Raw genomic sequence first — 41,584 nt, forward strand, 5'->3', positions numbered from 1 at the left:
CGAAGGCTGCAGATCGGCGAACAGTTCCTGCAATGCGCCGATCGCCTGCTGGCGGGCGGTCAGCACCTTGATGTCTCGGGTCGGCATGTGCAGCCAGCGTTTCAGCATGCGGCTGCCCATCGGCGTGACTGTGCGATCGAGGATCGCCGCCAGCGTGTTGTCGCTGCCGCCGGACAGGCTCTGCGTCAGCTCCAGGTTGCGGCGGGTCGCGGCGTCCATGATGATGCCGTCCTGCTGGCGCTCCATAGTGATGCCGCGAATATGCGGCAGCGAAGTACGCTGGGTATCTTTGACGTATTGCAGCAGGCAGCCGGCGGCGCGCAGCGCCTGATGTGACTGCTCGACGCCGAAACCGGTCAAGTCGCGGGTGCCGAACTGCAGGTTGAGCTGCTGGCGTGCGGTCTCCAGTTCGAATTCCCACAGCGGGCGGCGGCGCAGGCCGTGGCGTTGTTCGATCAGCGCCATGTGTTCGAAGGTTTCCGGGTAGAGCAGCTCGGCTGGATTGGTGCGCTGCAGCTCGGCAGCCATGGTTTCCAAATCCTGCGGCTCGGCGACGCGGAAGCGGCCGGAGCTGACGTCCAGCGTGGCATAACCGAAGCCACGCGCATCCTGCCAGATCGCCGCCAGCAGGTTGTCCTGGCGTTCTTGCAGCAGCGCTTCGTCGGTGATGGTACCGGGGGTGACGATACGCACCACTTTGCGCTCGACCGGCCCTTTGCTGGTGGCCGGATCGCCGATCTGTTCGCAGATGGCGACGGACTCGCCGAGCTGCACCAGCTTGGCCAGGTAGTTCTCCACCGCGTGGTGCGGCACGCCGGCCATCGGGATCGGTTCACCCGCCGAAGCGCCGCGTTTGGTCAGCGAGATATCCAGCAGTTGGGAAGCGCGCTTGGCGTCATCGTAAAACAGCTCGTAGAAGTCGCCCATGCGGTAGAACAGCAGGATTTCAGGATGCTGGGCCTTGAGGCGCAGGTACTGCTGCATCATCGGCGTGTGCGAATCGAGTTTATCGGTGCTATTCATGCGATTATTTTTCCAATCCATTGAATGTAAAGGGAACTGTGATTTTCATTGTCGTCATTCGCTATCACATTGTTTCAGCAGACGCCGCCCCTTTTAGCGCTTGCCGGGCGGCGCAAATCAAATCATCAAAACGCCAAACGGCGCGCTCAAACCCGAGGTTTGCACAGACGCTTATACTAGCCTAGCGGGCAATCGGCTGTCACAGGTAAAAATGGGAAGCGCTGCGCAAGGCCGGTTTGTAACGCAGCGAGATTGTTGTTCGCCTGCGGGCAACAACGCAAGTGTTGCCGCACGGAGTGGTGGTGAGGCTATGGCTCGGGAGTGAGAGGCAAGGGAATGAAGTCCTGTACATTCCTTGATATAATGTCTTCAACAAATTTGCGAACAGAGGTTGTCATGAGTAACAGCAAAAAAGTGCAGGTGGGTTATGCCAAGCCGTCCCGTACGGACATTGCGCGTTCCGTGGCGACATCAACGGCGGTTGAAACAGGTCAACCCTCAGCCAGAGTTGAAGCTTCTTTAGAAGAAGCGCGTAAAAAATTTGCTCATTTGCGCCTTGCCTAATATATTCTTAGTGCTTGACTGACCCAGTGTTTCATTGGTTCGTAGTTCATGTTCATACCTGAGTGAATCGCTGAGATATACTGGGCTCTGTTTTGCTCCCAGCTTTGATAATCCAACGGTTTATGCCCGCCCTGAACCGCCATCACATCGGCCAACAGCCGTGACAAACGGCCATTCCCTTCTCTGAAAGGGTGTATGAGTATCAGTTCAACATGGATTATCGCAATCGCTTCTATCAGCTGTTCTTCGCTCATGGCTGAGCAAGGTGTGTAACGGGCCAGGTATTCCACCTCGAAATCGTCCAGTAGTTTGGGCAATCGCGTCGAAGGGGCAAACATAAAGCCCCCTTTGCTGATATTGACAGTTCTTGCTTGACCAGCCCATGCATAGATATTGCCTAACCAGCGGCGATGCCAGCCCTTGATCATCTCGACGGTGATTTTCCCTAATGGAAAATGCTGTTCGAAAATGGAATGGTAGAGCTGTTCCAGCAATACCAATTCGGCATCGTCGAGTTCATTGCTATCGGCAATACCCAGCTTGTTGGCTAGAACTTGCTCGCCGGATTCTTTCTCATATTGGCCTTCGCTGCTGGAAACATGGTATCGGCTCATGCTTACGCTCGATAAATGAGGCGGGAGATAAGGCAAGTATAATCAGCGATACGCGGCGGAACAATTTAATTAAAATCAGGTTATTAAGTTAGGATTAATCATAAGTCTGATTAATGGCATCGAAGTAAATAGTTTCAATTTATTGGATGTTAACGATACAACGCAAGTCGCCGCCCGCAGTGGGGGGGCGACTTTATTGCGCGGCGGTGAGAGGCAGGGGCAGTTGATAGAGGCGGAAACTGTCGGGCACTTCGGTTTCATGGCCGGGCAGCAGACGGTGGCGGATGCGCGACTCGCTGACGAAGGCGCAGCCTTGTGGGGTGATAGTCAGGTTAACCGGCGACTCCATGCCTTCGCGCAAGACCTCAAGTTGGTGCATCCCTGCCGCCTTGGGTGACGGGATCCGCAGGATCCGCCCTTGGCCGCTCTGGATCCCGTTTTCCAGCACGATCAGCGCGCCGTCCGGCGCTAATCCCATCCCGTCCGGGTTTTCAATCAGGCGCGGCAGCTGCATTTCCGTCAGCTGCGGCTGCGGATCGTTATAGCTGAGGGTATAAAGCTTACCGGTGCCGAAATTGGCGACAGCCATCAGCCGATCGTCGAGCAGCACGATCCCGGCGGCGCCCAGCCCGCTGGGGGCCGCCAATCGCGCATCCTGAAACAGCGTACTGAATGCCGCTTCGCCAGGCCGCAGGCGCAGGATGCCGCCGCCGCGGGTTTCTGTCACGTACACCGTGCCGTCTGCGCCGAGCACGATATCGTTGCCCATTTCCCCCGTCGGCAGTGCCAGGCTGCGGTTGAGCGTGCCATCCGCGACGTTCAGCGCATAGATGCGGTTGGCGCGCGTTTTGCCGCCGGAAAGGAAGTCCGGCGAATTGCCCCACAGCAACCCGCGCCGTTCGTCCAGCCGCAGCGCGTTTGAGGCGAACACCGTGTCAGCGCCAGGGAAAAAGGTTTCCCACGCTTTACCCGGCCGCTTGCGCAGCACGTTGCCGCTGGTGATCAGGCCGACATACAACGTGCCGTCCGCCGCGCGGGCGATGCCGTTGGGATAAAGCGCGCCGGGCGGCAGCGTCATGCTGCTTTCGGCGCAGTGGGTATTGGCGGCGGCCTGCGCCGGAGTGGTCAGGGGGAGTGCGGCGGCGAGGGTGAACAACGCTGCTCGCGCGGTAAGCGCATATGACATGTCTTCTCTCCTGGAATGACGGAAAAGGGGCTACCAGCGATCGGGACGGGCAGCGTGCGCCATCGGCGCCTCCAGCGCGGCCACGTCTTGCGGCGATAAGCTGAGATTGAGCGCCGCCAGCGCATCCTGCAGATGGTGCGGCTTGGACATGCCCACCAGCGGCGACGCCACGCCGGGTTTGGCCAGCAGCCAGGCCAGCGCGATCTGCGCCGGTGGAACGCCGCGCGCGGCCGCCACCTCCGCGACCGCCGCGACGGTGCGTTCCACTTCGTTTCTGCCGCCGTACCAACGGGGCGCCTGTTCGTCGGTGGCGGCGCGCAGCGTGCCGGCGTTGCCGGAGCCGGCCAGCACGCCGCGGGCCAGCGGCGACCAGGGCGTCAGGCTGAGCCCCTCCTCCAGACACAGCGGGATCAGCTCCTCTTCATCTTCACGCGTCACCAGGTTGTATTGGCTCTGCAGCGAAATAAACGGCGCCAGGCGGTGCTGACGTTGAAAGGCCAGCATTTTCATCAGGCGCCAGGCGTGCAGCGAGGAGGCGCCGAGATAGCGGATCTTGCCCGCCCGCACCAGGCCATCGAGGGTATCGGTGGTTTCTTCGATCGGCGTTTCGGTGTCGAAGCGGTGCAGTACAAACAGATCGAGGTAATCCGTCCCCAACCGCTGCAAAGAGGCGTCGACGCTGTGCAGCAGGTGCTTGCGCGACAGCCCTCGGCTGTTCGGCTGCGCGTCCATCGGAAAGTAGGCCTTGGTGGCGATCACCACGTCTTCGCGGCGGGAGAACGCCTTCAGGGCGCGGCCGAGAATGCGCTCGCTTTCTCCGCCGGAGTAAATGTTGGCGGTATCGAAAAAATTGATGCCCGCTTCCAGCGTTTCGCGGATAAAGGGGCGCGCTTCATCTTCCTTCAGCACCCAGGGGCGCCAGGCCGGATCGCCATAGGTCATGCAGCCCAGGCAGAGACGAGACACTTTCAGGCCGCTGTCGCCAAGCCGAACGTAGTTCATGGCATCGTCTCCTCAGCGCATGCCGGCGATGGTGTAACCGCCGTCCACCAACAGGCTTTGGCCGGTGATGAAGCGGGCCTCGTCCGTCGCCAACCACAGCGCCACATCGCCGATGTCTTCTGATTCGCCCAAGCGGCCGGCGGGCGTATGGGCGATAAAGGGCGCGAACGCCGCGCTGTCGGCCACGCTGCCGCGCGCCATCGGCGTGTCGATGATGCCGGGGTTGATGTTGTTGACGCGGATGCCCTGGCCGCTGTATTCGAGCGCCACCGCGCGGATCATCGCATCGAGCGCGCTTTTGCTGGCGGAGTAGCTGGATGAGCCGGCCAGCGCGCCGTGGGTCAGCCAGGAGGAGGTGTTGATGATCACGCCGCCTGAATGCTGTGCCAGGAAGGTTTCAATCTCGTATTTCATCGCCAGCCAGACGCCTCTGAGGTTAATGGCGATCACGCGGTCAAAATCCTCGCTGCTCTGTTCGGTGATGGGGGCGAAGTTGCCGATGATGCCGGCGTTGTTGAAAGCGACGTCGAGCCGGCCGTAGTGGGCGGTCACTGCGGCGAGCAGCCTACGGATATCGTCTTCCAGGGAGACGTCGGCCACGATGGGCAGGGCGTCACCGCCGGCCAGCGCGATATCGCGCGCCGTGGCTTCGATCTCCGCCGCGCGCCGGCCGACCAGTGCGACTTTGGCGCCCTCGCGGGCATAGGCCAGCGCCGCAGCGCGGCCGATACCGGTACCGCCGCCGCTCACCAGTACGACTTTGTCTGCCAGACGGCGCGGCGTTTCATGGGTTGGAGCTGTAGCATTAATCATCGCATCGATACCTGGTAATGGGTTCGATCGCAATGCTATGTTGTTAGATGACGGATAACTATCCGCTAAAAATTCATCTCACTATTAGATAATTTATATCAATAGCATGAAGAAACCCGAACTGTCCGGCCTGGCGGCCTTCGTGGCTATCGCCAGTGAACGCAGCTTCCGCCGTGCCGCCGCCCGATTGGGCGTGACGCCGCCGACGCTGACCCACACCCTGCGCGAACTTGAAGCGCAGGTGGGCATTCGCCTGCTGAACCGCACCACCCGCAACGTCTCGCCGACGGAGGCCGGAGAGCATCTGCTGGCGCAGCTGGTGCCGGCTTTTACCCACATCGACGCCGCGCTGGAGAGCCTGAATGCGTTTCGCGAAGGACCACGCGGCCTGGTGCGCATCAACGCGCCGCGTTCGGCGATCGATCTCGCCATCGTGCCGCATCTGGGACGGCTGGCCAGCGAATACCCCGGCATTACGCTGGAAGTGGTGGCGGACGAGGGGTTCGCCAACATCGTCGAGCAAGGCTTTGACGCCGGCATCCGGCTCGGCGAGGATCTGCACAACGATATGCGCGCGGTGCGCCTGACGCCGGATCTGCGTTTTGCCATCGTCGCCACGCCGGACTATTTTCAGCGGCACGGCGAGCCGACGCATCCGCGGGATTTACTGCAGCACCGTTGCATCGGTTGGCGCAAAGCCTCTTCAGGCGAGCGCTACAAATGGGCTTTTCAGCAGGGGGAGCAGCGATTTTCTGTGGCGGTTAACAGCCCGTTGATACTCGATGACGGCAGGATGATGGTGCAGGCGGCGCTGGCGAACGTCGGCATCGCTTTTGCCATCGAGCAGGAGGTGGAAGAATACCTGGCGAGCGGGCGGCTGCGGCGGGTGCTGGCCGACTGGTGCGCGCCGTTTCCCGGTTTTTACCTCTATTACCCCAACCGCAGGAACCATTCCGTGGCGCTGGCCACGGTGATCGAGTTGCTGCGTCTGCCCATGTAATCCTCTTCGCCTGCTGCCGTCGCGTTCGGATGGCAGCAGCCGAATCAAGCTTGAACTATTTTTACTCCCTCGCCGTTTGTTCAGGCGCAAATAACCTCTTAAATTCTCAGCGAGTTCATAACTTGCTGTTTATAATTGTCATTTGATTATTTATTAAGAATATTCTTAGTTTTTAGCGGTTATTTGAGAGCCCGGTCACACTATTTTTTTGTGCAAAATGTGAAGAGGGTCAATCCATCAGGTCAATGAGAGACGGTTCTGTCTCCTCTTGGCTTACCGATCCGTTTTTCATGCTCCGTATACTGTCTGTAACCAGGGCAACGTGACGGAAATTTTCATAAGGAATGTGCGTGAAGCAATCGTGATTGCATCTGGCATACAAATAACACCGGGTTTTTTTGATTATCTGAGGTGCTTGGTATGGAAAAGAAAAAAATCTATCTGTTTTGTTCTGCCGGTATGTCCACTTCCCTGTTGGTATCAAAAATGAAGGCGCAGGCCGAAAAATATGAAGTGCCGGTGATCATCGCCGCCTATCCGGAAGCGCTGGCCGCGGAGAAAGGCGTTGAAGCGGATCTGATCCTGCTGGGGCCGCAGATCGCCTACACCCTGCCGGAAGTGCAGAAACAGCTGCCCAATAAACCTGTTGAAGTCATCGATCCGCTGTTGTACGGCAAGGTCGATGGGCTGGGCGTACTGAAGGCCGCGGTGGCCGCCATCAAGAAAGCCAATCAATAACAGGAGGCCGCCGTGAATACCCTCATTGCCTCGCTCGAGAAGGTTATCCTGCCTTTCGCCGTAAAAATCGGTAAGCAGCCCCATGTCAACGCCATCAAGAACGGCTTTATCCGCCTGATGCCGCTGACCTTGACCGGGGCGATGTTCGTGTTGATCAACAACGTGTTCCTGAGCTTCGGCGAGGGATCGTTTTTCTATTCGTTGGGTGTAAGGTTGGACGCCTCCACCATCGAGACGCTGAATAGCCTGAAGAGCATTGGTGGCAGCGTTTATAACGGTACGCTAGGGATCATGTCCCTGATGACGCCGTTCTTTATCAGCATGGCGTTGGCCGAAGAGCGCAAGGTCGATCCACTGGCCTCGGCGCTGCTGGCGGTGGCGGCCTTCATGACCGTCACGCCGTTCAACGTCGGCGAGGCCTATGCGGTGGGCGCCAATTGGCTGGGCGGCGCCAACATCATTTCCGGTATGGTGATCGGGCTGGCGGTGGCTGAGATGTTTGCTTTCATCGTACGGCGCAACTGGGTGATCAGCTTGCCGGACAGCGTGCCGGCTTCGGTGTCGCGCTCTTTCTCGGCGCTGATCCCCGGTTTCATCATCCTCTCCATCATGGGGCTGGTGGCGTTCGCGCTGGCGCACTGGGGCACCAACTTCCACCAGATCATCATGGACGGCATTTCGGCGCCGCTGGCCAAGATGGGCAGCGTGGTGGGCTGGGTTTACGTGCTGTTCTCCTCGCTGCTGTGGTTCTTCGGGGTGCACGGCTCCATGGCGCTGGCGGCGCTGGACAGCGGCATCATGACGCCGTTCGCGCTGGAAAACGTGGAGCTGTACAACAAATACGGTTCGGTCGAAGCGGCGGTGGCCGCCGGCAAAGAGTTCCATATGTGGGCGAAACCGTTCGTCGACTCCTACATCTACCTTGGCGGCACCGGCTCGACGCTGGGTCTGATTATCGCCATCTTCATCGCCTCGCGCCGCGAAGATTACCGCCAGGTCGCCAAGCTGGCGACGCCGTCCGGCATCTTCCAGATCAACGAACCGATTCTGTTCGGCCTGCCGGTGATCATGAACCCGGTGATGTTCATTCCGTTCATCCTGGTGCAGCCGGTACTGACCATTATCACCTCGCTGGCTTATTACCCCGGGCTGATCCCGCCGATCACCAACATTGCGCCCTGGACCATGCCGGTCGGCCTGGGGGCATTCTTCAACACCAACGGCAGCATCATGGCCATGTTGCTGAGCCTGTTCAACCTGGCGGTCGCCACCGTGATTTATCTGCCGTTCGTGGCGATCTCCAACAAGGCGCAGAGCCAGATCGACGCGGCGACGGAAAGCGAAGAAGACATCGCCAAGGCGCTGAAATTCTAACTGTGGAACGGGGCGGCGCGGCCGCCCCGCGAGGGACACGAGTATGGAATATCAATTTGCCGACGGGTTCTGGTGGGGCAGCGCCACCTCCGCGCCGCAGTCTGAAGGTGCGGCAGCGCGGGACGGCAAGAGCCGCAATATCTTCGATTATTGGTACGAGATTGCGCCCGAGCGCTTTCACGATCGGGTGGGGCCGGCCGAGGCCTCGACCTTTTACGACCATTTCCGTACCGATATCGGGCTGCTCAAAACGCTGGGCCACAATACCTTCAGAACCTCGATTTCGTGGTCGCGGCTGATCCCGGACGGCGACGGCGAGGTGAACCCGCAGGCGGTGGCCTTCTATAACGCGATGATCGACGAGCTGCTGGCGCAGGGCATCACCCCGTTTATCAATCTCTATCACTTCGATATGCCGCTGTGCATGCAGCAGCGCGGCGGCTGGGAAAACCGGGCAGTGGTCGAAGCCTATGCGCGTTATGCCGACATCTGCTTCGGTCTGTTTGGCGATCGGATCACCCACTGGTTCACCTTCAACGAGCCGATCGTGCCGGTGGAGGCCGGTTACCTGAATGACCTGCATTACCCTTGCGTGGTGGATTTCAAACGGGCGATCACCGTGGCGTATCACAGCGTACTGGCGCACGCCATGGCGGTGCAGCGTTTCAGAGCGCGCGGGCTGCCGGGGAGCATCGGCATTATTCTGAATCTGAGCCCGACCTATCCGCGCTCCGACGCGCCGGAGGATCGGCAGGCCGCACACGACGCCGATCTGCTGCTCAACCGCAGTTTCCTCGATCCGGTCGCCAAAGGGCGTTATCCGGCGGCGTTGCTGCACTTGCTGGAGCGCCATGGGCTGATGCCCTACTGCGAGCCGCAGGATGCGCCGCTGATCGAAGGCGGCGTGGTGGATATCCTCGGCGTCAATTACTACCAGCCGCGCAGGGTACAGGCGAAAGCGGGGCGTCGTGCCGAGGGGCCGATCGCATCGCCGGAGGATTTGTTCAGTTACTATGCAATGCCGGGCCGCAAAATCAATCCGCACCGCGGCTGGGAGATCTACGAGAAGGGGCTGTACGACATCCTGATGGATCTGAAAGAGAACTACGGCAATCTGCCTTGTTATATTTCCGAAAACGGCATGGGCGTCGAGGGCGAAGAGGCGTTTATCGGCGCCGATGGGCGGGTGGAGGACGATTACCGCATCGACTTTATTCGCGAGCATCTGAAGTGGCTGCACCGCGCGCTGGCGGAAGGCTCGCAGTGCAAGGGCTATCATCTGTGGACCTTTATCGACTGCTGGTCCTGGCTGAATGCCTACAAGAATCGTTATGGGCTGGTGCGGCTGGTTCGGGCGGATCAGCGCCGCACCATCAAAAAAAGCGGCTACTGGTTTGCCGAGGCGGCCAGACGCAACGGGTTTGACTAACGGGAGGCCGGCGCCGTGTCCGATAACCGAATTTCGCTGAGTGCCAACGACGTGAAGCTGATTCGCGAGCAGGATTTCTTTAACTGCAAAGACTTTCACCTGTTCATCTACAACAAGGTGGAAAGCGCCACCGGGCTGCATCAGCACGATTATTACGAGTTCACCATCGTGCTGAGCGGCAAATGTTATCAGGAGATCAACGGCAAGCGGGTGCTGCTGGAACGCGGGGATTTCGTCTTTATCCCTATCGGCTCCTACCACCAGAGCTTTTACGAGTTCGGCGCGACGAAAATCTTCAACGTGGCGGTCAGCAAAGCGTTCTTTGAAGAGCACTATTTGCAGCAGCTGCCGCGTTGCTTTGTCGCCTCGCAGGCCTACAGCCTGAGAAGCGAGTTCTTGGCCTACATCGAGTCGGTGGTGAGTTCGCCACAGTTTCGCGAGGATGACTTCGCCGAATTTCTCGAAACGCTGACCTTCTATGTGATCAGCCGTATTCGTCACTATAAAGAAGACAATGACGGCGGCGATGATATCCCGCAGTGGCTGAAGAACACCCTCGCCGGCATGCATGACAAGGCGATGTTCGGCGAAAGGGCGTTGGCGAACATGGTGGCGCTGTCGGGGAAAACCCAGGAATATCTGACCCGGGCGATGCGGCGCTACTACCAGAAGACGCCGATGCAGGTGATCAACGAGATCCGCATCAACTTCGCCAAGACGCAGCTGGAGGTCACCAACTATTCAGTTTCCGATATCGCCTTTGATTCTGGCTATGGCGACGTCAGTCTGTTCATTAAAAACTTCAAGCGGCTCACCGACGTGACCCCAGGCAACTACCGAAAAAAGTGTTACGGCCCTCTTTAGGGCCGCTCCCGATCAGTATTAACGCCGATATGCCGATGAGCTTTAGGCCGCCGGCCGGTTAATCATTCGATTTTTACCTTCGAGAAGGGGAATGCCGCGCCGGTCGGTCGGCCTTTCCTTGCCGAAAATTCATCCTGCGGGAGCCATTATGGAAAAACTACTGATCGTGAATGCCGACGACTTCGGCCTGAGCAAAGGACAGAACTACGGCGTCGTCGAGGCGTATCAGCATGGCGTCGTTTCCTCCACCACGGCGATGGTGAACGGCGGCGGCGCGGAGCATGCTGCAGCGCTCAGCCGGCAATATCCCGGATTGCCGATCGGGCTGCATTTCGTTTTGACCCATGGCAGGCCGCTGGGCGCCATGCCTTCGCTGGTCAATGAGCATGGCGAGCTGGGCAAATGGCTGTGGCACCGCGCCGAGGCCGGCGAGCTGCAGCTGGACGAGATTCAGGAGGAGCTGCAGCGCCAGTTCACGCGGTTTGTGACGCTGTTCGGCAGGGCGCCAACGCACATCGACAGCCACCACCATGTGCATATGCAGCCGCAGATTTACCCGCTGGTGGAGGCGTTTGCGCAGGCACAGGGTCTGCCGCTGCGCCTCGATCGCGAAGAGGCGAAACGGCGCGGTATTGCGTTGCAGACGCCCTACAGCACCGACGCGTTTGACGCGGGATTCTACGGTGAAACGATTTCCGAAGCCTTGTTCCTGCAGAGGTTGGCGCGCGCCGACGCGCAGGGCGCCGAGTCATTGGAAATGATGTGCCACCCGGCGTTCCTCGATGCGACGATCCTGCAGAGCAAATACTGCCACCCGCGGCTCGTCGAGCTGGATGTGTTGACCGCGCCGACGCTGAAAGCGGCGATCGCCGAACGCGGTTTTATGCTGGGCTCCTTCCAGGATCTGTAGCACCACCGTTTACAGCATGGCGTGCGCCTTTTTCAGGCCGGTGTCCTCGTGCGGATCGGCTCCCTGAGGCAAGGGTTCCTCCTCTTGTTCTTCGGGCTGTGGCTCCTCGACATCGGGCGCCGCTTCCGGCGGCGGCATGGTGTCGTGAATGATCTGCTCATCGAAGGTCGGATTGAGCGCCGGCGACAGCGGTGAACTGGCGAGGCTGTCTGGCAGCGCAATGTGCGGCACCGGCGCGTCCTGTGCCAGCTGCGGTTCCTCCGCTTTCGCCGTACGGCCGAGGGCCGCCAGCAGTACGCCGCACAGAGCGAAGAAGGCGTACAGGATGTTGCCGCCAAGCGGCTCGATCAGTGCGCCGACCGCCAACGGCCCGATGCTGGCGCCGACGCCGAACGCCATCAGCAGACAGGCGGCCAGCGAGACGCGGCGCTCCGGCTCGATCAGATCGTTGGCCAATGCCACCACCAGCGGATAGAGCGTAAACTGCAGCATGCTGACGACGAACCCCACCGCCAGCAGCAGCGGGAAATCGATGTGCGGCAGCAGCGCCAGCGGCAGCGCCGCCACGATCAACAAAATGGCGTTGAAGCGCATCAGCAACGGGCGGTTATAGCGATCCGACAGCCAACTGAGCGGGAACTGCGCCACCAACCCGGCGAAGATGGCCAGCGCCATGAACAGGCCGGTTTGCTGAGTGGTTAAGGATTGCAGGCTGGCGTAGACCGGCGCCAGGCCGTAAAACGAGCCCACCACCATGCCGATCACCAACGTGGTGGCCAGCACCTTGGGAATGGCGCCGACAAAGTAACGCAGCTCCATCGGGGCCGGCGACATGTGGCGCGCATTGGTGCGGGTGGTGAGAGCGATCGGCACCAGACAGAGCGCGAAACACAGTGCGATCACCAGCAGCGTGGTGATGCCCAGATTGCTTTGCAGCATCAGCACGATCTGGCCCAGCGACATGCCGAGATAGGTCGCCGCCATATAGAAGCCGAACACCATGCCGCGCTGGTTGGATTCCGCCTGGTCGTTCAGCCAGCTTTCCAGCACCATATACTGGCACATCATGCACAGCCCGATCACCAGACGCAGCGCGACCCAGGCGGGAATGAACTCCGTCAGGCCGTGCCCCAGCACCGCGGCGGTGATGATGCCGGCGCAGGCCACGTAGGCGCGGATATGCCCGACGCGGGCGATGAGAAAGTGGCCGACCTTGCCGCCGATCACCAACCCGATGTAGTTGGCGGCGATGATAGCGCCGATCAACGCGCTGCTGACGTGGATGGAGGTCAGCCGCAGCGAGACGTAGGTGGTGAGCAGGCCCGAGCCCAACAGCAGCAGCAGGGTGGTGGTGTACAACGGCAAAAATACGCCCAACGTTTTTTTCACGCTATCATCCTAATCTCTTCTGGTGCGCCCTGAGGCCGCCGCCGCAGCGTGCCGCCTCCGTGATGTTCCTTGTGCTGGTGCGCCGCCGCTCGATGGGGCGCTTCTTTTGATACTAGCAGCTTGGCTGGGCGCTTAAAACCGCACCTCCTGCGAGGCGCTGCGCATTTCTGCGCGCCAGCCGCTGCAGCGCCTTGATAAATGCTACTATCGGGCGCATATACCTGAATTCGCGAGGGAGGGATTATGAGTGAAAACCAACTGCGTCAGCTCAGCGTGCTGGCAGGGGAGAAACTGAAGGCTCAGGGCCTCTGGATCACCTGTGCGGAATCCTGCACCGGGGGGGGGATCGCCAAGGCCATTACCGATATCGCCGGCAGCTCCGCCTATTTCGATCGCGGTTTCGTCACCTACAGCAATGCGGCAAAGCATGACCTGCTGGGGGTGAGCGAAGCGACGTTGGCGGCGCACGGCGCGGTCAGCGAAGAGGTGGTGCGCGAGATGGCGATAGGGGCGCTGCGGGCGGCGCAGGCCGATCTGGCGCTGTCGGTGAGCGGCATCGCCGGCCCGGACGGCGGCAGCGCGGAAAAGCCGGTCGGCACCGTGTGGTTCGGTTTCGCCGGCAGCGATGGCCGGGGGCTGTCGCGCAAGATGCAATTCGAGGGCGACCGCGATGCGGTGCGGCTGCAGGCGACGATTTTCGCGCTGCAAACCGCCATCGACGAATTTTTGTAAATTAGGCTTGATACTGTATGACCATACAGTATAATTAGTGACATTTCCTGCACAACATACATTCAGTGGCAGTGTGGGGTAACACCGGCATTGCGAAACGAAGGAGCAAAAATGGCTATTGATGAGAACAAGCAAAAGGCGTTAGCTGCGGCACTGGGCCAGATTGAGAAACAGTTCGGCAAAGGCTCCATCATGCGCCTGGGTGAAGACCGCTCCATGGACGTGGAAACGATCTCCACCGGCTCACTGTCACTCGATATCGCTCTGGGCGCCGGCGGCCTGCCGATGGGCCGCATCGTCGAAATCTACGGCCCGGAATCGTCCGGTAAAACTACCCTGACGCTGCAGGTGATCGCCGCTGCGCAGCGCGAAGGCAAAACCTGTGCGTTCATCGATGCTGAGCATGCGCTGGATCCTATCTATGCGAAAAAGCTGGGCGTTGATATCGACAACCTGCTGTGCTCCCAGCCGGACACCGGCGAGCAGGCGCTGGAAATCTGTGATGCGCTGACCCGCTCCGGCGCGGTTGACGTCATCATCGTCGATTCCGTGGCGGCGTTGACGCCGAAGGCGGAAATCGAAGGTGAAATCGGCGATTCGCACATGGGTCTGGCGGCGCGCATGATGAGCCAGGCGATGCGTAAGCTGGCCGGCAACCTGAAAAACGCCAATACCCTGCTGATCTTCATCAACCAGATCCGTATGAAGATCGGTGTGATGTTCGGCAACCCGGAAACCACCACCGGTGGTAACGCCCTGAAGTTCTACGCTTCGGTACGCCTGGATATCCGTCGTATCGGCGCCATCAAAGAGGGCGACGAAGTGGTGGGCAGCGAAACCCGCGTGAAAGTGGTGAAGAACAAAATCGCTGCGCCGTTCAAACAGGCTGAATTCCAAATCATGTACGGCGAAGGCATCAACAGCCGTGGTGAGCTGGTCGATCTGGGCGTGAAGCACAAGATGATCGAAAAAGCCGGCGCCTGGTACAGCTATAACGGCGAGAAGATCGGTCAGGGCAAGGCGAACGCCTGTAACTTCCTGAAAGAAAACCCGGCTATCGCCGCCGAGCTGGATAAGAAACTGCGCGACCTGCTGCTGCACAGCGGCGGTGAGTTGGTGGCTGCCTCCGGTGACGACTTCGAAGATGACGAAGCGGAAACCAGCGAGCAGTTTTAATCGCTGAAGATGTGCGCCGCCGTTTATGTGGCGCACATCCCCTGAATTCAGGCTCAAATGATGAATGACTTGCTAAGCCGCGCCATGCGCCTGCTGTCGCAACGCGATCATAGTGAAGCTGAACTGCGCCGCAAACTTGCGGCGCAGCCGTTTGTGGCGAAAGCCCGTTTTGGCGGCAAGGGACCACATGCACCGGCATCACCGCCGGTGGCTGAAGAGCCGGTGGATCCCGCGCTGATCGAGCAGGTCATCGGCTACTGTTACCAGCACAACTGGCTGGACGATACGCGTTTCGCCCACAGTTACATCGGCAGCCGCAGCCGCAAAGGTTACGGCGCGCAGCGCATCCGCAGCGAACTGATGCAAAAGGGCGTCGACAAAGCGCTGGTACAGGACGCGCTGGCGGAATGCGATATCGACTGGTGCGAACAGGCAAAACAGGTGGCGCAGCGAAAATTTGGCGATGCGTTGCCAACCGACTGGAAAGAGAAAGCCAAAGTGCAGCGTTATCTGCTCTATCGCGGCTTTTTCCAGGAAGAAATTCAGTCAATTTACCGTGATTTTGCGCAATGAGCGCACACGGGGTTTTACTTCCCTCTGAAGAAAATTTATCTTATCCCCACTTTTTGTTCGTGAGCTGGTTGTCATCGTCGGGATGACGCGCCACCGGCTCACGTGTCGTTATTCTAGCCTTTCCAGGAAAATTATGAGCAAGAGCACCGCTGAGATCCGTCAAGCGTTTCTCGATTTCTTTCATAGTAAGGGTCATCAGGTTGTAGCAAGCAGCTCCCTGGTGCCTAACAATGATCCGACATTGCTGTTTACCAATGCCGGCATGAACCAATTTAAGGATGTTTTCCTGGGGCTCGACAAACGCGCCTATTCCCGCGCCACCACCTCGCAGCGCTGCGTGCGCGCAGGCGGCAAGCATAACGACCTGGAAAACGTCGGGTATACCGCTCGTCACCACACCTTCTTTGAAATGCTGGGCAACTTCAGCTTCGGCGATTACTTCAAGCACGACGCGATCAGCTACGCGTGGGAACTGCTGACCGGTGAAAACTGGTTCAACCTGCCGAAAGAGCGACTGTGGGTCACCGTGTATGAAACCGATGACGAAGCATTCGACATCTGGCAGAAGCAAATCGGCGTACCGGCCGAGCGCATTATCCGCATCGGCGACAACAAGGGCGCGCCTTTCGCTTCTGATAACTTCTGGCAGATGGGCGATACCGGCCCATGCGGCCCGTGCACCGAGATTTTCTACGATCACGGCGATCACATTTGGGGTGGTCCTCCGGGCAGCCCGGAAGAAGACGGCGATCGCTACATCGAGATCTGGAACATCGTTTTCATGCAGTTCAACCGTCAGTCCGACGGCACCATGTTGCCGCTGCCGAAACCTTCGGTGGATACCGGTATGGGCCTGGAACGCATCGCGGCGGTGTTGCAGCATGTGAACTCCAACTATGAGATCGACCTGTTCCGCACCCTGATTGCCGCCGTGGCGAAAGTGACCGGTGCGACCGATCTGGACAATAAATCTCTGCGCGTTATCGCCGACCACATCCGTTCCTGCGCCTTCCTGGTGTCTGACGGCGTGATCCCGTCTAACGAAAACCGCGGCTACGTGCTGCGTCGCATCATTCGTCGTGCGATCCGCCATGGCAACATGCTGGGCGCGAAAGACACCTTCTTCTACAAGCTGGTGGCGCCGCTGATCGAAGTGATGGGCCCGGCGGCCGATGAACTGAAACGCCAGCAGTCGCTGGTGGAGCAGGTGCTGAAAACCGAAGAAGAGCAGTTTGCCCGTACGCTGGAGCGTGGTCTGGCGCTGCTGGACGAAGAGCTGGCCAAGCTGCAGGGCGATACCCTGGACGGCGAAACCGCTTTCCGTCTGTACGATACCTACGGCTTCCCGGTGGACCTGACCGCTGACGTCTGCCGCGAGCGCGGTCTGAAAGTCGACGAAGCGGGCTTTGAAGAGGCGATGGAAGCACAGCGCCGCCGCGCGCGCGAATCCAGCGGTTTCGGCGCCGACTACAACAGCCTGATCCGTGTGGACGGCAGCAGCCAGTTCAGCGGCTACGATCACGACGAGCAGCAGGCGATGGTCATTGCGCTGTTCCGCGACGGCCAGCCGGTCGATCAGATCAACGCTGGCGAAGAGGCGGTGGTGGTGCTGGACGAGACGCCGTTCTACGGTGAATCCGGCGGCCAGGTCGGCGATAAAGGCGTGCTGAAAACCGCAGGCGCCGAGTTTGTGGTCAACGACACCCAGAAATACGGTCAGGCTATCGGCCATCAAGGCAAGCTGGCGCAAGGTTCGCTGAAGCTGAACGATCGCGTGGACGCGCAGATCGACACTGAGCGCCGCAACAGCATCCGCCTGAACCACTCCGCGACCCACCTGCTACACGCTGCGCTGCGCCAAACGTTGGGCGAGCACGTTGCGCAGAAAGGCTCTCTGGTTAACGACAAATACCTGCGCTTCGACTTCTCGCATTTCGAAGCGATGAAGCCGGAACAAATTCGCGCGGTGGAAGATCTGGTTAACCAGCAGGTGCGTCGTAACCTGCCGGTGCAGACCGAGCTGATGGCGTTGGAAGATGCCAAAGAGAAGGGTGCGATGGCGCTGTTCGGTGAGAAGTACGACGACAACGTTCGCGTGCTGACCATGGGCGACTTCTCCACCGAGCTGTGCGGCGGCACCCACGCCAGCCGCACCGGCGATATCGGCCTGTTCCGCATTCTGAGCGAGTCGGGCACCGCGGCGGGCATTCGCCGTATTGAAGCGGTAACTGGTGCTGGCGCTATAGCTACGCTGCATCAGCAAAGCGATTTGTTGCAAGACGTTGCGCAGTTGGTGAAGGGCGATAGCAACAACCTGACCGATAAAGTGCGCTCGGTGCTCGATCGCACCCGCGTGCTGGAAAAAGAACTGCAGCAACTGAAAGATCAGCAGGCGGCGCAGGAAAGCGCGTCGCTGTCCAGTCAGGCGAAAGTGGTTAACGGCGTGAAGCTGTTGGTCAGCCAGTTGGACAATGTCGAAGCCAAAATGCTGCGCACTATGGTGGATGACCTGAAAAATCAATTGGGTTCGGCCATTATCGTGTTGGCGACGACGGCTGATGACAAAGTCAGCCTGGTCGCGGGCGTGACCAAGGATCTGACTGACCGCGTGAAAGCCGGCGAGTTGATCGGCAACGTGGCGCAGCAGGTCGGCGGCAAGGGCGGTGGTCGCCCTGATATGGCGATGGCGGGGGGGACGGATATCAACGCCCTGCCAGCGGCGTTAAACAGCGTAGAAGCCTGGGTGGCCTCGAAGCTGTGAACATAAATAAATAGCACGCACAAACGCCATAATACTTTGTTGATTATGGCGTTTTCATACTGTGCTAACACAATTTAGTTACAATTGCGGGAACAAAGTTTTTCAGGTCGGCTAAACTTACCATTATCTGAGGTGGGACCAAGTCTGCTTACACTTATTGTGGATTGCGCGGCTTACGTTTTCACCACATATGATGGATAATGACGGGGAAACTGAGAGACCCGACTCTTTTAATCTTTCAAGGAGCAAAGAATGTTAATTCTGACTCGTCGAGTTGGTGAAACCCTCATGATTGGCGATGAGGTTACGGTCACTGTGCTAGGGGTAAAAGGCAACCAGGTGCGTATTGGTGTGAATGCCCCCAAAGAGGTTTCGGTTCACCGTGAAGAAATCTATCAGCGCATTCAGGCAGAGAAGTCTCAGCAGACGACTTACTGATTCCGAAGCAGCGTCTCGTTGCCAGACGAGACGCTACTGCATCGTTTTACCCACTTCTTTCGTTCCCCCCTCTCTTTTTCGTGATTATTTTCCCGGTGAGTTTCCTGCTTTGTTGCCACAGACGCTGCGGTTGCCTGTTGATAAAACGCCCTTTTTGCCGTGAAATCGCCCATGTTGGGTGTGAATTGTGCAAACGCGCATGAGTTGGGAAAAATTGTTTGACTTAAAAGTCGGAGAAAGTAATATGTGCGCCACGCAGTGCCGATGAGCTTCTCCAAAGCAAGTTAGGCACAATTCGAAAGAAGCGTATGGTGAGGTGGCCGAGAGGCTGAAGGCGCTCCCCTGCTAAGGGAGTATGCGGTCAAAAGCTGCATCCGGGGTTCGAATCCCCGCCTCACCGCCATTTGCATCCATAGCTCAGCTGGATAGAGTACTCGGCTACGAACCGAGCGGTCGGAGGTTCGAATCCTCCTGGATGCACCATATTTTGCAGTATGGTGGGGTAGTAACAACGTACCATACGGTATCAAAAAAGAATTCCTGTGCATCCATAGCTCAGCTGGATAGAGTACTCGGCTACGAACCGAGCGGTCGGAGGTTCGAATCCTCCTGGATGCACCATTCTTTCTGTCGTGTTTCGTTAGCGAAGCAGGCAAGCAGTAAAAAATAGACATGCATCCATAGCTCAGCTGGATAGAGTACTCGGCTACGAACCGAGCGGTCGGAGGTTCGAATCCTCCTGGATGCACCATCTAAGAGAAACCCGCCTCGGCGGGTTTTTCGCTTTTCAGCCTTTATCTATCTCCCCCCCTTTCCCCTTTGTGCACGATTAGGCACAGCACATTCCGCTATGACGCAGTCAGCGACAACCCATCGGCTTTACGCTAAAGTAGTTTTCTTTCCTCAACGATCATGGAGTAACGATGTACGACCGCTATCAGGGTCTTATTTTCGACATGGACGGCACGATTCTGGACACCGAGCCAACGCACCGTAAAGCGTGGCATGAAGTGCTGTCCCGTTATGGCATGACGTTTGATGAAACGGCCATGGTGGCGCTGAGCGGTTCGCCGACCTGGCGCATCGCTCAGGCGATTATCGCCAGCCATCAGGCCGACCTCGATCCCCATCACCTGGCGGCGGAGAAAACCCGCGCGGTGGAAGCGATGCTGCTGGATAGCGTGCGTCCATTGCCGTTGATCGAGGTGGTGAAGTCCTATCACGGCCGCCGTCCGATGGCGGTCGGTACCGGCAGCGAGCACCGCATGGCTGAAATGCTGCTGCGTCATCTCGGCCTGTTCGACTGCTTCGACGCGATCGTCGGCGCGGACGACGTACAGCGCCATAAACCGGAGCCGGATACCTTCTTACGCTGTGCTGAACTGATCGGCGTGCCGCCGGAAAAATGCGTGGTGTTTGAAGATGCCGAATTTGGCATTCAGGCGGCGAAAAGTGCCGGTATGGCTGTGGTAGACGTCCGCACGCTGTGAGTAGTACGCTAGCCGTAATATCGTTATTTGGCAGTAGCTTCCTCAGTGCGACGCTGCTGCCGGGAAATTCAGAAATCGTTCTGGTCGCCTTGCTGACCCAGAGTCGCGTCTCGCCGGAATTGCTGGTATTGGCCGCGACCTTGGGCAACACGCTGGGCGGCTTGACCAATGTCATTATCGGGCGCCTGTTACCGGCGTTGAAACCACAGCGGGGGCTGGCAACGGCGCTCGGGTGGCTGCAACGCTTCGGCCCGGCTGCGCTGTTGCTCAGCTGGGTGCCGGTGGTGGGCGATTTGTTGTGCGTGTTGGCAGGTTGGCTGCGCATGCCCTGGGGCTCTGTCGCGCTGTTTCTGTGTATCGGAAAGGCGCTGCGTTACATCGTTTTGGCTATGATAACGGTACAGGGCATTGCCTGGTGGCAGTAACCAAGTGAATATAACTCAATATTCTCTCGGGTGCGGATTCAGTATGCTTACGAGTTATTGTTTTTAGAAGCGGGAGGTCAATTTGATCCCGGACGTATCACAGGCGCTTTCTTGGTTGGAAGCCCATCCTCAGGCATTAAAAGGCATTCGTCGCGGCATCGAGCGTGAAACGCTGCGAGTCACGCCGACCGGCACCTTGGCGACCACCGGGCATCCGGAAAAGCTGGGGGCGGCATTGACGCACCACTGGATCACCACGGACTTCGCCGAGGCGCTGTTAGAGTTTATTACGCCGGTTGATGACAATATCGATCACCTGCTGACGTTCCTGCGCGATATTCATCGCTACGTGGCGCGCAACATTGGCGATGAGCGCATGTGGCCGCTCAGCATGCCGTGTTTTATCGAAGCCGAGCAGGACATCGAGCTGGCGCAGTTCGGTTCGTCGAACATCGGCCGCATGAAGACGCTGTACCGTGAAGGGCTGAAGAATCGCTATGGCGCGCTGATGCAGACTATTTCCGGTGTGCACTACAACTTCTCGCTGCCGCTGGAATTTTGGCAGGCCTGGGCCGGCGTGCAGGACGCAGAAAGCGGTAAAGAGCAAATCTCGGCGGGGTATTTCCGCCTGATCCGCAACTATTATCGTTTCGGCTGGGTGATCCCATATCTGTTTGGCGCATCGCCGGCCATTTGTTCTTCGTTCCTCAAAGGGCGCGAGACCACTCTGCCGTTCGAGCGCACCGAGCAGGGGATGTGCTACCTGCCGTACGCCACCTCGCTGCGTCTGAGCGACCTGGGCTACACCAATAAGTCGCAGAGCAATTTGGGCATCACCTTCAACGATCTGCACAGCTATGTGGCCGGTCTGAAACGGGCGATTGCTACGCCTTCCGAAGAGTTCGCCAAGCTGGGCGTGAAAGAGGGCGATCGCTACCTGCAGCTGAACAGCAACGTGCTGCAAATCGAGAACGAGCTGTATGCGCCGATCCGGCCGAAGCGCGTGACCCAAAGCGGCGAGACACCGTCAGACGCGTTGCTGCGCGGCGGTATCGAATACATCGAAGTGCGTTCGCTGGATATCAACCCGTTCTCGCCGATCGGCGTGGATGCGGTGCAGGCGCGTTTCCTGGATCTGTTCCTGGTGTGGTGCGCGCTGGCCGATGCGCCGGAGATGAGCAGCGATGAACTGCTGTGCACGCGCAAGAACTGGAACCGGGTGATCCTCGAAGGGCGCAAGCCGGGCCAGACCATCGGCATCGGCTGTGGTGCCAGCCATGAGCCGCTGGAAAAAGTGGGTAAGGCGCTGTTCGCCGATCTGCGTCGGGTGGCGGAAGTGTTGGACGGCGAAGCCGGCAACCGTCAATACCAGCAGGTGTGCGATGAGCTGGTCGCCGCGTTCGACGATCCTGAGCTGACCTTCTCCGCGCGCATTCTGAAGGCGATGAAGGCGGAAGGCACTGGGCGCGTCGGTCTGCAGCTGGCGGAGCAGTATCGCCAGACGTTGCTGGAAGAACCGTTGGAAATCCTGAATGAGGCCGAGCTGGATAAAGAGCGGGAAGCCTCGTGGCAGCGCCAACGCGACATAGAAGCCAATGATACGCTAAGCTTTGAAGCGTTCCTGAAGCAAAACGGCGGAAGCTGAAAAAGAAAAAGGCCACATCAATGTGGCCAAATATGCATCTCTGATGACAGGGATGATGATAACAAATGCGCGTCTTTCACATACTCAGACTCGCAGGGTTGGAAAAGGTTTCCCGGTTAGGAAAAAAAGTTTCGAAATAAATGCTCTTTTACGAGGAGGTAGCGAAATGCCATTGCTGGATAGCTTTACCGTCGATCATACCCGTATGGCAGCCCCGGCTGTCCGCGTTGCGAAAACCATGAAAACGCCTCATGGCGATACCATCACGGTATTTGATCTGCGCTTTTGCCGCCCGAACCTGGAAGTGATGCCCGAACGCGGCATTCACACGCTGGAACACCTGTTCGCCGGCTTTATGCGCGACCACCTGAACGGCCAGGGCGTGGAGATTATCGACATCTCCCCAATGGGCTGCCGCACCGGTTTCTACATGAGCCTGATCGGCGTGCCGGAAGAGCAGCGCGTTGCCGATGCCTGGAAAGCGGCGATGGCCGACGTGCTGAAAGTGACCGACCAGCGCAAGATCCCTGAGCTGAACGAGTACCAGTGTGGTACCTACCACATGCACTCGCTGGAAGAAGCGCAGGAAATCGCCAAGCACATTCTGGATAACGGCGTGGTGGTGAACCACAACGACGAGCTGGCGCTGCCGAAAGAGAAGCTGCAGGAGCTGCATATCTGACCGTACGTTTCCCGCAGAAACAAAAAAGACGCGATTTCGCGTCTTTTTTACGTTCTGGCCGGCGGTCAGTGATGGCCGACGCTGGACTGCAGCGAGGTGATCGGCGTGACTCGCACCTGTTTGATCATGTTGCCCTGTACGTCGAGAATGTCGATATCGTAATGGCCGATACGCACCCGGGTGCCGATTTCGGGGATCTCTTCCAGTTCTTCCAGCAGCATACCGTTGACGGTACGGGCTTCATTGGCCGGCAAGGTCCAGTTGAAGGCTTTGTTCAGCTCCCGTACGTTGGCGGTGCCGTCGATCAAGACCGAACCGTCGCTCTGCGGCGTGACTTCTTCCGCCAGCGTCGGTGACATCGAGGTGGTGAAGTCGCCGACGATCTCCTCGAGGATGTCTTCCACCGTAACCAGGCCCTGAATGTCGCCGTACTCGTCGACCACGATGCCGACCTTCTCTTTATTGCGCTGGAATTTCACCAACTGAACGTTGAGCGGCGTGCCTTCCGGTACGAAGTAGATCTCATCGGCGGCGCGCAGCAGGTTCTCTTTGTTGAACTCTTTTTTCTCGGTCATCAGGCGGTAGGCTTCGCGCACGCGCAGCATGCCGATCGCATCGTCCAACGAGCTGCGATACAGCACGATGCGGCCGTGCGGCGAGTGGGTCAGCTGGCGCATGATCGACTTCCAGTCGTCGTTGACGTCGATGCCGACGATCTCGGTGCGCGGCACCATGATGTCGTTGACCGTCACCTTTTCCAGATCCAGCACCGAGATCAGCATGTCCTGATTGCGGCGTGAGATCTGCGACTGGGATTCGCGCACGATGGTACGCAGCTCATCCTTGCTGACGGCGTCGCTGATGCGCACGTTGGTGCGAATGCCGAACAGGCGCAAGGTCAGGCTGGTGATGCCGTTGAGCAGCCAGACCAGCGGGAACATCACCTTTTGCAACGGGGCCAGCAGGACGCTGCTGGGGAAGGCAATACGTTCCGGATAGAGGGCGGCGAAGGTCTTCGGCAGCACTTCGGCGAACAGCAGCACGGCGAAGGTCAGTATGCCGGTCGCGATCGCCACGCCGAGATCGCCATACAGCCGCATGCCGACGATGGTCGCCAGCGCCGAGGCGAGGATGTTGACCAGGTTGTTGCCGATCAGCACCAGGCCGATCAGCCGATCCGGTTTTTGCAGCAGCTTCTCCACCCGACGCGCCGAGCGGTTGCCCTGTTTGGACAGATGACGCAGGCGATAACGGTTGAGCGTCATCATGCCGGTTTCGGAGGCGGAGAAGTAAGCGGAGACCACGATCATGATCACCAGGATAATGATGAGGGTCCCCGTCGACACATGCTCCAATGCAGTATTCCTTATAGAGAGGGAGAATTGAGCCAGGCTGGCCTAGCGCACCATCACCTGCTGAATCAGACGGCTGCCGAAATAGGCGAGCGTCAGCAGGAAGGCGCCGGCGAAGCTGAACCAGACGACGCGGCGGCCGCGCCAGCCTTCATGGTAATGGCCCCACAACAGCACGATATACACGAACCAGGCCATGATCGACAGCACGGCTTTATGCACGTTCTCTTTGCTGAACAGGTTATCCATGTACAGCAGGCCGGTGCACAGGGTGAGCGTCAGCAGCACCACGCCGATCTGGGTGATATGGAACATCTTGCGCTCGATGCTCATCAGCGGCGGCATGTCGGCGCTGAAGGTCAGCTTCTTGTTTTTCAACAGGTAGTCGAGCCAGGCGAGCTGTAAGGCGTAGAGCGCGGCGATGATCAGGGTGGCGTAAGAGAATAGCGCCAGGCCGATATGCACCATCAATTCCGGGCTGGCCTCCAGGTGAGTGATGAACTCGCCGGGCATGAAGCTGGCGAAGGCCAGATTGATCATCGCGAAGCTGTAGACGATCGGCAGCAGGAACCAGCCGCGATCGCGTGAAGCGACGAAGGTCATCACCGAGCAGATGATCAGGCTGACGATAGAACCAATGTTCAGCAGGCTGAGATTCTGCCCGGCGCTGACGTCAAAGATGCGCTGCTGCAGCGCGATGGCGTGGCAAATCAGCGCCACCACCGCCGAGACGAGGGCCAGTCGACGGTATGCGCTGTTCTTCCGCAACAAGCTGGGAATGATCAGTCCAAGGCTGAGCAGGTAGGCCATCAAAGCCACAATGGAGAAAACTGGCATAGCGTTTAATTTTGCTTCGGCGTGGTTAATAGGAGTGTCAGTATAACGTTGCGCGCGTTTCACTCCAACCTATCTCCAACGCTGAGGCAGAGATCCTGCGCGCTTCGTGTTATCATCGGCGCAATTGTGTCGCCGGAGCGGCCTGTCATTACACGTTGAGCATGAGACGATGTTTGAAAATTTAACCGATCGATTGTCGCGCACGTTGCGCAATATCAGCGGCCGCGGGCGGCTGACCGAAGAGAATATCAAGGAAACCCTGCGTGAAGTGCGTATGGCATTGCTGGAAGCGGACGTTGCGCTGCCGGTGGTGCGCGACTTCATCAACCGCGTCAAAGAGAGCGCGGTTGGTCATGAAGTCAACAAGAGCCTGACGCCGGGGCAGGAGTTCGTCAAGATCGTCAAGGGTGAGCTGATCGCCGCGATGGGCGAAGTCAACACCGAGCTGAATCTGGCGGCCCAGCCGCCGGCGGTGGTGCTGATGGCGGGCCTGCAGGGCGCCGGTAAAACCACCAGCGTCGGTAAGCTCGGCAAGTTCCTGAAAGAAAAACAGAAGAAGAAAGTGTTGGTGGTTTCCGCGGACGTTTATCGCCCAGCGGCGATCAAACAGCTGGAAACGCTGGCGGAAGGTGTCGGCATCGATTTCTTCCCGTCTGACGTTAAAGAAAAACCGATCGACATCGTCAATCGCGCGCTGCAACAGGCCAAGCTGAAATTCTACGACGTACTGATCGTCGATACCGCCGGCCGTCTGCACGTTGACGAAGCGATGATGGACGAGATCAAACAGGTGCATGCGGCGATCAAGCCGGTGGAAACCCTGTTCGTGGTTGACGCCATGACCGGCCAGGACGCCGCCAATACCGCCAAGGCGTTTAACGAAGCGCTGCCGCTGACCGGCGTGGTGCTGACCAAGGTCGACGGCGACGCGCGCGGCGGTGCCGCATTGTCCATCCGCCATATCACCGGCAAGCCGATCAAATTCCTCGGCGTGGGCGAGAAGACCGAAGCGCTGGAGCCGTTCTACCCGGATCGCGTGGCATCACGCATCCTGGGCATGGGCGACGTGCTGTCACTGATCGAAGATATCGAAAGCAAGGTCGACCGCGAGCAGGCGGAGAAACTGGCCAACAAGCTGAAGAAGGGCGACGGTTTCGATCTGACCGACTTCCTGGAGCAGCTCAAGCAGATGCGCAACATGGGCGGTATGGCCAACATGTTGAGCAAGCTGCCGGGCGCGGGCCAGCTGCCGGACAACGTCAAATCGCAGATGGACGACAAAGTGCTGGTGCGCATGGAGGCGATCATCAACTCGATGACGCTGAAAGAGCGCGCCAAACCTGAAATCATCAAGGGCTCGCGCAAGCGCCGCATCGCGATGGGGGCCGGCATGCAGGTGCAGGACGTCAACCGCTTGCTGAAGCAGTTCGACGAAATGCAGCGTATGATGAAGAAGATGAAGAAAGGCGGTATGGCGAAGATGATGCGCGGCATGAAAGGTATGATGCCGCCGGGCTTCCCAGGCCGCTAATGGGCCTCCGCACGCTGAGTGCGGGCGCTTTCAGCATTCGCCGTTCGCGGTGAAAACCGCCCGAAATTTGACAGGCTGCAAAAGTTGTCCCCTGCGATCGACGCTTTAGATTGCTTTTTGCGCCAAAATGAGTAAAATTTTCGGGCTTTTTATATTGCAACCGGGCCCCGTCCCTCAATGGGGCCCGGCTGTTTTATTAACTAAAGAGGATGTTATGGTAACAATTCGTTTGGCACGTGGCGGCGCTAAAAAGCGTCCGTTCTATCAAGTAGTAGTGACCGACAGCCGCAACGCTCGTGATGGTCGTTTCATCGAGCGCGTTGGCTTCTTCAACCCGATCGCTTCCGGTCAGGCTGAAGCACTGCGTCTGGACCTGGACCGCATCGAGCACTGGGTTGGTCTGGGTGCAACCGTTTCTGATCGCGTTCACGCGCTGATCAAAGACGCTAAGAAAGCAGCTTAATCTGTCGCGGTGGTGGCAATGAGCAAGCAACTCAAACCGGTAGCGCCTAAGCAGCCGATTGTACTCGGTAAAATGGGGTCCGCTTACGGCATTCGTGGTTGGCTCAGAGTGTTTTCATCCACCGAGAACGCCGAAAGCATTTTTGACTATCAGCCGTGGTTTATCCAGCAGGCGGGTCAGTGGCAGCATATCGAGTTGGAAGACTGGAAGCGCCACAGTCAGGATCTGATCATCAAGGTCAAAGGCATTGACGATCGGGACGCGGCGAATCTGCTGACTAATCGCGAGATTATGGTGGATTCTGAGCAACTTCCTCCGCTGGAGGGTGACGATTACTACTGGAAAGACCTGATGGGCTGCCAGGTAGTCACCACCGCCGGCTACGAGCTGGGTAAAGTCATCGATATGATGGAAACCGGCTCGAACGATGTGATGGTTGTGAAAGCGAACCTGAAAGATGCGTTCGGCATGAAGGAGCGGTTGATTCCGTTTCTTCATGGGCAGGTTATCAAGAAAGTCGATCTCACTGCCCGCGTGATTGAGGCAGATTGGGATCCTGGTTTTTGACCCCCGGATCAAACGGTCGAAGCAAGTGGAATAACGGTAAGGGGATTGGCTTGTGTTCATCGGTATTGTAAGCCTGTTTCCTGAGATGTTCCGCGCTATCACCGATTACGGGGTGACTGGCCGGGCAGTAAAAAATGGCCTGCTGAGCGTGCAGTGTTGGAGTCCTCGCGACTTCACCTACGACCGGCATCGTACCGTGGACGATCGCCCTTACGGCGGCGGCCCGGGAATGCTGATGATGGTGCAACCTTTACGGGAAGCCATTCATGCGGCTAAAGCAGCGGCAGGCGAGGGAGCAAAGGTGATTTATCTGTCACCTCAGGGGCGCAAGCTGGATCAAACCGGCGTGTGCGAACTGGCGGCCAATCAGAAGATGATTCTGGTATGCGGCCGTTACGAAGGGATAGACGAGCGCGTAATCCAAGCCGAAATTGACGAAGAATGGTCAATCGGCGATTACGTTCTCAGCGGCGGGGAACTGCCGGCAATGACCCTGATTGATTCAGTCGCCCGTTTCATACCGGGTGTGCTGGGCCATCAGGCCTCAGCGGAGGAAGACTCCTTCGCCGACGGATTGCTGGACTGCCCGCACTATACCCGCCCAGAGGTGTTGGAAGGGATGGAGGTACCGCCAGTTCTGCTGTCGGGTAACCATGCCGAGATACGTCGCTGGCGCTTAAAGCAGTCGCTGGGCCGAACCTGGCTTAGAAGACCTGAACTTCTAGAAAGCCTAGCTCTGACTGACGAGCAAGCGGTGTTGCTGGCTGAGTTCCAACGGGAACATCAGGCCAGGCAACAGGACTATGAAGGAAACGTCTGACAACAGACGGGACCGATATATCAGTTTACCTAGGGTAAGAGACATATTATGAGCAACATTATTAAGCAACTTGAACAAGAGCAGATGAAACAAGACGTACCTGCATTCCGTCCGGGTGATTCCGTGGAAGTGAAGGTATGGGTCGTTGAAGGTAGCAAAAAACGTCTGCAGGCATTCGAGGGCGTGGTTATCGCTATCCGTAACCGCGGTCTGCACTCTGCATTCACTGTTCGTAAGATTTCCAACGGCGAAGGTGTTGAGCGCGTATTCCAGACTCACTCCCCAGTAATCGACAGCATTGCTGTGAAACGTCGTGGTGCCGTTCGTAAAGCTAAACTGTACTACCTGCGTGAGCGTACTGGTAAGGCTGCTCGTATCAAAGAGCGTCTGAACCGCGTTGGCTAACGCTGCATCCAAAAGTTAATAGTTATCAGGGGTTGGCATTATGCCAACCCCTTTTTTTATCTTAAATCTCGACTGGTTACATTTGCGAGATTTCGTCTGCGCGCCGCCAACATAATAAAGCCTGCATAAGCAGGCTTTTTGCATTATAGCGCCGCGGCGCTTTGTTTATGCTGACTCTCCGGCGGGTGAGGCTGCGCCGGGATAATGTCATCGCCAGGTTTGACGATCACCCGCGCGACGGACTCGTGCGTGGCGAACGTGCAGCTGCAATTGATGTTGCGGCATTGATGGTAACGCTCTTTGGTCGACTCGCTCAGATAGCGGCTGGAGCGAGTGTGGGCCACGTGACCGCATAGTGGACAGTGCATCATAAGAACCCCCTTGAACAAATTAAGTGAAATTGTTGTGGCATCACCCTTTGGCGAGCGAACTCGTCATGATGAGGCAATCCCCTGCAAGCACAGTGCGCGTTCCATGGCGCGTCGCTGTTCCAGCCCCTTATTTTTCTTTCCGTTTACGTAAATCCAGCGTGGTAACTGATCGCAGGCCTGCCGCCACTGGCGCTGTTGCAGCAGCGCGACCAGCGTAGAGTGGCAGGCTGCGCCGACGCCCACATTGAAGGCGAAGGCGATTACTGCGTCATAGGTTTGTTGCGAGAGCGTATGCGGCAGGCAAGCGGCCATGCCGCGTTCGGTGCGGCGAACATCGTCTACCAAATCCACCGCGGCTTTGCGTTCATCTATCATCTTGTCTGGGATGACGCCGGCAGTGTGTCCAATGCCCTGTGTCCACACCCCGGCGCTACACTGGTAAGGCGACAGGCGGCAGCCTTCGAGATCGGCGATCAGCCTGAGGCCGGCTTCTGAGGTTTGCAGCTCGCCAAATGACGGCAATAGCACGGCGATGGCCAAAACGGTGGCGACGCTGCAGCGCTTAACGATTGCATTCATCGTAAATTTTCCTCCGTGATGCCGCATTGCGTTCAATAGCCTTCAAGATCTGCAGGCTTTTACGTCGGTAGTACCAGTTCACCAGAAACGTGCCGATGCCTACCGCCGCACCGACTAGAAAGGCAATGTCCTGCGGTGACAGCTTGCCGAGCCAGGCGAGAAACAACGCCATGGCGTAGGTGATGAATGAGGTGATTTTCTCCATAGCTTATGCTCGCTTTGTTTACAGTCTCTCGGGAGCTGTGGCGGCTATCGATGCGTTTCTGGCCACTCTCTATCGAAATCCATCATGCCCCGAGGCTGTATAATAATTACTGTATATGCATACAGTATTAAGCTATTTGCTAAAGTCGTCAATGGGTGGGGTGAATATTTTTAGCAGATTGTGCAAAAGAGGGCGGCAGGCATAAAAAAAGCCCATCAATGATGGGCTTTGAGAAATATTGGGGGGAAATTACAGGCCGTAGACCAGCGTGACCGAGGTCGTCGTGTCGGTGTTCTTCGGCGCCGAGGCCGGCGGTTTGCTGTTGTAGGTCACGGTGTAAGCCACGCGCAGCGAGAAGCGATCGTTGATCGCCACGTTCAACGCGCTTTCCGAGTTCAGCGTGGTTTCTTCGTTCGCCAGTGCGGAAACGCCCTGAATGAACTTGGTGTTGTCGGTCAGCTGATAGGAATAGTTGGCCGCGCCATAGGCCAACCCTTTGGTCGAGCGGCCGCCGCCATGGTATTCGTCATGGCGCACGCCGGGACCGAATTCCACCCGCAGATCGCTAAGCGGCCCGTTGAGGAGTTGACGGCCGTAGCCGCCGGTCAGCGTGGAGCGTGAGTCGTAACCGTTGAAACGGTCGCTCAGCCAGCCGGCCTGGCCGAACAGGTAGTTGCGATCGGTCAGGTTATAGCGCGTACGGCCACCGGCCTGGTATTTTTCGGACGAGCGCACGTTGGAGGAGGTGGTGTTGTTAGCCGCCCCCCACAGGCTGTACGCCGCATCGCTGTTGAACCAGGTCATGTTGGTGTTGGCAAGCAGGGTGGAGCTCTGCGAGTTGCCTGACTGGGCGTTGTAGCCCGCCTGCACGTTGCCTTCGAATGGTTTCTTGGCGGTGGCCGGATCGTCCATCGCGGTGAAAAGCGTATTGTCGGCAAAGGCTGAAACACTGGTGAAAGTCGTTAAGCAGCAAATATACAGCGGAAAAGCGCGACGAGCGCGAGAAGAGAGCATCTTGGATCCAGTTGTTAAGGGTGGTTATTGTTGATGACGGTCACATTATATCGGTTCATTTCAGCGACAAAAATAGCCGCTATTAGCTTAAGTTTTTAATTTTTATTCCTCATTTATTCGCTTTTCTTCTACTGAAATTCATCGCTTTCGGCGGCATTTCGTGCTGAGTCTGACGGTATCCGCGCCTGCCCGTTCGTTGGCGCCGAGACGGGCGGCGTATCTTGCCTGTAAAACAAGTTGTACATATATGTTTACGGTGTGGGGCTTTCGCCGGGAAGGCGAACAGGTGCGTTTTGAGGCGCTCGTGAATTTATTATTTAATTGAATTTGTTTGTTTTTATTGTATTTTCTTGATGTGTTTATGCATGTTCTCTCATAAGAGAAATTATGGTAATTTTTTATTTACGGAAATTGGATTGAAAACTTTACATATCGTGATAGGGTAGAGCCCTGAAACGCTCAATGTTCCATTTCAACGCATAACGCCAAACGACAGGAATAGCATCATGCAAAAAGACGCGCTCAATAACGTACACATCAGTGCAGAACAGGTTCTCATCACGCCGGAGGAGCTGAAGAACCAGTTCCCGCTCAGCGCCGACGACGAAAATGAAATCGCCACCGCGCGTAACACCATCGCCAACATTTTGCAGGGGCGCGATCATCGCCTGTTGGTCGTGTGTGGGCCTTGTTCGATCCACGATCCGGATGCGGCACTGGACTACGCCCGTCGTTTGAAAACCCTGGCGGCTGACTTGAGCGATCAGCTGTATATCGTTATGCGCGTTTATTTTGAAAAACCCAGAACCACTGTCGGCTGGAAAGGTTTGATCAACGATCCGTACATGGACGGTTCGTTTGACGTTGAAGCAGGCTTGCATATCGCGCGTCGCCTGTTGCTGGATCTGGTGGGCATGGGCTTGCCGTTGGCTACCGAAGCGTTGGATCCGAACAGCCCGCAGTACCTGGGGGATTTGTTCAGCTGGTCGGCGATCGGTGCGCGTACCACCGAATCGCAGACCCACCGTGAAATGGCTTCTGGCCTGTCGATGCCGGTCGGGTTCAAAAACGGCACCGACGGCAGCCTGGGCACCGCCATCAACGCCATGCGCGCCGCTGCCATGCCGCATCGCTTCGTCGGCATCAACCAGGCGGGCCAGGTTTGCCTGCTGCAGACTCAGGGCAATCCGGACGGGCACGTGATCCTGCGCGGCGGTAAAACCCCGAACTACAGCGCCGAGCACGTTGCGGCCTGTGAAAAACAGATGCTCGAGGCGGGACTCCATCCGTCCTTGATGATAGATTGCAGCCATGGCAACTCGAATAAAGACTATCGCCGTCAGCCGGCGGTGGCCGAGTCCGTGGTGGAGCAGATTAAAGCGGGTAACCGCTCGATTACCGGCATTATGCTGGAGAGCCATCTGCATGAGGGCAATCAGTCTTCCGAACAGCCGCGTGCTGACATGCGTTACGGCGTATCCGTCACCGACGCCTGCATCGACTGGGAGAGGACGGAAACGCTGCTGCGCCACATGCATCAGGAACTCGGCGCTGCGCTGAAGGCACGCACGGGAGAAAAGTAAGTTATGGTGGCAGAACTGACCGCGCTGCGCGATCAAATCGACGAGGTGGACAAAGCGTTGCTGGATCTGCTGGCGAAACGCCTGCATCTGGTAGCGGAAGTGGGGGAGGTGAAAAGCCGCCACGGTTTACCGGTTTATGTGCCGGAGCGCGAGGCGGCGATGCTGGCCTCGCGCCGCCAGGAGGCGGAAAACCTCGGCGTGCCGCCGGATTTGATCGAGGACGTCTTGCGCCGTGTGATGCGCGAATCGTACGTCAGCGAGAACGATAAAGGTTTTAAAACTCTGTGCCCGCAGCTGCGGCCGATCGTCATCATCGGCGGCAACGGCCAGATGGGCCGGCTGTTCAACCGTCTGCTGACGCTGTCGGGTTATCAGGTCAGGGTATTGGATCAGGAAGATTGGCCGCAGGCGGAACAGCTGTTGGCGGATGCCGGTATGGTGATCGTCAGCGTGCCGATCCACGTGACCGAGCAGGTGATAAGCCGCCTGCCGCCGTTGCCTGACGACTGTATTCTGGTGGATTTGGCGTCGGTGAAGAATCGTCCGCTGCATGCGATGTTGGCGGCGCACAGCGGCCCGGTGGTGGGGTTGCATCCGATGTTTGGTCCGGACGTGGGCAGCGTGGCGAAGCAGGTGGTGGTTTACTGCGATGGCCGCCAACCGGAGGCTTACCAATGGCTGCTTGAACAGCTGCAGGTGTGGGGGGCGCGGCTGCATCGTATCAGCGCGGTCGAACACGATCAGAATATGGCGTTTATTCAGGCGCTGCGGCACTTCGCCACCTTCGCCTACGGGCTGCACCTGGCGGAAGAGAACGTGCAACTGGAGCAGCTGCTGGCGCTCTCCTCGCCGATCTACCGGCTGGAGCTGGCGATGGTTGGCCGACTGTTCGCGCAGGATCCGCAGCTGTACGCTGACATCATCATGTCGTCGGAAGAAAACGTGGCGCTGATTAAGCGTTACTACCAGCGCTTCGGCGAGGCGATCAAGCTGTTGGAGCATGGCGACAAACAGGCGTTTATCGATAGCTTCCGCAAGGTAGAGCATTGGTTCGGCGATTACGCCCAGCGCTTTCTGGTGGAGAGCCGCACGCTGTTGCGGCAGGCTAACGACAGCCGGCAGTGAAACGCGGGCAGTAAACGTAAAGGGTTCGGCCAAGCCGAACCCTTTTTTATGGTTTCAGGATGGGTTGACCGGCACCACTGTGTCGCTCGGGTAACAGCCCAGCACCTTCAGCGAGCGGGTGATTGGCGTCAGATCGCGCAGCGCTTTTTGCATCGCCTCGGCGCGTAGGTTGGCCTGCACATCGATATAAAACATCTCTTCCCACGGATTGCCGTTGATCGGGCGTGACTCCAGCTTGGTCATGATGATGCCGTTGTCGCGCAGTACCAGCAGCGCTTCGACCAGTGCGCCGGATTGTTGGCCGGTCGCCATGATCAGCGTGGTTTTGGCCGGCACCTGTTCGGAGACGTCGATCGCTTTGCGCGCCAGGACGATAAAACGGGTGATGTTCTGCTGCTGGTTGGCGAGGTTGTGTTCCAGCACCTGCAGCCCATACAGTGCGCCGCCGGCTTCGCTGCCCAGAGCAGCCACCTTCGGCGAATTCAGCTTGGCGACTTTCTCCATCGCGGCCGCTGTGCTTTCAGTGTATTCGATTTTCCAGTGTGGGAAGCGGTTCAGGAACTGACTGCACTGCTGGAACGGTTGCGGGTGGCTGTAGACGGTTTCAATCTGGCTCAGATCGCTGTCGCCGGCAATCAGAACGCAGTGGTTGATCGGGTTGGTCAGTTCGCCGACGATCGACAGGCTGGTGTGCTGCAGCAGATCGTACACCTCGTTAATCGACCCGGAGCTGGTGTTCTCGATAGGCAGAATCGCATAGTCCGCCTGGCCGGTTTCCACCTGGGTGAAGATATCCTGAAACTTCTGGCAGCCGCATTCGATCAGCTGATCGAAGTGGCGGGCAGCGTATTGGCGTGCTGCCAGATGTGAGTAAGAGCCTTTTGGGCCGAGGAAGGCGATGCGGGCGGAATGTTGGCTGACGGGGTTGAGCTGGTGCTGTAGCAACGCCTGCTGGGTCAGGACGGAATCTTCGATGATCAGTTGAAACAGGCGGGTGACGTAAAAGCCGTCCAGGTCGTAAGGCTTGGCGGCGGCGATCAGCGCATCCAGCAGATCGCGCTCGCGCTCTTTATCGCGGATCGGGCGATGAGAGTGCAGCTTGGTCTTGCCGACTTCGATCGCCAGCTCACGGCGTTCCGCCAGCAGGGCCAACAGTTTCAAGTCCAGTGCGCTGATGCGCTCGCGCAGCACCAATAACGGGTTGTCAGTCATAATCAGCTTCCGCCTTCAGTTCTTATTCGTTGTAAAACAGCCATAAAAAAAGCCTCCTGTTTCCAGGAGGCTTTGTTGTTCGTCTTCGCATTCTTTCTTACACGACGAAACGCCTCCCAGTCAGGGGAAGGTAAAAAAGAATGCGAAGAAAAACGGTGTGCGTGGCATGGTCTACCTAAGGTTAATGCGAACAGGTTTTAAAGTAACCGCTGGCTTTTACCCCGTCAACAAAAATACCCGACAAAAAACGCGCCCTCGGGCGCGTTTGATGCGGCAATCGCTGTCGGACGGTTATTCCTGCTCTTGCGTGACTTCCGGCACGATGTCTTTCACGCTGGCATTGCAGCGGCGCGCTTCGCCTTTATGCTGCACCTTGTTCAACTGGCGTTCCAGCTTGGCGATCAGCTCATTAACGGCGGTGTACATGTCATCATGTTTGGCGCTGGCGACCAGCGGGCCGTTAGGCGTGGTAATGGTAGCGTCGGCGACAAACCCCTGCGGTTCTTTAGATAAGACGATATGTGGGTTTATCAGCTGGGTCTGCCATTTTTCCAGTTTGGTGAGACGGTCTTCGACGTGATTGCGGATTGCGGGAGTGATATCCATTTGTTTGCTGGTAATGTTCAATGTCATATAACTTACCTCTCTGTCTTTCCGTCTTGGTGAACCCAGCATACCCCGCTTTTTGTTTAAATGCGTGATGTAAATCACGATTTTTTGTCACTTTTTGCAAAGTTAGTTCAATCTGTGATTCAGCATTTGAATTGGCTATCTAATGCTTGAGAGTTGCCGCCGGATGGCGCATTATCGATGAGTTGACCGGTGAGGAGCGCTAGCTAACACCGTGTTTTTACTTGTGTATTTTTCCAGTGAAAACCAGGTCGACGCCAATGAAAACGGCAGCCGAGGCTGCCGTTTTGTTTTTCTGCCGTTACCGACGCGCGCTTATTGCGGGTTGGCGGCGATCACTTTGGCCACTTTGTCAGCCTGGCCGTTCAGCTGCAGCTGCTTGTAGGCATTTTCCATCAGCGGCAACACGTCGTGCGTCGCTTTGGTATCCGGGAATTCACGCAACATCTGTTCGGCGCGATTAACGACCGCGACGTAAGCACCGCGTTTAGTGTAGTATTCCGCCACCGAAAGCTCATACTTGGCCAAGCGGTCTTTCAAATACACCAAACGCTTGTTGGCGTCGGTCGCGTATTGGCTGTTCGGGTATTGCTGAATCAACTGGCTGAAGTCGCGGAACGCAGCGCGAGCGTGCTGAGGATCGCGGTCAGAACGGTCAACCCCGAAGAAGCCCTGCAGCGCGCTGTCATCGAGCGCCATGTCGGTCAGGCCGCGCATGTACATCACGTAATCGATGTTCGGGTGCGTCGGGTTCAGACGCATGAAGCGATCGATGGATGCCTGAGCCATCGGCAAGTCGGCGGCCTTATAGTAGGCGTAAATCAAATCCAGCTGGACCTGCTGGGAATACGGCCCGAAAGGATAGCGGTTATCTAACGCTTCGAGTTGCGTAATCGCGCCCTTGAAGTTACCGTCCTGCAGTTTTTGCTGCGCGGTAGCATAGATTTCCGAAGGTGGGTTGTCGGGAACCGCATCCTTGGATGTGGAGCAACCTGCCAGCGCCAGGCTCAACGTGGCTGCCGCCACCAGATATTTCATACGCGTCATGACGTTTTGATTATCCTCAGGGTGTTATTCCGGGAGACTGTCCGTTAAGCTCCCGACAAAGACCAGGTACAATAGCACATTATATTAAACGGCATCGCCGTGAAAACCCAACGTTAACGAAGAAGCTGCATATGGCACAACAAGTACAACTCACCGCAACGGTGGCCGAATCTCAACTCGGACAACGTTTAGATCAGGCTTTGGCCGAATTGTTCCCTGATTATTCACGATCTCGCATAAAAGAGTGGATCCTGGGCGATCGGGTGAAGGTCAATGGCAAAACGTCAAACAAACCGAAAGAGAAGGTGCTGGGCGGAGAGACAGTCGCCATCGATGCACAGATTGAAGAAGAGGCGCGTTGGGAGCCACAGGATATCGCGCTGGATATTGTCTATGAAGACAGCGACATCCTGGTGATCAACAAGCCGCGCGATTTGGTGGTGCATCCCGGCGCCGGTAACCCGGATGGTACGGTGCTCAATGCGCTGTTGTATCACTACCCGGAAATTGCCGACGTGCCGCGTGCCGGCATCGTGCACCGTCTGGATAAAGACACCACCGGCCTGATGGTGGTGGCGAAAACCGTGCCGGCGCAAACCCGGCTGGTGGAGGCGCTGCAGGCGCGTGAAATCACCCGTGAATACGAAGCGGTGGCGATCGGTACCATGACCGCCGGCGGTACGGTAGAAGAGCCTATCGCGCGCCATTCCACCAAGCGTACCCACATGGCGGTGCACCCGATGGGTAAGCCGGCGGTAACGCACTACCGCATCATGGAACACTTCCGTGCGCATACTCGCCTGCGCCTGCGCCTGGAAACCGGCCGTACTCACCAGATCCGCGTGCACATGGCCTATATCAGCCATCCGCTGGTGGGCGATCCGCTGTACGGCGGCCGTCCACGTCCGCCGAAAGGTGCTTCGGAAGCCTTCATCAGCACGCTGCGCGGCTTTGACCGTCAGGCGCTGCACGCCACCATGCTGCGTTTGTATCATCCGATCAGCGGCATCCAGATGGAGTGGCATGCGCCGCTGCCGCAGGACATGGTTGATCTGATCAACGCGCTGAAGGCGGACACCGAAGAATTCAAAGATCAGATGGACTGGTAATGAGCTCGCTCATTCTGCCTGACTGGCCGTTGCCTCCCGGCGTTAAAGCTTGCAGTACCACGCGCGGCGGCGGCGTCAGCCTGCCGCCTTATGACTCGCTGAACCTCGGCACCCACGTCGGTGACGAGGAGCAAGCGGTGACACGCAATCGGGAACGATTGGTTATTGCCGCCGGTTTGCCGCAGATGCCGGTGTGGCTCGAGCAGGTGCACGGCACTCGTGTGGTGACGTTGACGGGGAAAGCACCTGCCGATTTGCGGGCGGATGCGGTGTACAGCAACGTGCCGGGGCAGGTGTGTGCCGTGATGACGGCGGATTGTCTGCCGGTGTTGTTCTGCTCGCAGCACGGTGACGAAGTGGCTGCCGCCCACGCCGGCTGGCGCGGATTGTGCCACGGCGTGCTGGAGCAAACCGTGGCGGCGTTCAGCGCCGCACCGAGCCAGATTAGCGCCTGGCTGGGGCCGGCGATCGGTCCGCAGCAGTTTGAGGTCGGGCCAGAGGTGCGGGCCGCTTTCATGGCGGAAGATGCTGAAGCGGCAGCGGCATTTACCCCGCACGGCGATAAGTTTTTGGCTAATATCTACCTGCTGGCTCGCCAACGCTTGTTGCGTGCAGGCGTTCAGGCCATCTATGGTGGCGATCGCTGCACGGTTAACGAAACGAGCCATTTTTTCTCCTATCGACGCGACGGAATAACCGGACGTCTGGCAAGTTTAATCTGGCTGATATAACCTATTGAATTAGGACGATCCAACGACGCATGGCGTTGTACCGAAAATTTAGCGTCGAGATAACCTTGAAAATTTGAGGGATGACCTCATTTAATCTCCAGTAGCAATTTCGACCCATCTTGGAGGTGTTATGCGTCTGGATCGTCTTACCAACAAATTCCAGCTTGCCCTCGCCGATGCCCAGTCACTAGCCCTTGGGCACGACAACCAGTTTATTGAACCGCTACATCTGATGAGCGCCCTGCTCAATCAGGAAGGGGGCACGGTTCGTCCACTATTAACTTCCGCAGGTATCGATGCCGGGCGTGTGCGCACCGAGATCGAACAGGCGCTGTCCCGTTTACCGCAGGTAGAAGGCACCGGTGGCGACGTTCAACCGTCCCACGAGCTGGTGCGCGTCCTGAACCTGTGCGACAAGCTGGCGCAGAAGCGCGCGGACAAATTCATTTCTTCCGAGCTGTTTGTGCTTGCGGTGCTGGAAGATCGCGGCTCGTTGACCGACTTGTTGAAAGCGGCCGGCGCGACGGCCGACAAAATCAGCAAAGCCATTGAACAAATGAGAGGCGGTGACAGCGTGGAAGATCAAGGCGCCGAAGACCAACGGCAAGCATTGAAGAAATACACGATCGATCTGACCGAGCGCGCCGAGCAGGGCAAGCTTGATCCGGTGATCGGCCGTGACGAAGAGATCCGCCGCACCATCCAGGTGCTGCAACGTCGTACCAAAAACAACCCGGTGCTGATCGGCGAGCCTGGCGTGGGTAAAACCGCCATCGTCGAAGGCCTGGCGCAGCGCATCATCAACGGCGAAGTGCCGGAAGGGCTGAAGCACAAGCGCGTATTGTCCCTCGATATGGGCGCCTTGATCGCCGGGGCCAAATATCGCGGCGAGTTTGAAGAGCGTCTGAAAGGCGTGCTCAACGATCTGGCCAAGCAGGAAGGCAGCGTTATCCTGTTTATCGACGAATTGCACACCATGGTCGGCGCCGGTAAGGCGGATGGCGCGATGGATGCAGGCAACATGCTGAAGCCGGCGCTGGCGCGCGGCGAGCTGCACTGCGTTGGCGCGACTACGCTCGACGAGTATCGTCAATATATAGAGAAGGATGCGGCGCTCGAACGTCGTTTCCAGAAAGTGTATGTGGCGGAGCCGAGCGTGGAAGACACCATCGCTATCCTGCGCGGCCTGAAAGAGCGTTATGAACTGCACCACCACGTGCAAATCACCGACCCGGCCATCGTGGCGGCGGCAACGCTTTCGCACCGCTATATCGCCGATCGTCAATTGCCGGACAAGGCTATTGACCTTATCGACGAAGCGGCGTCCAGCATTCGCATGCAGATGGACTCTAAGCCGGAGTCGCTCGACAGGCTTGAGCGCCGCATCATCCAATTGAAGCTGGAACAGCAGGCGCTGAATAAAGAGTCTGACGACGCCAGCAAGAAACGCCTGGACATGCTCAGCGATGAGCTGGGGCAGAAAGAGCGCGAATATTCTGAGCTGGAAGAAGAGTGGAAGGCGGAAAAAGCGTCGCTCTCCGGCACCCAGAACATCAAGGCTGAACTCGAGCAGGCCAAAATCACCCTGGAGCAGGCGCGCCGCGTCGGCGATCTGGGGCGGATGTCGGAACTGCAGTACGGCAAGATCCCTGAGCTGGAGAAACAGCTCGCCGCCGCTACGCAGGCCGAAGGCAAGAGCATGAAGCTGTTGCGTAACCGGGTGACCGATGCGGAGATTGCTGAAGTGCTGGCGCGTGCCACCGGGATCCCGGTGGCCAGAATGCTGGAAGGTGAGCGCGACAAGCTGCTGCGCCTGGAGCAAGAACTGCATTCGCGAGTGATTGGCCAAGACGAAGCGGTCAGCGCGGTCTCCAATGCGATCCGCCGCAGCCGTGCGGGGCTGTCCGATCCTAATCGGCCGATCGGTTCGTTCCTGTTCCTCGGCCCGACCGGGGTGGGGAAAACCGAGCTCTGCAAGGCACTGGCTTCGTTCCTGTTCGACAGCGACGACGCTATGGTGCGTATCGATATGTCCGAGTTTATGGAGAAACACTCCGTGTCGCGTCTGGTCGGTGCGCCTCCAGGTTATGTCGGTTATGAAGAGGGCGGCTACCTGACGGAAGCCGTACGTCGCCGGCCTTATTCGGTGATTCTGCTGGATGAAGTCGAGAAAGCGCATCCGGACGTGTTCAATATTCTGTTGCAGGTGTTGGATGACGGCCGCCTGACCGATGGTCAAGGCCGTACCGTCGATTTCCGCAATACTGTGGTGATCATGACGTCCAACCTGGGGTCCGATCTGATCCAGGAGCATTTCGGTCAGATGAACTACGCGCAGATGAAAGAGTCGGTGATGGAGATGGTGAGTCACCACTTCCGTCCGGAGTTCATCAACCGTATCGACGAAGTGGTGGTGTTCCACCCGCTGGGCGAGAAACACATTGCCGCGATCGCCAAGATTCAGCTGTCGCGTCTGTATAAGCGTTTGGAAGAGCGCGGTTACGAAGTGACCATGACCGAACCGGCCCTGGCTCTGTTGAGCAAAACCGGTTACGACCCTGTGTATGGTGCGCGTCCGTTGAAGCGTGCTATTCAGCAGGAGATCGAGAACCCGCTGGCGCAGCAAATCCTGTCTGGCAAGCTGATCCCCGGCAAGCTGGTAACGCTGGATGTGGAAAACGACCATATCGTTGCACGCCAATAACGACAATTAAGCGTAATAAAGATGAAAGGGAGCGGGTGGCCGCTCCCTTTTCTTTACCTTCGTTTGTCCCTGTTTACAGGGTTTGCCGCTATTACTGTGCTAAAACCGGTATTTTCTGACTAATAAACATCCTAAAAAGGCGTTTTTGGTGATTATTTGAACGCTTGAAAGGTTTTTTGCATTTAGGGGTTGCGGCCCGCCGAGAACTCCCTATAATGCGCCTCCACTGACCGGGAACAACGACTGACAAGCCGCCGGGTCAGCGAGAGGAAAGCGAAATAAACGCTTGACTCTCAGGGCGAAAAGCGTAATATACGCAGCCCGCGCCGATGAGTTTCTCGGTGCTGCTCTTTAACAATTTATCAGACAATCTGTGTGGGCACTCCACAAGACGATATCCAGCATCTTCGGATGCAAAAAAATATCAAGTCTTGAAGAGTGACTAACTGAAGTAAAATTCATGCAGTAAAT

The 41,584-nt window shown here is 57.7% G+C and carries 43 protein-coding genes, 4 tRNA genes and 1 other annotated feature (1 of these 48 cut by a window edge); of the genes, 30 read left to right on the top strand and 17 right to left on the bottom strand.

Annotated elements, in window-relative coordinates; translation table 11 throughout:
* Nucleotides 1–1,023: the 5' portion of a DNA mismatch repair protein MutS gene (gene mutS / locus WA302_RS21415; protein WP_336064722.1), read on the bottom strand. 1,533 nt of this gene lie to the left of the window's left edge; the window shows 1,023 of its 2,556 coding nt (coding positions 1–1,023); it begins with the start codon at nucleotides 1,021–1,023; its stop codon lies beyond the left edge, outside the window.
* A 396-nt stretch (nucleotides 1,024–1,419) separates the two neighbouring features.
* On the opposite strand from mutS, the gene WA302_RS21420 reads away from it, so the two are divergent.
* Complete coding sequence (locus WA302_RS21420) at nucleotides 1,420–1,587, top strand: hypothetical protein (protein WP_162882342.1); 168 nt, start codon at nucleotides 1,420–1,422, stop codon at nucleotides 1,585–1,587.
* Here WA302_RS21420 and WA302_RS21425 read toward each other — a convergent pair.
* The 4 genes from WA302_RS21425 to WA302_RS21440 form a co-directional block, all read right to left on the bottom strand.
* Nucleotides 1,584–2,201 (bottom strand): Fic/DOC family protein, encoded by a 618-nt coding sequence (locus tag WA302_RS21425; RefSeq protein WP_261456528.1) that lies wholly within the window; start codon nucleotides 2,199–2,201, stop codon nucleotides 1,584–1,586. The genes WA302_RS21420 and WA302_RS21425 overlap by 4 nt on opposite strands.
* Before the next feature lie 193 nt (nucleotides 2,202–2,394).
* On the bottom strand, nucleotides 2,395–3,387 hold the full coding sequence (locus WA302_RS21430) for a Vgb family protein (protein ID WP_226905936.1): 993 nt from the start codon (nucleotides 3,385–3,387) through the stop codon (nucleotides 2,395–2,397).
* Nucleotides 3,388–3,417: 30 nt separating this feature from the next.
* Complete coding sequence (locus tag WA302_RS21435) at nucleotides 3,418–4,389, bottom strand: aldo/keto reductase (protein WP_336064723.1); 972 nt, start codon at nucleotides 4,387–4,389, stop codon at nucleotides 3,418–3,420.
* Nucleotides 4,390–4,401: 12 nt separating this feature from the next.
* Nucleotides 4,402–5,202, bottom strand: a complete 801-nt coding sequence (locus WA302_RS21440) for an SDR family NAD(P)-dependent oxidoreductase (RefSeq protein ID WP_336064724.1) — start codon at nucleotides 5,200–5,202, stop codon at nucleotides 4,402–4,404.
* A 106-nt stretch (nucleotides 5,203–5,308) separates the two neighbouring features.
* Between WA302_RS21440 and WA302_RS21445 the strand changes: the two genes are divergently transcribed.
* The 6 genes from WA302_RS21445 to chbG all read left to right on the top strand — a co-directional run bounded on the left by WA302_RS21445 (nucleotide 5,309) and on the right by chbG (nucleotide 11,517).
* Entirely contained in the window at nucleotides 5,309–6,202 is an 894-nt protein-coding gene (locus tag WA302_RS21445; RefSeq protein WP_336064725.1) for a LysR family transcriptional regulator, read from the top strand.
* Nucleotides 6,203–6,622: 420 nt separating this feature from the next.
* Nucleotides 6,623–6,940, top strand: a complete 318-nt coding sequence (locus tag WA302_RS21450) for a PTS sugar transporter subunit IIB (RefSeq protein ID WP_004932561.1) — start codon at nucleotides 6,623–6,625, stop codon at nucleotides 6,938–6,940.
* Between the two features lie 12 nt (nucleotides 6,941–6,952).
* The gene (gene chbC, locus WA302_RS21455; protein WP_336064726.1) at nucleotides 6,953–8,314 is read left to right on the top strand and encodes a PTS N,N'-diacetylchitobiose transporter subunit IIC; all 1,362 of its coding nucleotides are present in this window, start codon (nucleotides 6,953–6,955) and stop codon (nucleotides 8,312–8,314) included.
* A 43-nt stretch (nucleotides 8,315–8,357) separates the two neighbouring features.
* Complete coding sequence (locus tag WA302_RS21460) at nucleotides 8,358–9,743, top strand: glycoside hydrolase family 1 protein (protein WP_264383799.1); 1,386 nt, start codon at nucleotides 8,358–8,360, stop codon at nucleotides 9,741–9,743.
* Nucleotides 9,744–9,758: 15 nt separating this feature from the next.
* A complete protein-coding gene (chbR, locus tag WA302_RS21465) occupies nucleotides 9,759–10,607 on the top strand; it encodes a transcriptional regulator ChbR (protein WP_043135810.1) in 849 nt (282 codons plus the stop codon).
* A gap of 148 nt (nucleotides 10,608–10,755) precedes the next feature.
* On the top strand, nucleotides 10,756–11,517 hold the full coding sequence (gene chbG, locus WA302_RS21470; RefSeq protein ID WP_025301631.1) for a chitin disaccharide deacetylase: 762 nt from the start codon (nucleotides 10,756–10,758) through the stop codon (nucleotides 11,515–11,517).
* Nucleotides 11,518–11,526: 9 nt separating this feature from the next.
* On the opposite strand, the gene WA302_RS21475 is transcribed toward chbG, so the two are convergent.
* Nucleotides 11,527–12,906 (bottom strand): MFS transporter, encoded by a 1,380-nt coding sequence (locus WA302_RS21475; RefSeq protein WP_060448146.1) that lies wholly within the window; start codon nucleotides 12,904–12,906, stop codon nucleotides 11,527–11,529.
* Between the two features lie 243 nt (nucleotides 12,907–13,149).
* Here WA302_RS21475 and pncC point away from each other — a divergent pair, with 243 nt between their 5' ends.
* The 3 genes from pncC to recX all read left to right on the top strand — a co-directional run bounded on the left by pncC (nucleotide 13,150) and on the right by recX (nucleotide 15,387).
* A complete protein-coding gene (gene pncC, locus WA302_RS21480; protein ID WP_264383802.1) occupies nucleotides 13,150–13,638 on the top strand; it encodes a nicotinamide-nucleotide amidase in 489 nt (162 codons plus the stop codon).
* Nucleotides 13,639–13,749: 111 nt separating this feature from the next.
* Nucleotides 13,750–14,814, top strand: coding sequence for a recombinase RecA (gene recA / locus WA302_RS21485; protein WP_004932541.1), 1,065 nt, complete (start codon nucleotides 13,750–13,752; stop codon nucleotides 14,812–14,814).
* A gap of 60 nt (nucleotides 14,815–14,874) precedes the next feature.
* Complete coding sequence (recX, locus tag WA302_RS21490) at nucleotides 14,875–15,387, top strand: recombination regulator RecX (RefSeq protein WP_173889501.1); 513 nt, start codon at nucleotides 14,875–14,877, stop codon at nucleotides 15,385–15,387.
* A gap of 40 nt (nucleotides 15,388–15,427) precedes the next feature.
* On the opposite strand, the gene WA302_RS21495 is transcribed toward recX, so the two are convergent.
* Entirely contained in the window at nucleotides 15,428–15,571 is a 144-nt protein-coding gene (locus WA302_RS21495; RefSeq protein WP_162180460.1) for a hypothetical protein, read from the bottom strand.
* Between WA302_RS21495 and alaS the strand changes: the two genes are divergently transcribed.
* The 10 genes from alaS to luxS all read left to right on the top strand — a co-directional run bounded on the left by alaS (nucleotide 15,521) and on the right by luxS (nucleotide 22,828).
* Complete coding sequence (alaS, locus tag WA302_RS21500; protein WP_025301635.1) at nucleotides 15,521–18,148, top strand: alanine--tRNA ligase; 2,628 nt, start codon at nucleotides 15,521–15,523, stop codon at nucleotides 18,146–18,148. The two genes, WA302_RS21495 and alaS, sit on opposite strands and share 51 nt — an antisense overlap.
* A gap of 252 nt (nucleotides 18,149–18,400) precedes the next feature.
* Nucleotides 18,401–18,586: a carbon storage regulator CsrA gene (csrA, locus tag WA302_RS21505; protein ID WP_004091602.1), complete on the top strand. Its 186-nt coding sequence runs from the start codon at nucleotides 18,401–18,403 to the stop codon at nucleotides 18,584–18,586.
* 310 nt (nucleotides 18,587–18,896) lie between these two features.
* Nucleotides 18,897–18,989: transfer RNA gene (locus tag WA302_RS21510), tRNA-Ser, on the top strand.
* Nucleotides 18,990–18,992: 3 nt separating this feature from the next.
* Nucleotides 18,993–19,069, top strand: a tRNA-Arg gene (locus WA302_RS21515).
* A gap of 61 nt (nucleotides 19,070–19,130) precedes the next feature.
* Nucleotides 19,131–19,207 (top strand) — tRNA-Arg (locus WA302_RS21520).
* Between the two features lie 53 nt (nucleotides 19,208–19,260).
* Nucleotides 19,261–19,337 (top strand) — tRNA-Arg (locus WA302_RS21525).
* A gap of 172 nt (nucleotides 19,338–19,509) precedes the next feature.
* Nucleotides 19,510–20,076 (top strand): fructose-1-phosphate/6-phosphogluconate phosphatase, encoded by a 567-nt coding sequence (gene yqaB, locus WA302_RS21530; protein ID WP_025301636.1) that lies wholly within the window; start codon nucleotides 19,510–19,512, stop codon nucleotides 20,074–20,076.
* On the top strand, nucleotides 20,073–20,501 hold the full coding sequence (locus WA302_RS21535; protein WP_004932520.1) for a YqaA family protein: 429 nt from the start codon (nucleotides 20,073–20,075) through the stop codon (nucleotides 20,499–20,501). The genes yqaB and WA302_RS21535 overlap by 4 nt, the downstream gene beginning before the upstream one ends.
* 82 nt (nucleotides 20,502–20,583) lie before the next feature.
* Nucleotides 20,584–22,146: a glutamate--cysteine ligase gene (gshA, locus tag WA302_RS21540; protein ID WP_049208781.1), complete on the top strand. Its 1,563-nt coding sequence runs from the start codon at nucleotides 20,584–20,586 to the stop codon at nucleotides 22,144–22,146.
* Between the two features lie 166 nt (nucleotides 22,147–22,312).
* The gene (luxS, locus tag WA302_RS21545; protein ID WP_004932513.1) at nucleotides 22,313–22,828 is read left to right on the top strand and encodes an S-ribosylhomocysteine lyase; all 516 of its coding nucleotides are present in this window, start codon (nucleotides 22,313–22,315) and stop codon (nucleotides 22,826–22,828) included.
* 65 nt (nucleotides 22,829–22,893) lie between these two features.
* Here luxS and WA302_RS21550 read toward each other — a convergent pair whose 3' ends face one another.
* Together WA302_RS21550 and WA302_RS21555 are read right to left on the bottom strand one after the other, a co-directional pair.
* Complete coding sequence (locus WA302_RS21550; RefSeq protein ID WP_016929024.1) at nucleotides 22,894–24,183, bottom strand: HlyC/CorC family transporter; 1,290 nt, start codon at nucleotides 24,181–24,183, stop codon at nucleotides 22,894–22,896.
* Between the two features lie 42 nt (nucleotides 24,184–24,225).
* Entirely contained in the window at nucleotides 24,226–25,017 is a 792-nt protein-coding gene (locus tag WA302_RS21555; RefSeq protein WP_004932506.1) for a cytochrome C assembly family protein, read from the bottom strand.
* A 169-nt stretch (nucleotides 25,018–25,186) separates the two neighbouring features.
* Here WA302_RS21555 and ffh point away from each other — a divergent pair, with 169 nt between their 5' ends.
* The 5 genes from ffh (at nucleotide 25,187) to rplS (ending at nucleotide 28,803) form a co-directional block, all read left to right on the top strand.
* On the top strand, nucleotides 25,187–26,548 hold the full coding sequence (gene ffh / locus WA302_RS21560; protein WP_004932504.1) for a signal recognition particle protein: 1,362 nt from the start codon (nucleotides 25,187–25,189) through the stop codon (nucleotides 26,546–26,548).
* Between the two features lie 214 nt (nucleotides 26,549–26,762).
* Nucleotides 26,763–27,011 carry a 30S ribosomal protein S16 gene (gene rpsP / locus WA302_RS21565; protein ID WP_004932501.1) on the top strand — a complete coding sequence of 83 codons (249 nt, stop codon included), beginning with the start codon at nucleotides 26,763–26,765 and terminating at the stop codon, nucleotides 27,009–27,011.
* An 18-nt stretch (nucleotides 27,012–27,029) separates the two neighbouring features.
* Nucleotides 27,030–27,578: a ribosome maturation factor RimM gene (rimM, locus tag WA302_RS21570; RefSeq protein ID WP_019455135.1), complete on the top strand. Its 549-nt coding sequence runs from the start codon at nucleotides 27,030–27,032 to the stop codon at nucleotides 27,576–27,578.
* A 52-nt stretch (nucleotides 27,579–27,630) separates the two neighbouring features.
* Nucleotides 27,631–28,398 (top strand): tRNA (guanosine(37)-N1)-methyltransferase TrmD, encoded by a 768-nt coding sequence (gene trmD / locus WA302_RS21575; RefSeq protein ID WP_043143896.1) that lies wholly within the window; start codon nucleotides 27,631–27,633, stop codon nucleotides 28,396–28,398.
* Between the two features lie 48 nt (nucleotides 28,399–28,446).
* Entirely contained in the window at nucleotides 28,447–28,803 is a 357-nt protein-coding gene (rplS, locus tag WA302_RS21580; RefSeq protein WP_025301638.1) for a 50S ribosomal protein L19, read from the top strand.
* Between the two features lie 143 nt (nucleotides 28,804–28,946).
* On the opposite strand, the gene WA302_RS21585 is transcribed toward rplS, so the two are convergent.
* The 4 genes from WA302_RS21585 to WA302_RS21600 form a co-directional block, all read right to left on the bottom strand.
* Nucleotides 28,947–29,174 carry an ogr/Delta-like zinc finger family protein gene (locus tag WA302_RS21585; RefSeq protein WP_025301639.1) on the bottom strand — a complete coding sequence of 76 codons (228 nt, stop codon included), beginning with the start codon at nucleotides 29,172–29,174 and terminating at the stop codon, nucleotides 28,947–28,949.
* 63 nt (nucleotides 29,175–29,237) lie between these two features.
* A complete protein-coding gene (locus WA302_RS21590; RefSeq protein ID WP_049208782.1) occupies nucleotides 29,238–29,753 on the bottom strand; it encodes a lysozyme in 516 nt (171 codons plus the stop codon).
* Nucleotides 29,737–29,958, bottom strand: coding sequence for an HP1 family phage holin (locus tag WA302_RS21595; protein ID WP_025301641.1), 222 nt, complete (start codon nucleotides 29,956–29,958; stop codon nucleotides 29,737–29,739). Before WA302_RS21595 ends, WA302_RS21590 begins: the two co-directional genes overlap by 17 nt.
* A 249-nt stretch (nucleotides 29,959–30,207) precedes the next feature.
* Nucleotides 30,208–30,972: a DUF481 domain-containing protein gene (locus tag WA302_RS21600; protein ID WP_143557845.1), complete on the bottom strand. Its 765-nt coding sequence runs from the start codon at nucleotides 30,970–30,972 to the stop codon at nucleotides 30,208–30,210.
* 506 nt (nucleotides 30,973–31,478) lie between these two features.
* Between WA302_RS21600 and WA302_RS21605 the strand changes: the two genes are divergently transcribed.
* Both WA302_RS21605 and tyrA read left to right on the top strand, forming a co-directional pair.
* Nucleotides 31,479–32,555 (top strand): 3-deoxy-7-phosphoheptulonate synthase, encoded by a 1,077-nt coding sequence (locus tag WA302_RS21605; protein ID WP_142591891.1) that lies wholly within the window; start codon nucleotides 31,479–31,481, stop codon nucleotides 32,553–32,555.
* A gap of 3 nt (nucleotides 32,556–32,558) precedes the next feature.
* The gene (gene tyrA / locus WA302_RS21610) at nucleotides 32,559–33,680 is read left to right on the top strand and encodes a bifunctional chorismate mutase/prephenate dehydrogenase (RefSeq protein WP_016929015.1); all 1,122 of its coding nucleotides are present in this window, start codon (nucleotides 32,559–32,561) and stop codon (nucleotides 33,678–33,680) included.
* A 54-nt stretch (nucleotides 33,681–33,734) separates the two neighbouring features.
* Here tyrA and pheA read toward each other — a convergent pair whose 3' ends face one another.
* From pheA to bamD, 4 genes are all read right to left on the bottom strand, one after another.
* Entirely contained in the window at nucleotides 33,735–34,892 is a 1,158-nt protein-coding gene (gene pheA / locus WA302_RS21615; protein WP_025301644.1) for a bifunctional chorismate mutase/prephenate dehydratase, read from the bottom strand.
* A gap of 42 nt (nucleotides 34,893–34,934) precedes the next feature.
* Nucleotides 34,935–35,061: a sequence feature (Phe leader region), on the bottom strand.
* Nucleotides 35,013–35,060 (bottom strand): hypothetical protein, encoded by a 48-nt coding sequence (locus WA302_RS21620; RefSeq protein ID WP_101428074.1) that lies wholly within the window; start codon nucleotides 35,058–35,060, stop codon nucleotides 35,013–35,015. Its footprint overlaps the feature before it by 48 nt.
* Before the next feature lie 122 nt (nucleotides 35,062–35,183).
* Nucleotides 35,184–35,525 carry a ribosome-associated translation inhibitor RaiA gene (gene raiA / locus WA302_RS21625; RefSeq protein ID WP_004932457.1) on the bottom strand — a complete coding sequence of 114 codons (342 nt, stop codon included), beginning with the start codon at nucleotides 35,523–35,525 and terminating at the stop codon, nucleotides 35,184–35,186.
* Nucleotides 35,526–35,837: 312 nt separating this feature from the next.
* A complete protein-coding gene (bamD, locus tag WA302_RS21630) occupies nucleotides 35,838–36,569 on the bottom strand; it encodes an outer membrane protein assembly factor BamD (protein WP_004932456.1) in 732 nt (243 codons plus the stop codon).
* Nucleotides 36,570–36,700: 131 nt separating this feature from the next.
* Between bamD and rluD the strand changes: the two genes are divergently transcribed.
* The 3 genes from rluD to clpB all read left to right on the top strand — a co-directional run bounded on the left by rluD (nucleotide 36,701) and on the right by clpB (nucleotide 41,113).
* On the top strand, nucleotides 36,701–37,678 hold the full coding sequence (rluD, locus tag WA302_RS21635; RefSeq protein ID WP_025301645.1) for a 23S rRNA pseudouridine(1911/1915/1917) synthase RluD: 978 nt from the start codon (nucleotides 36,701–36,703) through the stop codon (nucleotides 37,676–37,678).
* The gene (yfiH, locus tag WA302_RS21640) at nucleotides 37,678–38,409 is read left to right on the top strand and encodes a purine nucleoside phosphorylase YfiH (protein WP_025301646.1); all 732 of its coding nucleotides are present in this window, start codon (nucleotides 37,678–37,680) and stop codon (nucleotides 38,407–38,409) included. The genes rluD and yfiH overlap by 1 nt, the downstream gene beginning before the upstream one ends.
* Nucleotides 38,410–38,539: 130 nt before the next feature.
* Nucleotides 38,540–41,113: an ATP-dependent chaperone ClpB gene (gene clpB, locus WA302_RS21645; protein ID WP_025301647.1), complete on the top strand. Its 2,574-nt coding sequence runs from the start codon at nucleotides 38,540–38,542 to the stop codon at nucleotides 41,111–41,113.
* The last annotated feature ends 471 nt before the right edge of the window (nucleotides 41,114–41,584 follow it).

Origin of the sequence: Serratia sp. 201 (assembly GCF_037027545.1) — a bacterium.
Lineage (GTDB): Bacteria > Pseudomonadota > Gammaproteobacteria > Enterobacterales > Enterobacteriaceae > Serratia > Serratia bockelmannii.

What these genes read in the sequence shown, in the direction of transcription:
- WA302_RS21420 (WP_162882342.1), top strand. Translation starts at nt 1,420, where the DNA reads ATGAGTAACAGCAAAAAAGTGCAGGTGGGTTATGCCAAGCCGTCCCGT.
- WA302_RS21425 (WP_261456528.1), bottom strand. Translation starts at nt 2,201, where the DNA reads ATGAGCCGATACCATGTTTCCAGCAGCGAAGGCCAATATGAGAAAGAA.
- WA302_RS21430 (WP_226905936.1), bottom strand. Translation starts at nt 3,387, where the DNA reads ATGTCATATGCGCTTACCGCGCGAGCAGCGTTGTTCACCCTCGCCGCC.
- WA302_RS21435 (WP_336064723.1), bottom strand. Translation starts at nt 4,389, where the DNA reads ATGAACTACGTTCGGCTTGGCGACAGCGGCCTGAAAGTGTCTCGTCTC.
- WA302_RS21440 (WP_336064724.1), bottom strand. Translation starts at nt 5,202, where the DNA reads ATGATTAATGCTACAGCTCCAACCCATGAAACGCCGCGCCGTCTGGCA.
- WA302_RS21445 (WP_336064725.1), top strand. Translation starts at nt 5,309, where the DNA reads ATGAAGAAACCCGAACTGTCCGGCCTGGCGGCCTTCGTGGCTATCGCC.
- WA302_RS21450 (WP_004932561.1), top strand. Translation starts at nt 6,623, where the DNA reads ATGGAAAAGAAAAAAATCTATCTGTTTTGTTCTGCCGGTATGTCCACT.
- WA302_RS21460 (WP_264383799.1), top strand. Translation starts at nt 8,358, where the DNA reads ATGGAATATCAATTTGCCGACGGGTTCTGGTGGGGCAGCGCCACCTCC.
- chbG (WP_025301631.1), top strand. Translation starts at nt 10,756, where the DNA reads ATGGAAAAACTACTGATCGTGAATGCCGACGACTTCGGCCTGAGCAAA.
- pncC (WP_264383802.1), top strand. Translation starts at nt 13,150, where the DNA reads ATGAGTGAAAACCAACTGCGTCAGCTCAGCGTGCTGGCAGGGGAGAAA.
- recA (WP_004932541.1), top strand. Translation starts at nt 13,750, where the DNA reads ATGGCTATTGATGAGAACAAGCAAAAGGCGTTAGCTGCGGCACTGGGC.
- recX (WP_173889501.1), top strand. Translation starts at nt 14,875, where the DNA reads ATGAATGACTTGCTAAGCCGCGCCATGCGCCTGCTGTCGCAACGCGAT.
- alaS (WP_025301635.1), top strand. Translation starts at nt 15,521, where the DNA reads ATGAGCAAGAGCACCGCTGAGATCCGTCAAGCGTTTCTCGATTTCTTT.
- WA302_RS21495 (WP_162180460.1), bottom strand. Translation starts at nt 15,571, where the DNA reads ATGAAAGAAATCGAGAAACGCTTGACGGATCTCAGCGGTGCTCTTGCT.
- csrA (WP_004091602.1), top strand. Translation starts at nt 18,401, where the DNA reads ATGTTAATTCTGACTCGTCGAGTTGGTGAAACCCTCATGATTGGCGAT.
- yqaB (WP_025301636.1), top strand. Translation starts at nt 19,510, where the DNA reads ATGTACGACCGCTATCAGGGTCTTATTTTCGACATGGACGGCACGATT.
- luxS (WP_004932513.1), top strand. Translation starts at nt 22,313, where the DNA reads ATGCCATTGCTGGATAGCTTTACCGTCGATCATACCCGTATGGCAGCC.
- WA302_RS21555 (WP_004932506.1), bottom strand. Translation starts at nt 25,017, where the DNA reads ATGCCAGTTTTCTCCATTGTGGCTTTGATGGCCTACCTGCTCAGCCTT.
- ffh (WP_004932504.1), top strand. Translation starts at nt 25,187, where the DNA reads ATGTTTGAAAATTTAACCGATCGATTGTCGCGCACGTTGCGCAATATC.
- rpsP (WP_004932501.1), top strand. Translation starts at nt 26,763, where the DNA reads ATGGTAACAATTCGTTTGGCACGTGGCGGCGCTAAAAAGCGTCCGTTC.
- rimM (WP_019455135.1), top strand. Translation starts at nt 27,030, where the DNA reads ATGAGCAAGCAACTCAAACCGGTAGCGCCTAAGCAGCCGATTGTACTC.
- rplS (WP_025301638.1), top strand. Translation starts at nt 28,447, where the DNA reads ATGAGCAACATTATTAAGCAACTTGAACAAGAGCAGATGAAACAAGAC.
- WA302_RS21585 (WP_025301639.1), bottom strand. Translation starts at nt 29,174, where the DNA reads ATGATGCACTGTCCACTATGCGGTCACGTGGCCCACACTCGCTCCAGC.
- WA302_RS21590 (WP_049208782.1), bottom strand. Translation starts at nt 29,753, where the DNA reads ATGAATGCAATCGTTAAGCGCTGCAGCGTCGCCACCGTTTTGGCCATC.
- WA302_RS21595 (WP_025301641.1), bottom strand. Translation starts at nt 29,958, where the DNA reads ATGGAGAAAATCACCTCATTCATCACCTACGCCATGGCGTTGTTTCTC.
- WA302_RS21600 (WP_143557845.1), bottom strand. Translation starts at nt 30,972, where the DNA reads ATGCTCTCTTCTCGCGCTCGTCGCGCTTTTCCGCTGTATATTTGCTGC.
- WA302_RS21605 (WP_142591891.1), top strand. Translation starts at nt 31,479, where the DNA reads ATGCAAAAAGACGCGCTCAATAACGTACACATCAGTGCAGAACAGGTT.
- tyrA (WP_016929015.1), top strand. Translation starts at nt 32,559, where the DNA reads ATGGTGGCAGAACTGACCGCGCTGCGCGATCAAATCGACGAGGTGGAC.
- pheA (WP_025301644.1), bottom strand. Translation starts at nt 34,892, where the DNA reads ATGACTGACAACCCGTTATTGGTGCTGCGCGAGCGCATCAGCGCACTG.
- raiA (WP_004932457.1), bottom strand. Translation starts at nt 35,525, where the DNA reads ATGACATTGAACATTACCAGCAAACAAATGGATATCACTCCCGCAATC.
- bamD (WP_004932456.1), bottom strand. Translation starts at nt 36,569, where the DNA reads ATGACGCGTATGAAATATCTGGTGGCGGCAGCCACGTTGAGCCTGGCG.
- rluD (WP_025301645.1), top strand. Translation starts at nt 36,701, where the DNA reads ATGGCACAACAAGTACAACTCACCGCAACGGTGGCCGAATCTCAACTC.
- yfiH (WP_025301646.1), top strand. Translation starts at nt 37,678, where the DNA reads ATGAGCTCGCTCATTCTGCCTGACTGGCCGTTGCCTCCCGGCGTTAAA.
- clpB (WP_025301647.1), top strand. Translation starts at nt 38,540, where the DNA reads ATGCGTCTGGATCGTCTTACCAACAAATTCCAGCTTGCCCTCGCCGAT.